The 55,675-nt window shown below is 71.4% G+C and carries 52 protein-coding genes and 1 tRNA gene (2 of these 53 only partly in view); 19 read left to right on the top strand and 34 right to left on the bottom strand.

Translation table 11 applies throughout. From position 1 onward, the window contains the following. The 6 genes from folE to dacB form a co-directional block, all read right to left on the bottom strand. Window positions 1–187, bottom strand: the start of a protein-coding gene (gene folE / locus ACFVDP_RS28535; protein WP_383495553.1) for a GTP cyclohydrolase I FolE. Its footprint begins 419 nt before the window's first position; 187 of the gene's 606 nt are visible here — the first part of the coding sequence; the start codon lies at window positions 185–187; its stop codon lies off the left edge, out of view. Between the two features lie 120 nt (window positions 188–307). After that, window positions 308–2,323 carry an ATP-dependent zinc metalloprotease FtsH gene (gene ftsH / locus ACFVDP_RS28530; protein ID WP_383495550.1) on the bottom strand — a complete coding sequence of 672 codons (2,016 nt, stop codon included), beginning with the start codon at window positions 2,321–2,323 and terminating at the stop codon, window positions 308–310. Between the two features lie 221 nt (window positions 2,324–2,544). Further along, window positions 2,545–3,105 carry a hypoxanthine phosphoribosyltransferase gene (gene hpt / locus ACFVDP_RS28525; RefSeq protein WP_111662750.1) on the bottom strand — a complete coding sequence of 187 codons (561 nt, stop codon included), beginning with the start codon at window positions 3,103–3,105 and terminating at the stop codon, window positions 2,545–2,547. Between the two features lie 44 nt (window positions 3,106–3,149). Continuing rightward, window positions 3,150–4,196 (bottom strand): tRNA lysidine(34) synthetase TilS, encoded by a 1,047-nt coding sequence (gene tilS, locus ACFVDP_RS28520; protein WP_383495547.1) that lies wholly within the window; start codon window positions 4,194–4,196, stop codon window positions 3,150–3,152. A 209-nt stretch (window positions 4,197–4,405) separates the two neighbouring features. Next, on the bottom strand, window positions 4,406–5,554 hold the full coding sequence (locus ACFVDP_RS28515) for a zinc-dependent metalloprotease (RefSeq protein ID WP_383495544.1): 1,149 nt from the start codon (window positions 5,552–5,554) through the stop codon (window positions 4,406–4,408). A 99-nt stretch (window positions 5,555–5,653) separates the two neighbouring features. Next, window positions 5,654–7,120, bottom strand: a complete 1,467-nt coding sequence (gene dacB, locus ACFVDP_RS28510; protein WP_383495541.1) for a D-alanyl-D-alanine carboxypeptidase/D-alanyl-D-alanine-endopeptidase — start codon at window positions 7,118–7,120, stop codon at window positions 5,654–5,656. Between the two features lie 86 nt (window positions 7,121–7,206). On the opposite strand from dacB, the gene ACFVDP_RS28505 reads away from it, so the two are divergent. Beyond that, the gene (locus tag ACFVDP_RS28505) at window positions 7,207–7,698 is read left to right on the top strand and encodes an inorganic diphosphatase (RefSeq protein WP_207822615.1); all 492 of its coding nucleotides are present in this window, start codon (window positions 7,207–7,209) and stop codon (window positions 7,696–7,698) included. Window positions 7,699–7,907: 209 nt separating this feature from the next. Further along, window positions 7,908–9,587 (top strand): threonine/serine exporter ThrE family protein, encoded by a 1,680-nt coding sequence (locus ACFVDP_RS28500; RefSeq protein WP_383495536.1) that lies wholly within the window; start codon window positions 7,908–7,910, stop codon window positions 9,585–9,587. 335 nt (window positions 9,588–9,922) lie between these two features. On the opposite strand, the gene ACFVDP_RS28495 is transcribed toward ACFVDP_RS28500, so the two are convergent. Then, window positions 9,923–10,615 (bottom strand): DedA family protein, encoded by a 693-nt coding sequence (locus ACFVDP_RS28495; RefSeq protein ID WP_383495533.1) that lies wholly within the window; start codon window positions 10,613–10,615, stop codon window positions 9,923–9,925. 132 nt (window positions 10,616–10,747) lie between these two features. Between ACFVDP_RS28495 and ACFVDP_RS28490 the strand changes: the two genes are divergently transcribed. Next, window positions 10,748–11,116: a YbjQ family protein gene (locus ACFVDP_RS28490; RefSeq protein ID WP_383495530.1), complete on the top strand. Its 369-nt coding sequence runs from the start codon at window positions 10,748–10,750 to the stop codon at window positions 11,114–11,116. Here the strand turns inward: ACFVDP_RS28490 and ACFVDP_RS28485 are convergent. Then, window positions 11,100–11,867 carry a MerR family transcriptional regulator gene (locus ACFVDP_RS28485; protein ID WP_383495526.1) on the bottom strand — a complete coding sequence of 256 codons (768 nt, stop codon included), beginning with the start codon at window positions 11,865–11,867 and terminating at the stop codon, window positions 11,100–11,102. The genes ACFVDP_RS28490 and ACFVDP_RS28485 overlap by 17 nt on opposite strands. Window positions 11,868–12,087: 220 nt before the next feature. On the opposite strand from ACFVDP_RS28485, the gene ACFVDP_RS28480 reads away from it, so the two are divergent. Both ACFVDP_RS28480 and ACFVDP_RS28475 read left to right on the top strand, forming a co-directional pair. After that, complete coding sequence (locus tag ACFVDP_RS28480; RefSeq protein WP_383495523.1) at window positions 12,088–13,338, top strand: ion channel protein; 1,251 nt, start codon at window positions 12,088–12,090, stop codon at window positions 13,336–13,338. Between the two features lie 40 nt (window positions 13,339–13,378). After that, window positions 13,379–14,797, top strand: coding sequence for a glutamate decarboxylase (locus ACFVDP_RS28475; protein ID WP_383495520.1), 1,419 nt, complete (start codon window positions 13,379–13,381; stop codon window positions 14,795–14,797). A 30-nt stretch (window positions 14,798–14,827) separates the two neighbouring features. Here the strand turns inward: ACFVDP_RS28475 and ACFVDP_RS28470 are convergent, their stop codons facing one another. Both ACFVDP_RS28470 and ACFVDP_RS28465 read right to left on the bottom strand, forming a co-directional pair. Then, window positions 14,828–15,472, bottom strand: a complete 645-nt coding sequence (locus tag ACFVDP_RS28470) for a PadR family transcriptional regulator (protein WP_383495517.1) — start codon at window positions 15,470–15,472, stop codon at window positions 14,828–14,830. Between the two features lie 36 nt (window positions 15,473–15,508). Further along, complete coding sequence (locus ACFVDP_RS28465) at window positions 15,509–16,039, bottom strand: DinB family protein (protein WP_383495514.1); 531 nt, start codon at window positions 16,037–16,039, stop codon at window positions 15,509–15,511. 357 nt (window positions 16,040–16,396) lie between these two features. Here ACFVDP_RS28465 and ACFVDP_RS28460 point away from each other — a divergent pair, with 357 nt between their 5' ends. Further along, a complete protein-coding gene (locus ACFVDP_RS28460) occupies window positions 16,397–16,639 on the top strand; it encodes a DUF397 domain-containing protein (RefSeq protein ID WP_383495512.1) in 243 nt (80 codons plus the stop codon). 104 nt (window positions 16,640–16,743) lie between these two features. Here the strand turns inward: ACFVDP_RS28460 and ACFVDP_RS28455 are convergent, their stop codons facing one another. Then, the gene (locus ACFVDP_RS28455; protein WP_383495510.1) at window positions 16,744–17,244 is read right to left on the bottom strand and encodes an ATP-binding protein; all 501 of its coding nucleotides are present in this window, start codon (window positions 17,242–17,244) and stop codon (window positions 16,744–16,746) included. Window positions 17,245–17,503: 259 nt separating this feature from the next. On the opposite strand from ACFVDP_RS28455, the gene ACFVDP_RS28450 reads away from it, so the two are divergent. Then, window positions 17,504–18,373: a helix-turn-helix domain-containing protein gene (locus ACFVDP_RS28450; RefSeq protein WP_383495507.1), complete on the top strand. Its 870-nt coding sequence runs from the start codon at window positions 17,504–17,506 to the stop codon at window positions 18,371–18,373. Between the two features lie 109 nt (window positions 18,374–18,482). Then, window positions 18,483–19,949, top strand: coding sequence for an aldehyde dehydrogenase family protein (locus tag ACFVDP_RS28445; protein ID WP_383495504.1), 1,467 nt, complete (start codon window positions 18,483–18,485; stop codon window positions 19,947–19,949). Window positions 19,950–20,000: 51 nt separating this feature from the next. Here the strand turns inward: ACFVDP_RS28445 and ACFVDP_RS28440 are convergent, their stop codons facing one another. Further along, complete coding sequence (locus ACFVDP_RS28440) at window positions 20,001–20,270, bottom strand: type B 50S ribosomal protein L31 (RefSeq protein ID WP_111662764.1); 270 nt, start codon at window positions 20,268–20,270, stop codon at window positions 20,001–20,003. A gap of 2 nt (window positions 20,271–20,272) precedes the next feature. Then, entirely contained in the window at window positions 20,273–20,437 is a 165-nt protein-coding gene (rpmG, locus tag ACFVDP_RS28435) for a 50S ribosomal protein L33 (RefSeq protein WP_111662765.1), read from the bottom strand. A gap of 115 nt (window positions 20,438–20,552) precedes the next feature. Here rpmG and ACFVDP_RS28430 point away from each other — a divergent pair, with 115 nt between their 5' ends. After that, window positions 20,553–21,077: a hypothetical protein gene (locus ACFVDP_RS28430; RefSeq protein WP_383495500.1), complete on the top strand. Its 525-nt coding sequence runs from the start codon at window positions 20,553–20,555 to the stop codon at window positions 21,075–21,077. A 19-nt stretch (window positions 21,078–21,096) separates the two neighbouring features. Here ACFVDP_RS28430 and ACFVDP_RS28425 read toward each other — a convergent pair whose 3' ends face one another. Together ACFVDP_RS28425 and ACFVDP_RS28420 are read right to left on the bottom strand one after the other, a co-directional pair. Further along, complete coding sequence (locus ACFVDP_RS28425) at window positions 21,097–23,373, bottom strand: FUSC family protein (RefSeq protein WP_383495497.1); 2,277 nt, start codon at window positions 23,371–23,373, stop codon at window positions 21,097–21,099. A gap of 119 nt (window positions 23,374–23,492) precedes the next feature. Then, window positions 23,493–23,855, bottom strand: coding sequence for a helix-turn-helix domain-containing protein (locus tag ACFVDP_RS28420; protein ID WP_383495494.1), 363 nt, complete (start codon window positions 23,853–23,855; stop codon window positions 23,493–23,495). A gap of 125 nt (window positions 23,856–23,980) precedes the next feature. Here ACFVDP_RS28420 and ACFVDP_RS28415 point away from each other — a divergent pair, with 125 nt between their 5' ends. Beyond that, window positions 23,981–25,078: a Gfo/Idh/MocA family protein gene (locus ACFVDP_RS28415; RefSeq protein WP_383495491.1), complete on the top strand. Its 1,098-nt coding sequence runs from the start codon at window positions 23,981–23,983 to the stop codon at window positions 25,076–25,078. Between the two features lie 342 nt (window positions 25,079–25,420). Here the strand turns inward: ACFVDP_RS28415 and ACFVDP_RS28410 are convergent, their stop codons facing one another. Together ACFVDP_RS28410 and ACFVDP_RS28405 are read right to left on the bottom strand one after the other, a co-directional pair. Then, on the bottom strand, window positions 25,421–26,572 hold the full coding sequence (locus ACFVDP_RS28410) for a DUF2786 domain-containing protein (protein ID WP_383495488.1): 1,152 nt from the start codon (window positions 26,570–26,572) through the stop codon (window positions 25,421–25,423). Then, on the bottom strand, window positions 26,569–26,970 hold the full coding sequence (locus ACFVDP_RS28405; protein WP_383495485.1) for a winged helix-turn-helix transcriptional regulator: 402 nt from the start codon (window positions 26,968–26,970) through the stop codon (window positions 26,569–26,571). The genes ACFVDP_RS28410 and ACFVDP_RS28405 overlap by 4 nt, the downstream gene beginning before the upstream one ends. 82 nt (window positions 26,971–27,052) lie before the next feature. Between ACFVDP_RS28405 and ACFVDP_RS28400 the strand changes: the two genes are divergently transcribed. From ACFVDP_RS28400 to ACFVDP_RS28380, 5 genes are all read left to right on the top strand, one after another. Beyond that, on the top strand, window positions 27,053–27,883 hold the full coding sequence (locus tag ACFVDP_RS28400; protein WP_383495482.1) for an NAD(P)H-binding protein: 831 nt from the start codon (window positions 27,053–27,055) through the stop codon (window positions 27,881–27,883). Between the two features lie 137 nt (window positions 27,884–28,020). Then, window positions 28,021–28,404 (top strand): DoxX family protein, encoded by a 384-nt coding sequence (locus tag ACFVDP_RS28395; protein WP_383495479.1) that lies wholly within the window; start codon window positions 28,021–28,023, stop codon window positions 28,402–28,404. A 24-nt stretch (window positions 28,405–28,428) separates the two neighbouring features. Continuing rightward, window positions 28,429–28,911 (top strand): hypothetical protein, encoded by a 483-nt coding sequence (locus ACFVDP_RS28390; RefSeq protein WP_383495476.1) that lies wholly within the window; start codon window positions 28,429–28,431, stop codon window positions 28,909–28,911. After that, window positions 28,908–29,831, top strand: a complete 924-nt coding sequence (locus ACFVDP_RS28385) for an RNA polymerase sigma-70 factor (RefSeq protein ID WP_383495473.1) — start codon at window positions 28,908–28,910, stop codon at window positions 29,829–29,831. Before ACFVDP_RS28390 ends, ACFVDP_RS28385 begins: the two co-directional genes overlap by 4 nt. A gap of 209 nt (window positions 29,832–30,040) precedes the next feature. Further along, complete coding sequence (locus ACFVDP_RS28380) at window positions 30,041–31,738, top strand: bifunctional 3'-5' exonuclease/DNA polymerase (protein ID WP_383495470.1); 1,698 nt, start codon at window positions 30,041–30,043, stop codon at window positions 31,736–31,738. Between the two features lie 8 nt (window positions 31,739–31,746). Here the strand turns inward: ACFVDP_RS28380 and ACFVDP_RS28375 are convergent, their stop codons facing one another. From ACFVDP_RS28375 to topA, 7 genes are all read right to left on the bottom strand, one after another. Continuing rightward, a complete protein-coding gene (locus ACFVDP_RS28375; protein WP_383495467.1) occupies window positions 31,747–33,027 on the bottom strand; it encodes a hypothetical protein in 1,281 nt (426 codons plus the stop codon). Between the two features lie 41 nt (window positions 33,028–33,068). After that, window positions 33,069–33,581: a SigE family RNA polymerase sigma factor gene (locus ACFVDP_RS28370; RefSeq protein WP_383495464.1), complete on the bottom strand. Its 513-nt coding sequence runs from the start codon at window positions 33,579–33,581 to the stop codon at window positions 33,069–33,071. A 285-nt stretch (window positions 33,582–33,866) separates the two neighbouring features. Next, a tRNA-Thr gene (locus ACFVDP_RS28365) sits at window positions 33,867–33,940 on the bottom strand. Window positions 33,941–34,046: 106 nt separating this feature from the next. Then, window positions 34,047–35,624, bottom strand: a complete 1,578-nt coding sequence (locus ACFVDP_RS28360; RefSeq protein WP_383495461.1) for an alpha/beta hydrolase — start codon at window positions 35,622–35,624, stop codon at window positions 34,047–34,049. A 115-nt stretch (window positions 35,625–35,739) separates the two neighbouring features. After that, window positions 35,740–36,945, bottom strand: coding sequence for a DNA polymerase III subunit delta' (locus ACFVDP_RS28355; protein ID WP_383495458.1), 1,206 nt, complete (start codon window positions 36,943–36,945; stop codon window positions 35,740–35,742). A gap of 131 nt (window positions 36,946–37,076) precedes the next feature. Continuing rightward, window positions 37,077–40,232 carry a dTMP kinase gene (tmk, locus tag ACFVDP_RS28350; RefSeq protein ID WP_383495455.1) on the bottom strand — a complete coding sequence of 1,052 codons (3,156 nt, stop codon included), beginning with the start codon at window positions 40,230–40,232 and terminating at the stop codon, window positions 37,077–37,079. A 160-nt stretch (window positions 40,233–40,392) separates the two neighbouring features. Continuing rightward, window positions 40,393–43,257, bottom strand: coding sequence for a type I DNA topoisomerase (gene topA / locus ACFVDP_RS28345; RefSeq protein WP_383495451.1), 2,865 nt, complete (start codon window positions 43,255–43,257; stop codon window positions 40,393–40,395). Window positions 43,258–43,640: 383 nt separating this feature from the next. On the opposite strand from topA, the gene ACFVDP_RS28340 reads away from it, so the two are divergent. From ACFVDP_RS28340 to ACFVDP_RS28330, 3 genes are all read left to right on the top strand, one after another. Further along, on the top strand, window positions 43,641–44,150 hold the full coding sequence (locus ACFVDP_RS28340) for a TM2 domain-containing protein (RefSeq protein WP_383495448.1): 510 nt from the start codon (window positions 43,641–43,643) through the stop codon (window positions 44,148–44,150). Continuing rightward, window positions 44,134–44,550, top strand: a complete 417-nt coding sequence (locus tag ACFVDP_RS28335; protein WP_383495446.1) for a DUF2752 domain-containing protein — start codon at window positions 44,134–44,136, stop codon at window positions 44,548–44,550. The genes ACFVDP_RS28340 and ACFVDP_RS28335 overlap by 17 nt, the downstream gene beginning before the upstream one ends. A 236-nt stretch (window positions 44,551–44,786) precedes the next feature. Further along, the gene (locus ACFVDP_RS28330; protein WP_383495443.1) at window positions 44,787–45,068 is read left to right on the top strand and encodes a TM2 domain-containing protein; all 282 of its coding nucleotides are present in this window, start codon (window positions 44,787–44,789) and stop codon (window positions 45,066–45,068) included. A gap of 72 nt (window positions 45,069–45,140) precedes the next feature. Here ACFVDP_RS28330 and ACFVDP_RS28325 read toward each other — a convergent pair whose 3' ends face one another. The 6 genes from ACFVDP_RS28325 to bldG all read right to left on the bottom strand — a co-directional run bounded on the left by ACFVDP_RS28325 (window position 45,141) and on the right by bldG (window position 51,674). Then, a complete protein-coding gene (locus ACFVDP_RS28325) occupies window positions 45,141–45,338 on the bottom strand; it encodes a hypothetical protein (RefSeq protein ID WP_383495440.1) in 198 nt (65 codons plus the stop codon). Between the two features lie 109 nt (window positions 45,339–45,447). Further along, window positions 45,448–47,004, bottom strand: a complete 1,557-nt coding sequence (locus ACFVDP_RS28320) for a methyltransferase (protein WP_383495437.1) — start codon at window positions 47,002–47,004, stop codon at window positions 45,448–45,450. Between the two features lie 296 nt (window positions 47,005–47,300). After that, on the bottom strand, window positions 47,301–47,882 hold the full coding sequence (locus tag ACFVDP_RS28315; RefSeq protein WP_383495435.1) for a small secreted protein: 582 nt from the start codon (window positions 47,880–47,882) through the stop codon (window positions 47,301–47,303). Window positions 47,883–48,097: 215 nt separating this feature from the next. Beyond that, window positions 48,098–50,503 (bottom strand): sodium-translocating pyrophosphatase, encoded by a 2,406-nt coding sequence (locus ACFVDP_RS28310; RefSeq protein WP_383495432.1) that lies wholly within the window; start codon window positions 50,501–50,503, stop codon window positions 48,098–48,100. 253 nt (window positions 50,504–50,756) lie between these two features. Then, the gene (locus ACFVDP_RS28305) at window positions 50,757–51,188 is read right to left on the bottom strand and encodes an ATP-binding protein (RefSeq protein ID WP_383495429.1); all 432 of its coding nucleotides are present in this window, start codon (window positions 51,186–51,188) and stop codon (window positions 50,757–50,759) included. A gap of 144 nt (window positions 51,189–51,332) precedes the next feature. Next, on the bottom strand, window positions 51,333–51,674 hold the full coding sequence (gene bldG / locus ACFVDP_RS28300) for an anti-sigma factor antagonist BldG (RefSeq protein ID WP_003975386.1): 342 nt from the start codon (window positions 51,672–51,674) through the stop codon (window positions 51,333–51,335). Between the two features lie 110 nt (window positions 51,675–51,784). On the opposite strand from bldG, the gene ACFVDP_RS28295 reads away from it, so the two are divergent. After that, on the top strand, window positions 51,785–54,211 hold the full coding sequence (locus ACFVDP_RS28295; protein ID WP_383495426.1) for a DEAD/DEAH box helicase: 2,427 nt from the start codon (window positions 51,785–51,787) through the stop codon (window positions 54,209–54,211). A 24-nt stretch (window positions 54,212–54,235) separates the two neighbouring features. Here the strand turns inward: ACFVDP_RS28295 and ACFVDP_RS28290 are convergent, their stop codons facing one another. From ACFVDP_RS28290 to ACFVDP_RS28275, 4 genes are all read right to left on the bottom strand, one after another. Next, the gene (locus tag ACFVDP_RS28290; protein ID WP_383495423.1) at window positions 54,236–54,688 is read right to left on the bottom strand and encodes an Rv3654c family TadE-like protein; all 453 of its coding nucleotides are present in this window, start codon (window positions 54,686–54,688) and stop codon (window positions 54,236–54,238) included. A gap of 2 nt (window positions 54,689–54,690) precedes the next feature. Further along, a complete protein-coding gene (locus tag ACFVDP_RS28285; protein ID WP_383495420.1) occupies window positions 54,691–55,047 on the bottom strand; it encodes a TadE family type IV pilus minor pilin in 357 nt (118 codons plus the stop codon). Window positions 55,048–55,081: 34 nt separating this feature from the next. Then, entirely contained in the window at window positions 55,082–55,345 is a 264-nt protein-coding gene (locus ACFVDP_RS28280) for a DUF4244 domain-containing protein (protein ID WP_383495418.1), read from the bottom strand. A 95-nt stretch (window positions 55,346–55,440) separates the two neighbouring features. Beyond that, window positions 55,441–55,675 carry the 3' end of a type II secretion system F family protein gene (locus tag ACFVDP_RS28275; RefSeq protein ID WP_383495415.1) on the bottom strand. It continues 536 nt past the right edge of the window, so the window shows 235 of its 771 coding nt (coding positions 537–771); its start codon lies off the right edge, out of view — the gene reads right to left on this strand; it ends in the stop codon at window positions 55,441–55,443.

Below are 55,675 nucleotides of genomic sequence, written 5' to 3'. Positions count from 1 at the left end.
GCTTCTGCCACAGGCCGGCGAATATCTCCTTGTACGCGCGAGCCACCCGCGCCGGAGTCTCGCGCAGGCCCTCGCGGTCCGGGTCCTCACCGACCGCGATGAGCAGTTCGCGTACGGCGTTCTCGGCCCGCTTCTCGTCGAAATCGCCGATCGGGCCTTCGCCGTCAAGCGTCACCGGGTCGGTCATCTGGTGCCTCTTCCTCTTACGGACATCAGGCGCTGCCCCCTGACAGACAAAAGGCCGCGTCCCCCACACCGTAAAGCGTGGGGGACGCGGTCTGCATTCCGGGCCCTGTGCGGGCTGCCGTCAGCTCTCGGGGCGGTCGTCCTTCACCGTGTCCACCGGGGTGGTGGCTTCGATGGCGGTCGCCGATCCGTTCGCCCCGTTCGTCAGTGACAGCTCCTTGGGGGAGAGCACCGGCGGGCGGGTCGAGGGGGTGCGGCGGGAGGAGCCGGTCCACGCGGGGCGGGCCGGACGCTTCACGATCGGAGTGAAGATCTCGGCGATCTGCTCCTTGTTCAGCGTTTCCTTCTCCAGCAGCGCGAGGACCAGGTTGTCGAGAACGTCGCGGTTCTCGACGAGGATCTCCCAGGCCTCGTTGTGCGCCGTCTCGATGAGCTTCTTGACCTCTTCGTCGACGAGCGCGGCGACCTCTTCCGAGTAGTCGCGCTGGTGACCCATCTCGCGGCCCAGGAAGGGCTCGGAGTTGTCACCGCCGAACTTGATCGCGCCGAGCCGCTCGGTCATGCCGTACTGCGTGACCATCGCGCGGGCCGTACCGGTGGCCTTCTCGATGTCGTTCGCGGCGCCGGTGGTCGGGTCGTGGAAGACCAGTTCCTCGGCCGCCCGGCCGCCCAGCATGTAGGCGAGCTGGTCGAGCATCTCGTTGCGCGTGGTCGAGTACTTGTCCTCGTCCGGGAGCACCATCGTGTACCCGAGCGCACGGCCGCGGGACAGGATCGTGATCTTGTGGACCGGGTCGGAGTTCGGAGACGCCGCCGCGACCAGGGCGTGTCCGCCCTCGTGGTACGCGGTGATCTTCTTCTCCTTGTCCGACATGATCCGGGTCCGCTTCTGCGGGCCCGCGACCACACGGTCGATCGCCTCGTCCAGGCTGTGGTTGTCGATCAGCTTCTTGTCGCTGCGCGCCGTGAGGAGCGCCGCTTCGTTCAGCACGTTCGACAGGTCCGCGCCGGTGAAGCCGGGGGTGCGGCGGGCGACGGCCGAGAGGTCGACGTCCGGAGCGACCGGCTTGCCCTTCTGGTGGACCTTGAGGATCTCCAGACGGCCCTGCATGTCCGGGCGGTCGACCGCGATCTGGCGGTCGAAGCGGCCGGGACGCAGCAGCGCCGGGTCGAGGATGTCCGGCCGGTTCGTGGCGGCGATCAGAATGACGCCGCCCTTCACGTCGAAGCCGTCCATCTCGACGAGGAGCTGGTTGAGCGTCTGCTCGCGCTCGTCGTGACCGCCGCCGAGGCCGGCGCCGCGGTGGCGGCCGACCGCGTCGATCTCGTCGACGAAGACGATCGCCGGAGCGTTCGCCTTGGCCTGCTCGAAGAGGTCACGGACTCGGGAGGCACCGACACCGACGAACATCTCGACGAAGTCGGAACCGGAGATCGAGTAGAACGGCACCCCGGCCTCGCCGGCGACGGCGCGCGCGAGAAGCGTCTTGCCGGTACCGGGCGGGCCGTACAGCAGTACGCCCTTGGGGATCTTGGCGCCGACCGCCTGGAACTTCGCCGGCTCCTGGAGGAACTCCTTGATCTCGTGGAGTTCCTCGACCGCCTCGTCCGAGCCCGCCACATCGGCGAACGTCGTCTTCGGGGTGTCCTTGGTGATGAGCTTGGCCTTGGACTTCCCGAACTGCATGACCCGGGAGCCGCCGCCCTGCATCTGATTCATCAGGAACAGGAAGACGACGACGATGAGGACGAAGGGCAGCAGCGACAGCAGGATGCTGACGAACGCGTTCTGCTTCGTCGGGGAGACGGTGTAACCGTCGGGAATCTGCTTGTCCTCGAACTTGGACTGCAGAGCCTTGGCCACGTCGACGCCCTGGTCGCCGATGTAGCTCGCCTGGATCTTGGTGGAGCCGTCGACCTTCTCGCCGCTCTTCAGCTCCACCTTGATGGTGTTCTCGTCACCGGTGGTGATCTTGGCCTGTTGGACCTGGTTCTTGTCGATGGCCTGAATGACCTGGCCGGTGTCCACCGTCTTGTAGCCGCCGGACGAGCCGACGACCTGCATCAACACGACCACGGCAAGGACGGCCAGCACGATCCACATGACCGGCCCACGGAAGTATCGCTTCACGTCCATCCATACGGAGCGGTGTCGCCCCGTCCCTCCTGCCATAGTGAGTTTGATAAGGCTGTTTGAAGCTGTTGAGTTCTTGAACCCGCTTGAAGCTGTTTGAAGAACTGTTCTTCGGACGGTACCCCAGCATTGTCACCCGAAGTCGCAGGGGACGTCCGACAATCTCCTCTTCGCATGCTCCAACGGCGGGACGCCCGTGAGGGTTCCCGCCGCCTGACGTGACCTCAGCCGCCGTAGACGTGCGGGGCCAGCGTGCCGACGAACGGCAGGTTCCGGTACTTCTCCGCGTAGTCGAGGCCGTACCCGACCACGAACTCGTTCGGGATGTCGAAGCCGACCCACTTCACGTCGATGTCGACCTTGGCCGCCTCCGGCTTGCGCAGCAGCGTGCACACCTCGAGGGAGGCGGGCTCGCGGGTGCCGAGGTTGGTCAGCAGCCAGGACAGCGTCAGACCGGAGTCGATGATGTCCTCGACGATCAGGACGTGCTTGTCCTTGATGTCGGTGTCGAGGTCCTTGAGGATCCGCACGACACCGGAGGACTGGGTGCCGGAGCCGTACGAGGACACCGCCATCCAGTCCATCGTGACGGGGGTGGACAGGGCGCGAGCCAGGTCCGCCATGACCATCACGGCGCCCTTGAGGACTCCGACGATGAGCAGGTCCTTGCCCGCGTATTCGGCATCGACCTTGGCTGCCAGCTCGGCCAGCTTCGCGTCGATCTCTTCCTTGGTGATGAGCACCGACTTGAGGTCGGTGCCCATGTCTTTCGCGTCCACCCGCATCACTTTCGGTCGTCCCACCGGCCGCCGCGACGTGAGCCGCTCAGTCAGCCTTGCCGGATGACCAGTCTGCCACCCTGCCGCTGGGCGACGACTTTGCCCGGGAGATTGATCCCCCCTTGACCCCGCCATCCGGTGATCAGGCGGTCCACCTCTTCGATGTGCCGGGCGAACAGCGCACCGGCCGGGGCACCGGCCTCGATGGCGGCGCGGCGCAGGATGCGGCGGCGTACGGCGGGCGGCAGCGCGTAGAGCTTGGCGCACTCGAGGAGTCCGGCCGCGTCGCAGACGGATTCGGCGGCCTGCGCGGCCCAGGCGTCCAGCGCGTCGGCGTCGTCGCGGGACAACTGGGCCGTACGGGCGAGCGCCTCGACGACGCCCTTGCCGAGCGCCTTCTCCAGGGCGGGCAGTCCTTCGTGCCGCAGCCTCGACCTCGTATAGGCGGGGTCGGTGTTGTGCGGGTCGTCCCACACCGGCAGGTGCTGGACGAGACAGGCCTTGCGAGCGGTCTGGCGGTCCAGGTGGAGGAAGGGCCGCCGGTAGCGTCCGGGGGCTCCCGGTCCCCCGGAGACGGCCGCCATGCCGGACAGGGAGCGGATGCCGGAGCCGCGGGCGAGGCCGAGCAGCACGGTCTCGGCCTGGTCGTCACGGGTGTGGCCGAGCAGGACCGCGCTCGCGCCGAGGCGCTCGGCGGCGGCGTCGAGGGCGGCGTAGCGGGCGTCGCGGGCGGCTGCTTCCGGTCCGCCGGCCCGGCCGACCGACACGGCGACGGACTCGGCCGGGGCCAGTCCGAGGGCGGTCAGGCGCAGGACGACGTCCTCGGCGCGGGTGTCGGAACCGGTCTGCAGGCCGTGGTCGACGGTGATGCCGCCGGCGCGGATGCCGAGTTTGGGGGCCTCGAAGGCGAGGGCGGAGGCGAGGGCCATGGAGTCGGCGCCGCCGGAGCAGGCGACGAGGACCAGGGGCCGCTCGGGGGATGCGGGGAGCGTGGGGGATGTGGGGGGCGTGGGGGTTGCGGGCTGTGCGTTGAGGATGTCGTGGAGGACGCGGCGGACCGCCAGGCGTATCGCCGCGACCGCAGGATGGGGACCCATGTCCGGTTCCCTTCATTCCGTTGTCTAGGGGGGTGGGCGCCAACTCGTGAGCCGTTCACAACGGCTCAGTCGCTCAACGGTGACTCGGTGATTTCGGTCACGCAGAGTGTGTCGATGGTGACAGAGCCGAGCCATTCCCTGAGCATTGCACGCCTACCCACGGGCCACGGTCCCTCGGATGGGTGATCCTGAGCAATTTTGGGCGTGCCTTACGACGCGTCGTGGGCGCCGTCTGTCTTGTTGTGCACCCGCGCGACCCAGTCCGCCGGTTTGGCGATCTCCGCCTTGGTGGGGAGGGTGTTCGGTGACGTCCAGATGCGGTTGAAGCCATCCATGCCGACCTGGTCGACGACGGCTCGTACGAATCGCTCGCCGTCGCGGTACTGGCGCAGCTTGGCGTCGAGGCCGAGGAGCTTGCGCAGGGCCATGTCGAGCCGCGAGGCGCCCTTCTGGCGGCGCTGCTGGAACTTCTCGCGGATCTCGGCCACGGACGGCACGACGTCCGGTCCGACCCCGTCCATCACGTAGTCCGCGTGGCCTTCGAGCAGGGACATCACCGCGGTGAGGCGGGCGAGGACCTCGCGCTGGGCGGGCGACTGGACCAGCTCGACCAGCGAGCGGCCGCCGTCGTCCTCCTCGCCCTCGGGGCGTCCTCCGGCGAGCGACTGCGCCGCTTCCCTGATGCGCTCCAGGAACGTCGACGGGTCGACCTCGGTCTCGTCGAGGAACGACTGGATTTCGCCCTCCAGGTGGTCGCGCAGCCAGGGCACGGCCGTGAACTGGGTGCGGTGGGTCTCCTCGTGCAGGCAGACCCAGAGCCTGAAGTCGTGCGGGTCGACCTCGAGTTCGCGCTCGACGTGCACGATGTTCGGCGCCACGAGGAGCAGCCTGCCGCCGCCGTTCGGCGCGGCCGGGAGGTCGCCGGTGGCGGGGGCGAAGGTCTCGTACTGGCCGAGAACGCGGGAGGACAGGAACGACAGCAGCATGCCGAGCTCGACGCCCGTGACCTTGCCGCCGACCGCGCCGAGGACGGCGCCGCCGGGGCCCGGGCCGCGGCGCTCCTGCATCTTGTCGAGCAGTGGCTTGAGGAGTTCGCGGAAGCCCGCGACGTTGGCCTTCACCCAGCCCGGGCGGTCCACCACGAGGACAGGGGTGTCGTGCATGTCGTCGGACGCCATGCGCGTGTACGCGCGCACGTGCTCCTCGGAGGCCTTGGCGTGCCGGCGCAGCTCGGAGACGACCGCGCGTGCCTCGTCACGGCTCACCTCTGGGCCGGGCCGTACGAGTCGGGTCGCCGTCGCCACCGCGAGGTTCCAGTCGACCATTCCTGCCGAAGCCGCACTGCCGAAGCTCGTCATGCCGTCAACGGTACGTGACCCTTCGGGTACAGGGAGGGGGTTGAACCCTGACTGAACCCTGACACCCGGCCCCCGGGTGTCACCCGGTGCCGGCCGGGGTCAGCGGCAGCCGCAGTTCGCGACGGAGGAGGCGAGCCGGTCCAGGACGGCCTGGGCGGACTGGGGGCCCGGGGCGCCCTCGGTCATGAACGCGAAGAGCAGCAGTCGGCCGTCGGCGTCGACGACCGTGCCGGCCAGGGTGTTCACGCCGGTGAGGGTGCCGGTCTTGGCGCGGACCAGGCCGGTTCCCGAGGCGTCGGCCTCGTCCGCGTAGCGGTGGGCGAGGGTGCCGGTGAAGCCGGCCACGGGCAGGCCGGTGAGCAGGGAGCGCAGTTCGGGGCGGGCGGGGTCGGCGGCCTCGGCGAGCAGGCCGGTGAGCAGGGCGGTGGAGGCCTTGTCGGTGCGGTCCAGGCCGCTGCCGTCGGAGAAGTGGGCGCCGGACAGCGGCAGCCCGAGCTTCTTCAGCTGCTTCTTGATGGCCCGGCCCGCGCCGTCGAAGTCGTGGCTCTCGTCGGCGGCGATCGCGGTCTGCCGGGCGAGGGCCTCGGCGATGTCGTTGTCGCTGTTCGTCAGCATGCGCTCGACGAGGGCGGACAGCGGCGGCGACTCGACCTTGGCGACGTCCTCGGCCTGCCCGGACGCCTTGCTGGGGCCCGGGGCGCCCTTGGTCCTGATACCGCGGTCGTGCAGCAGGTCCGCGAACTTCCCGGCGGCCGACGCGGCGGGGTCGGCGGCGCGCGGGGCGGGGCCGCTGTTGGAGTCGTCGGTACGGGCCTCGTCGGTCATCAGGGCGGAGACCTGGGCGAGGTTCTCGTTCACGCCGAGGGGGTGCAGGGACGGCCCCGAGTACAGCGAGGTGTCGTACGAGAGCGTGACCTCGGTGGCGCCGCGGGCCTTGAGGGAGGCGGCCGTCCGGTCGGCGAGGGTGCGCAGCTCGGCGGCGTCGTAAGGATTCTTCTCGCGGGCCGTCAGGGTCGGGTCGCCGCCGCCGATCAGCACCAGTTCCTTGCCGTCCTGGTCCAGGGCGGTGCGGGTGGCGATGCGGTGGTCGGGGCCCGCGGCCGTCAGGGCCGCCACCGCCGTGGCCAGCTTCGTCGTGGAGGCGGGGGTGAGGGCGTCGCCCGCCGACTTCCCGTAGAGCCGCTCCCCGGTGGCGGCGTCGACGACGGCGGCCGCACGGCGCGAGCCCAGGGCGGAGTCCTTGAACAGCGGGTCCAGTACGTCGGCCAGGGCGTGCTTCGTCGGGCCGGGCACCGACGCCCCGGGCGCGGCGAGGACCGCCGGTGCGCTGGGGGCGGCGGCCGACGCCCCCGCGGACGTACGGCCGTGATCTGCACCACCCCGGCTGCCCGGGGAGGCCGCCCGGTCCGCCTCGGCCGTACGCTGACCGGAGGAGTCCCAGGGGCCGGTAGCCACCGCCACCAGGGCGGCGAAGGCCACGCCCACCGCCGTCGCTCCCACCGTGAACTGCTTGGTCTTGGTCTTCGCAACGCCCGTCACGAGCTGCGAAGCCTTCAGCTCCGGCACCGCGGACCAGCCCCTTTCGCGATCACACACCTGCGTAGGGGACACTTAACCACCAGACGTTTGTGTTGATCATTGAGGAGCCACCGGTGGAGTTCGACGTTCTGATCGAGATCCCGAAGGGATCGCGGAACAAGTACGAGGTCGACCACGAGACCGGTCGCATCCGTCTCGACCGTCGTCTGTTCACGTCGACGGCCTACCCGACGGACTACGGCTACGTCGAGAACACCCTCGGCGAGGACGGCGACCCGCTGGACGCGCTGGTCATCCTGGACGAGCCGACGTTCCCGGGCTGCCTCATCAAGTGCCGCGCCATCGGCATGTTCCGCATGACGGACGAGGCCGGCGGCGACGACAAGCTGCTGTGCGTCCCGGCGACGGACCCGCGGATGGAGCACCTGCGCGACATCCACCACGTCTCCGAGTTCGACCGCCTGGAGATCCAGCACTTCTTCGAGGTCTACAAGGACCTGGAGCCCGGCAAGTCCGTCGAGGGCGCCGACTGGGTGGGCCGCACCGAGGCCGAGGCCGAGATCGAGCGTTCGTACAAGCGCGCTCAGGACAACGGCGGCCACTGAGCCGAGGGCGTAGCGTTCCTGCGCTGTCCGCCGGACGGGCCGTACGACATATGTCGTGCGGCCCGTCCGCATTTCTGTGCGCATACTGAGGCGTGCGGGAGGTAGACGCGTAGCGAGAGGCAGCCGCGTGGACGGTGGCGACCGCGGTCGCCGCCTTCTGCCGCAGGCACAGGAAGCCGCAATCACAAGAAGGGCGAGAAGGGCACGAGGTGACGGACCGGGAGACCGAGGCCCCCGAGGACCGCAAGCCGCAGTCCGACGAGGCACGCAGCGCGTTCACACAACCCATCGGGATCGTGGCGCAGGCGCCGGTGGCGGAGGAGGAGTCCTCCTCGACGACCTCGGAGTTCGCGCTCCCCGACGGGTACAGCGTGCCGCCCGCCGAGCCCGTGGAGCACGAGGGTTCGGCGTTCACGCCGCCGCGGACCTACAGCGCCCGGCAGTCGCCGCCCGCCTTCACTCCGCCGCACGGCATTCCGGTGGTCCGGCTGACCAAAGAGGCGCCCTGGCAGGACCGGATGCGCACGATGCTGCGGCTGCCGGTCGCCGAGCGGCCCGCGCCGCCGGAGAAGGCGCAGAAGGAGGACGACGCCGGGCCCGCCGTGCCGCGCGTGCTCGACCTGACGCTGCGTATCGGGGAGCTGCTGCTCGCCGGGGGTGAGGGCGCCGAGGACGTGGAGGCGGCGATGTTCGCCGTGTGCCGGTCCTACGGGCTCGACCGGTGCGAGCCGACGGTGACGTTCACGCTGCTGTCGATCACGTTCCAGCCGTCGCTGGTGGACGATCCGGTGACGGCGTCGCGCACCGTGCGCCGCCGGGGCACCGACTACAACCGGCTCGCTGCCGTGTACCGGCTGGTCGACGACATCAGCGACGAGCACGAAGAGGCCGCCTCGATCTCCCTGGAGGACGCCTACCGGCGGCTCGCCGAGATCCGCAGGAACCGGCACCCCTACCCCGGCTGGGCGCTCACCGCCGCGAGCGGGCTGCTCGCCGGGTCCGCCTCGATCCTCGTCGGCGGTGACCTCATCGTGTTCGTCGCCGCGGCGATCGGCGCGATGCTGGGCGACCGGCTCGCGTGGCTGTGCGCGGGGCGTGGATTTCCGGAGTTCTACCAGTTCACGGTGGCCGCGATGCCGCCCGCCGCGATCGGCATCCTGCTGACCCTGGCGCACAACTACGTGGATGTGCGCGCGTCCGCGGTGATCACCGGTGGGCTGTTCGCGCTGCTGCCCGGGCGGGCGCTGGTGGCCGGCGTCCAGGACGGTCTCACCGGGTTCTACATCACGGCCGCGGCCCGCCTGTTGGAGGTCATGTACTTCTTCGTGGGCATCGTCATCGGCGTGCTGATCATGCTGTACGTGGGGGTGCAGCTGCACGCGCAGCTCAACCCGGAGGGCCTGCTGTCGGGGCCCCAGCGGCCGTACTGGCAGATCGCCGCGTCGATGGCGCTGTCGCTGGCCTTCGCCGTGCTGTTGCAGCAGGAGCGGTCGACGGTGATCGCCGTGACGCTCAACGGCGGGGTCGCCTGGGTGGTGTACGGCGCCATGCACAACGCGGGTGATATCTCGCCGGTGGCGTCCACCGCTGCCGCGGCGGGGCTCGTCGGGCTGTTCGGGCAGCTCTTCTCGCGGTATCAGTTCGCTTCGGCGCTGCCGTACGTGACGGCCGCGATCGGGCCGCTGCTGCCGGGTTCCTCGACGTACTTCGGGCTGTTGTTCATTGCGCAGGGCAATGTGGACAAGGGGCTGGTGTCGCTGTCGAAGGCTGCCGCGCTTGCCATGGCTATCGCGATCGGGGTGAACCTGGGTGGTGAGATCTCCCGGCTGTTCATCAGGTCGCCCGGCGCCGGCGGGCGGCGTGCCGCCAAGCGGACCCGGGGGTTCTAGTCGCCGGGGTTGTCGGTGGGCTGACGGCCGGTGGACTTTTCGCGCAGTTCCCCGCGCCCCTTGTCGGGTTGTCGTTCACCTGCGGGCCGGTGGCCGCTTCTCGCGCCGTTCCCCGCGCCCCTGAAGGGTTGACCGTCAGCTGACGGCCGGTGGCCGCTTCTCGCGCAGTTCCCCGCGCCCCTGAGGCTGCGCTTCGCGCGCCTCTCCTGGGGGACGGGGCGCGCCTCTGATGAGATGGCGCACGAAGTGCGCATCTCAGGGGCGCGGGGAACTGCGCGACCAGCCACGACGCAAGCCGCACCCGACCACGCCCAGCGCCCAGCGCCCAGCGCGGCCTACCGCTTCGCGTGCCGCCCGCGCTGGACAGCGGCCCCGGCGTTCTCGTCGCCCGGCGCCGACGCGGTCTTCTTCGCCTTGCTGCGGGCGCGCAGGAACTCGATGGCGATCGGGACCACCGAGACGAGGACGATCAGGATCAGGATCGCCTCGATGTTCTCGTGGACGAACGCGATGTTGCCGAGCCAGGAGCCGAGCAGGGTGACACCGGCGCCCCAGAGCACACCGCCGATCACGTTGAACGTGATGAACGAGCGGTACCGCATCCCGGAGACACCCGCGATGATCGGCGTGAACGTGCGGACGATCGGCACGAAGCGGGCCAGGACCAGGGACTTCGGGCCGTACTTCTCGAAGAACTCGTGCGCCTTCGTCACGTTCTCCTGCTTGAAGATCTTGGAGTCCGGGCGCCTGAACAGCGACGGACCGACCTTCTTGCCGAAGATGTAACCGGCCTGGTCACCGAGGATCGCGGCGAGGCAGATCAGCGCGATGGCCGCCCACAGCGGGAAGTCGAGGGTGCCCGCCGTGATCAGCAGACCGCAGGTGAACAGCAGCGAGTCGCCCGGCAGGAAGAAACCGATCAGCAGGCCGGACTCGGCGAACACGATCAGGAGCAGACCCCAGATGCCGAACGTGTTCAGCAGATGGTCCGGGTCCAGCCAGCTGGGTCCGAGAGCAAGTGTCAGCACGGGTCCGGACTCCTGGAGGGATAGACAGACAACAGCAACGGCAAGGCAAAGTTATCAACGCCGGGTCAGCTTGCCAGGTTCCAGTGGCCCTCCCAGGATGCGCTGTGCCGCAACTGTGGCAAACCTGTCGGTATGGGAATCGAAGACTTCGGTGGCGGCCAGAATCCGCAGGCGGATGTGCTCGTCGTCACAACCAATGACGTCCCCGGCCGCCGGATCGAGCGGGTCATCGGTGAGGTCTTCGGCCTGACCGTCCGCTCCCGCCATCTCGGGAGCCAGCTCGGCGCGGGTCTGAAGTCGATGATCGGCGGCGAGCTGAAGGGCCTGACGAAGACCCTCGTCGAGACGCGGAACCAGGCCATGGAGCGGCTGGTCGAGCAGGCGCGGGCGCGGGGCGCCAACGCCGTGCTCATGTTCCGCTTCGACGTGACGGAGGCGATGGACGGGGCCGCGGAGGTCTGCGCCTACGGGACGGCCGCCGTCATCACGCCGGAGGCGTAGCGCGCCCGGCGTTCGCGTGGATCGCGTCGCGCAGGTGCTCGGCGACTCCCTCGCCCATGGAGTCGTAGAACGCCTTGAAGCGCTCGTCGGCGACGTACATGTCGCCGAGGCAGACGTGCATCGCGTACGGGCAGTCGTAGAACCAGCGTGAGATGTGCCGCCGGTGCTCCTCGGCGAGGTCCATGGCGCGCTCGCCCCCGGCCTCCTCGCCGGCGGCGACCAGGGCGGCGTAGCGCGCGCTCCAGTCGTCGACCTCGGCCTGGAGCCGCCGCCAGTCCTCCTTGCCGTAGGAGGCGGTGCGGCGCTGCGACTCGGCGTACTCCTCGGTGCCGCCCCAGCGCTCCTCGGCCTCCTCGCGGTACTGCTCGGGGTCCTTGTCCCCGAAGACCTCGAACCGTTCCTCGGGCGTGAGCCGGATTCCCATCTTCTGTGCCTCCATGGCGTGTTCGACGGCCTCGGCCATCTTCCGCAGCTTCTCGATCCGTGCGACGAGCAGGTCGTGCTGGCGGCGCAGGTGCTCCCGGGGGTCGGTCCCCGGGTCGTCGAGCAGGGCGTGGACCTCGTCGAGCGGGAAGCCGAGTTCCCGGTAGAAGAGGATCCGCTGGAGCCGGTCCAGGTCGCCTTCGCCGTAGCGGCGGTGGCCCGCCGCGCTGCGCTCGCGCGGGACGAGCAGTCCGATCTCGTCGTAGTGGTGCAGGGTGCGCACCGTGACGCCGGCGAATCCGGCCACCTGGCCCACCGACCAGCTCATGCGCCGCCCCCTCTCCTGCGTGCCTGCGGTGCCGTACGGGGATCAGCCTGACCCCTCACGTCACGTGAGGTGCAAGTCGCCCGGTCCCGCATGCGGCGAAATCCTTCCGGGTGTTATGGAGGGAATGTCCGCTTAGGGTGACGGCGTGAGCACTCCCGCCGAAGCCGATGCCGCGACGCCGCCGGATCCACCGGTGTCCCCTCCCCCGGCTCCTCCCGCCGTGTCCGCTCGCACCCTGCTGCCGATGGTCGCGCCCGCGCTCGTCATCGGCGTCCTGTGCAGCCTGCTGTTCCTGGCTCTGAGCTGGATCGCCGAGCGCTTGCAGGACGTGCTGTGGGGCGATCTGCCGGACGCGCTGGGCGTCGGCGGCGACTCGTCCCTGTGGATCATCGTCATGCTCACCCTGACGGGCGTGCTCGTGGGGCTGGTGATCTGGAAGGCTCCCGGGCACGCGGGCCCCGACCCGGCGACGATGGGCCTCGGTGGCGAGGAGCCGCTGAAGCCGTACGTCCTGCCCGGGCTCGCGCTGGCCGCCGCCCTGATGCTGGCCGGCGGCCCCAGCCTCGGCCCCGAGAACCCGATCATCGCGGTGAACGTGGGCCTGATGTTCTGGCTGGGCCGCAAGCTGCTGCCCGCGTCGCCCGGCGCCCTGTGGCCGAACCTGGCCTCGGCGGCGACCCTCGGCGCCCTGTTCGGCACGCCGGTCGCCGCCGCCCTGCTGGTCTCCGAGGCGCTCGCCGGGCGGCCGATGCCGATCAAGGGCTCGCTGTGGGACAACCTCTTCGGGCCGCTGCTCGCCGCCAGCGCGGGCGCCCTGACCACCACGCTCGTCGCCTCGCCCTCCTTCGACCTGGGGCTCCCCCCGTTCGCCGGACCCGGCTGGGCCGACCTGGTGTCCGCGGTCGTGGTCGCGTGCGCGGCCGCCGCGCTCACGATGGCCGCCGTGTACGCCTTCCCGTACGTGCACGGCGCCTTCGGGCGGCTCGGCCACCCGATGCTGATGCTGCCCCTGGGTGGCCTGGTGCTCGGGCTGCTCGGCGCGCTCGGCGGCCCGCTGACCCTGTTCAAGGGGCTCGAGGAGGTCAAGGAGATCGCCGCGGACCCGGGCGGCCGCTCGGCCGGCTCCTTCGCCCTGCTGGCCGTGGTGAAGCTGGCGGCGCTGCTGATCGCGGCCTCCTGCGGGTTCCGGGGCGGACGGATCTTCCCGGCGGTCTTCGTCGGCGCCGCGTTCGGCCTGTTCGCCCACGCGCTGGTCCCCGGGGTGAACGCCTCGGTCGGGATCGCGGCGGGCGTCCTGGGCGTCCTGCTCGCCGTCACCAGATCGGGCTGGGTCAGCCTCTTCACGGCGGCGGTGCTCGTCGCCTCGCCCGCGATCATCGCGCTCATGTGCATCGCGTCTTTGCCCGCTTGGCTCCTGGTGACGGGACGGCCGCAGATGCAACTGTCGGAGGAAGGCGCCTCGTTGCGCTGAACCCCATCCCATTCCTGGAGCGGACAAAGGAGTTACGGACATGTCGCCGCTGCATCAGAGTCCTTCGGAGAAGCCCGGTGAGCGCACGCTCGCCGTCAACCCCTTCTACGGCGAGGCCAATCCGACCGCCGGCATGACGGACGCACCGCCCAAGCACCGGCTGCCGGACAGCCCCCTCGCGCCCATGACCGCGTACCAGCTCGTCCACGACGAGCTGATGCTGGACGGCAACTCCCGGCTCAACCTGGCCACCTTCGTCACCACGTGGATGGAGCCGCAGGCCGGTGTCCTCATGGGCGAGTGCCGGGACAAGAACATGATCGACAAGGACGAGTACCCGCGGACGGCCGAGCTGGAGCGGCGCTGCGTCGCCATGCTCGCCGACCTGTGGAACGCGCCCGACCCCTCGGCCACCGTGGGCTGTTCCACCACCGGCTCCAGCGAGGCGTGCATGCTCGCCGGGATGGCCCTCAAGCGGCGCTGGATGCACAAGAACGCCGACCGCTATCCGTCGCGCGAGGCCCGGCCCAACCTCGTCATGGGCGTGAACGTGCAGGTCTGCTGGGAGAAGTTCTGCACCTTCTGGGAGGTGGAGGCGCGGCAGGTGCCGATGGAGGGCGACCGGTTCCATCTCGACCCGGCGGCCGCAGCCGAACTCTGCGACGAGAACACCATCGGTGTCGTCGGCATCCTCGGCTCGACCTTCGACGGGTCGTACGAGCCGATCGCCGACCTGTGCGCGGCCCTCGACGCCCTCCAGGAGCGGACGGGACTCGACATCCCCGTCCATGTGGACGGCGCGTCGGGCGCGATGGTGGCGCCGTTCCTCGACCCGGACCTGGTCTGGGACTTCCGGCTGCCGCGGGTCGCGTCCGTCAACACCTCGGGCCACAAGTACGGCCTGGTGTACCCGGGGGTCGGCTGGGTGCTGTGGCGCACGGCGGACGCGCTGCCCGAGGAACTGGTCTTCCGCGTGAACTACCTGGGCGGCGACATGCCGACGTTCGCCCTGAACTTCTCGCGCCCCGGCGCCCAGGTGGTCGCCCAGTACTACACGTTCCTGCGGCTGGGCCGGGAGGGCTACCGGGCGGTGCAGCAGGCGACCCGCGACGTGGCCCGCGGCCTCGCCGAACGGATCGAGACCCTCGGCGACTTCCAGCTGATCACCCGGGGCGACGAGCTGCCGGTGTTCGCGTTCACGACGGCCCCCGACGTGAAGGCGTACGACGTCTTCGACGTGTCGCGGCGGCTGCGCGAGCGGGGCTGGCTGGTCCCGGCGTACACCTTCCCGGCGCACCGGCAGGACCTGGCGGTGCTGCGGGTGGTGTGCCGCAACGGCTTCTCGTCGGACCTCGGGGAGCTGTTCGTGCAGGATCTGAACCAGCTGCTGCCCGAACTGCGCTGCCAGCCGCACCCGTTCACCCGTGACCGGGACTCGGCCACCGGCTTCCACCACTGACCGCTGACCGCCACAAGCCGCGGCCGGTCGCTAGAGCCGGTCGCCGGGGTGCCGCTCGCCCGTCGCGTACGGGTTCACCGCGCCGTCCTTCAGCACCCCGACGAACGGCTCACCGGCCTCGCCCGCGAACACGTACGCGCCGCCCTCGATCCGCCCGATGAGCCCCTCGGTCCACTCCGTGCCGAAGTCGGCCGAGTGGACCCAGTAGTTCATGATCTCGCCGATGTGACCGAGCCGCTCCGGCCCCTCCTCGGGCGTGTAGTACCCGGTGACGGTGGACCGCCAGGCGCCGATGGAGCGCAGCCGCTCCTTGAGGAGGGCCACCACCTCGGCGCGCGGCAGGTCCACCATGCCGCCGAGCGCGGCCACGAGGAGCTCCGGCTTCTGGTCGTACGAGACCAGGGCCGCGCGCAGCAGCCGCAGATACTCCTCGTCGCCGCGCCCCGTGATCTCGTACTCGGTGCGCGGCGGGCCGCCGGCCGTGGACGGGGCGGTCTCGTGCGCGAGGAGCAGTCCTTGCTTCGCCATCTGTTTCAGCGCGTGGTAGACCGAGCCGGGCTTGGCGTTCGACCACTCGTGGGCACCCCAGTACTCCAGGTCGCTGCGGACCTGGTAGCCGTGCGCACGGCCGTGCTGGCGTACAGCGTTGAGCACCAGGAGGCGGATGGCTGACATGCGCCCCAGCGTAGGACGTCACCGGGGCGCGGGACGTCACTCGAAGGACAGGGCCACCAGCTCGAAGGCGGTCTTCCCGTCCAGGCACTCGCGGACGATGTCGGCGTGACCGGCGTGCCGGGCGGTCTCCCGGATCAGGTGCAGGGCGAGCCAGCGCAGCGAGACCTCCTGGCCGTCGGGGAACCAGGGCTCGTCGGGCAGCGGGAAGGTGTCGTCGAGGCTGGGGGCCGCGCGGAAGAACTTCTCGGTGTCGGCGGCCACCTCGTCCCAGTACGCCAGCACCGACCGCACCGATTCGCCGTCGAGGAGGCGGAATCCGTCGGCGTACTCCTCGCGGCTGCGCTCGGCGTGCGTGCGCCGGGCGAGGTCGATCCAGCCCTTCTCGACCTGGGCCACGTGCTTGGCGAGGCCCACCAGGGACAGGTCACTGGCGGTCGGCTTCGACGACGCCTGCTCGTCGGTGAGGCCCAGCAGGGCCCGCCGGATGCCGCCGCGCTGCTCCTCGATGAAGCCGAGGAGCGCCCCGCGCTCGTCGCCGCGGGCCTCGGGGTTCACGTGCATGACCATCGGATCGCCTTTCGTCGTGCCCTGCTCTTGCTCGGTACTGACGAAGGTAGAGGGCGTTGCGGTCAGGTTCTGTCCGCGATGGCGGGAGTGGTCACACGTGTTTCGCGCCGGGAACACTCATGGCGGCACAGGACGTTCGCATGGCGGGCAGGTGTCGGGGCAGACGGTGGCAGAGCTGTAACCAGGGGAACACCCCGCGTGCACGTGCATCTGCCCATGCAGCTGCAAATGAACGCAGCTATGATCCTGGACAGGTCGGGGCAGTTCACCGCTGCTCGGACGCCAGTTCACAGCCGTCACGGCACCGGGCGGACCAGTTCACATATGCGTCACTTACAGCACCACCGGGAGCGAACCGTGGACCACGTGTACAACGGCATGGCGGCCACGGAGTTGCACGGAGTGGTCTGGCAGAAGAGCAGGCACAGCAACTCCCAGGGATCCTGCGTGGAGTTCGCGAAACTGCCCGGTGGCCGGGTGGCCGTGCGCAACTCCAACTTCCCCGAGGGGCCCGCCCTCGTCTACACGCCGGCGGAGATAGCGGCGATGCTGCTCGGCGTGAAGGACGGGGAGTTCGACCATCTGACCGCCGGCGCCTGACGGTCCGCGCGGGCCGCTGCGCGCCACGGTCGGCGCCCGGCTGACGCGCGTAGACAATCGGCCCAACGACCCCTACCCGTCCGTACGTTGGGACGGGTCCGCCTTCAGAGCCTGAACAGTGCCCAGACGACCTTGCCGCTCAGTGTCCCGGCCAGCGGGTGCCAGCCCCAGCTGTCGCTGAAGGAACCGACGAGGAACAGCCCGCGGCCCGACTCCGCCGCGCAGTCGTCCAGGACGTGCTCGCTGTCCCCGGCCACCGGACTTTCGTTGCTCGGGTCGCGCACCGCGCACACCACCCGCGAGGTCCACCTCATCAAGTGCAGCCGCACCGGCGGATCCTGGGCGTGCGGGGTGTCGGCGGGCAGCGCGTGCCGCAGGGCATTGGTGACCAGCTCCGAGACGACCAGGCAGACGTCCTCGAAGCGCTCGGCGACGTCCCAGTCGGCAAGAGTGCGCCGGGTGAACTCCCGCGCGCTGCGCACCGATTCGTAGCGGGCCGGCAGCGCACAGGACGCGGCACTGGAGACGGCCGAGGGATCGATGGGGGGAAGACCCTGCCGTAACACGTCGACAGACTCGAGCATGGTCGATCCGTTCGTCCCCATGCGAGGCACTCCCCAGTTTCGCAGTACGTAGCGAGCGGTGGTGACGGCCATCGTTCCGAATGCGTACACCGGATGCAAGGGCAGATGCACGTGCACGCGCCAGACTTGGACGTTCCCGTACCGCTTCTTGCTCATTTCTCCCTACGACTTCTTGCGCAGCCCTTTCGTGATCTTTCCATTTCTGTAACCAAGCGAGTACGCGGTGGAGCGTTTAAGTGGCAGACTTCGCCCCCTGAACCGATGGGGAGGATGAAGAGACGTGACCGCTGGGGAGTCGAGTGGCTCGGTGGTGCGGCGCATTCTGCTGGGCTCGCAACTGAGGCGCCTGAGGGAATCGCGCGGCATCACGAGGGAGGCCGCCGGCTACTCGATCCGCGCCTCCGAATCGAAGATCAGCCGCTTGGAGTTGGGACGGGTGAGCTTCAAGGCGAGGGACGTCGAGGACCTGCTGACGCTGTACGGCGTGACCGACGGGACGGAGCGCGAGGCACTGCTCTCGCTCGTCAAGGAGGCCAACGTCGCGGGCTGGTGGCACAGTTACTCGGATGTGCTGCCGGGCTGGTTCCAGACATATGTCGGCCTGGAGGGCGCCGCGTCACTGATTCGCGGCTACGAGGCGCAGTTCGTGCACGGCCTGCTGCAGACCGAGGCGTACGCGCACGCGGTGGTGGCCCAGGGCATGCGCGGCGCGCCCGCCGAGGACATCGACCGGCGGGTGTCACTGCGCCTGGCACGGCAGAAAATACTGTTCGCCGAGCGGGCACCGGACGTCAGCTTCGTGCTCGACGAGGCCGCGCTGCGCCGGGTGCACGGCGGGCCCGAGGTGATGCGCGGCCAGCTGGAGCATCTGATCGAGGCGACCGAACTGCCCCATGTCACGCTCCAGATCATGCCGTTCAGCCACGGCTGGCACGCCGGCGAGTCGGGCACCTTCACCCTCCTCACCTTCCCCGAGTCCGACCTCTCGGACGTCGTCTTCCTCGAACAGCTCACCAGCGCGCTGTACCTGGACAAGCGCGAGGACGTCGCCCAGTACGAGAAGGCGATGGTGGATCTGCAGAGACAGTGCCCGCCCCCGGAGGAGAGCGCTCGGCTGCTGCGCCGCATTCTGGCCGAGCTGCCCGACTGAATTCGTCTTTCTCCAACAGCAGTTGACTGAACTCTTGCCGCAACTGACAGACGCCGGTCGTACCATGACGGGATCTCAGGTGTCCGGCGCTGCAGCAAGGGAACTCACCATGGCCCTCCCGTCCTACTTCACCGAGCTGGACCGGCAGTACATCGACGGCACGTGGCGCACCGGGCGCGGGGCCTGGGACATCATCGACCTCAACCCGTACACCGGCGACAAGCTCGCCGCGATCACCGTCGCCTCCGTGGAGGAGGTCGACGAGGCGTACCGGGCCGCCGAGCGGGCGCAGAAGGAGTGGGCGAAGACCACCGCGCACGCGCGCCGGGCGGTCTTCGAGCGGGCGCTGCACCTGGTCGAGGAGCGCGAGCCTGAGATAGCCGAGGCGATCATCGACGAGCTCGGCGGCACCCGCGTGAAGGCCGGGTTCGAGCTGCATCTCGCCAAGGAGTTCCTGCGCGAGTCGATCCGGCTGACGGGTGTGCCGCAGGGCGAGGTGATCCCGTCACCGGTGGAGGGCAAGGAGAACCGGGTCTACCGGGTGCCGGTCGGGGTCGTCGGCGTCATCTCGCCGTTCAACTTCCCCTTCCTGCTCTCCCTCAAGTCGGTCGCCCCGGCCCTGGCGCTGGGCAACGGCGTGGTGCTCAAGCCGCACCAGGACACCCCGGTCTGCGGCGGCTCCCTCATCGCGAAGATCTTCGAGGACGCGGGGCTGCCGGCCGGGCTGCTCAACGTGGTCATCACCGACATCGCCGAGATAGGCGACGCGCTGCTCACCCACCCCGTGCCGAAGGTGATCTCCTTCACCGGCTCCGACCAGATCGGGCAGCACGTGGCGACGGTGTGCGCCACGCAGTTCAAGTACGTGGTCCTGGAGCTGGGCGGGAACAGCGCGCTGACCGTCCTCGACGACGCCGACGTCGACTACGCGGTCGACGCGGCCGTCTTCAGCCGCTTCGTCCACCAGGGCCAGGTCTGCATGGCCGCGAACCGGATCCTCGTGGACCGCAAGGTCGAGGAGGAGTTCACCGCCAAGTTCGTCGCCAAGGTGAAGACCCTGAAGTCGGGCGACCCGCGCGACCCGGAGACCGTGATCGGCCCGGTCATCAGCTCCAACCAGGCGGACGCGCTCTGCGGCGTCGTGGAGCAGGCGCTCGCCGAGGGCGCGACGGCGCTCGTCCGGGGCGGTGTCGACGGCAATGTCGTCGAGCCGGTGGTGCTGACCGGGCTGCCCGCCGACTCCCCCGTGCTGCGGCAGGAGATCTTCGGGCCGGTGGCGCTGCTGATCCCGTTCGACGGGGACGCGGAGGCGGTACGGATCGCCAACGACACCCCGTACGGGCTGAGCGGGGCCGTGCACACGGCCGATGTCGAGCGGGGTGTGGCGTTCGCCCAGCAGATCGACACGGGCATGATCCACGTCAACGACGGGACCGTGCACGACGAGCCGCTGGTGGCCTTCGGCGGCGAGAAGCGCTCGGGCATCGGGCGGCTCAACGGCAGCGCGACGGTCGAGGCCTTCACCACCCAGAAGTGGATCTCGGTGCAGCACGGCAGGTCCCGCTTCCCCTTCTAGGGCCTGTGGGGGGCCCGTCTCAGGGGATGTGCGGGACCTGCCGCTCGCTGCTCACCTGCCGGACTTCGGGGCGCCGGACGTCTTCGCGTACCGGCGCTCGAAGCGCTCGACGCGGCCGGCGGTGTCCAGCACGCGCTGGTTACCGGTGTAGAAGGGGTGGCTGACGTCGGAGATCTCGACGTCGACGACGGGGTACGTGTGCCCGTCCGCCCACTCGACCGTCTTCTCGCTCGTCATGGTCGAGCGGGTCAGGAAGGCGTGGTTCGCGGCGCGGTCGCGGAAGACGACCGGGCCGTAGGCGGGGTGGATCGCGGTGTTCATGGTCAGCGCTCCTCTCGGAAGTCGACGTGCCGGCCCGCGACGGGGTCGTACTTGCGCAGGGTCATGCGGTCGGGGTCGTTGCGCCGGTTCTTGCGGGTGACGTAGGTGAAGCCCGTGCCCTCCGTGGACCTGAGCTTGATCACTGGACGGAGTTCGTTGCGTGCCATGCCGCGATGATAACGAAAATGACTCCCATTTTCAATAGGCACTTTCGCGGGTCCATGACCCCTGGTAACTTGCTGGCTCGACCTGGCGACAACAGCAGTGACACTGGGGGACTTCGTGCACAGCAGGAACCGGAGCGGGAACCGGAGCAGGAACGTTCGGATCGTCGCGGGCGCCGCGGCCGTCGTGGCGGCGCTGGCCGTGAGCGGCTGCAGCAGCGACGACGACGGGGCGGACAAGGGAGCGGCGGCGTCCTCGTCGGCGGCGGCGCCGGACGCGGGCTCGTCCGACTCCGGGTCCGGCTCCGACTCCGGATCCGGGTCCTCGAAGGACGCCGTCGGCATCTGGAGCGCGACCACCGACGGCAAGGCCGTGGTGCTCGTGATCGGCGGCAGTCAGGCGTCGCTGAGCACGGGGGACGGGCATCTGTGCACCGGCACCGTGACCGGCGAGAAGGCGCTGAACCTCAAGTGCGCGGACGGGAACACCGACCGCACCACGGGCGCGATCGAGTCCAACGACGGCTCGACGATGAAGGTCTCCTGGGACGCCGGGGCGCAGGACACCTTCAAGAAGTCGGCGAACGGCAAGCTGCCCACAGAGCTGCCGACCGGGCTGCCGAGCGGCCTGCCGACGGGCTGAGAAGCCGAGGGCCGAGGGCTCAACGGGCCGCGTTCTCCTGGGAGGTACCGGGAGGGCGCGGCCCGTCCGTGTTTCCGGTGGTTCCGGTGGTTCCGGTGGTTCCGGTGGCGCCGGCTTTCCCGGTGGACTCCGGCTCGGGCTTCACCGACATGGGCGGCTCCTCGGTGTCCAGGGCCTCGGTCAGCTCGTCCAGGGCTTCCAGGAGCAGGCCCGCGCCCCGGCGCACGACCCGGTCGGGGACGCCGTCGCCGTCCCAGGCGTCGAGGGCGGCGCGGACCGGTTTCCAGCGCGGGAGGCGGCGTTCCTTGATGGCGCGGGCGCCGTCGCGGGTCGCGGTGCGCAGCGCCTCGGCCAGGTCCTCGGCGGCGGGCACCGGGGTGGCGTCGCGCTCCGGGAGATGGGCCTCCATCAGCATCGCGACGCGGCCCAGGCGGTGCAGGGCGTGCGCCGCGTCGTCGGCGGCCGCGCGGGACAGACCGCGGTGGCGTACGGGTTCGGTCCTGGCCCGGTCCGCGGCCTGGTCCCAGGCGATGTGTGCGTCCCGGGCGGCCAGCAGGGCGGCGCGGACGTCGGGGCAGGACTTGCCCGCCGGGTGCGCGTAGTGGTCGACGACCGTGGCCGCGTACTCGCCGACCGCGACCAGCCGCTCGGCGAGCCGGGTGCGCAGCCTCGGCGTCTCCCAGGCCGGGTACAGGGCGTAGGAGAGCATCGCGAGGACACCGCCGGCCAGGGTGAGCACGACGCGTTCGGGCACCGTCTGGTCCCAGGTCTGGCCGCCCATGCCGAGCAGGAAGACGACATACGCGGAGACGCAGGCCTGCGCCGCGAGCTGCCCGGTGCGCATCAGTAGGTACATGAGGGCCGCGCACACGACGGCGAGCGCGGCGGAGGTCCAGGTGCCCGGGTGGGCGAGCTGGACGACGGCCGTCGCCACGGTCACGCCGACGAGGGTGCCGCCGAAGCGGGCGACCGCGCGCGAGTACGTCTGGGAGAAGTCGGGGCGCATCACCATGACGGCCGCCATCGGGGCCCAGTAGCCGTGGCCGAGCGGGAGCAGGTCGCCGATCACGTAGCCGACGACCGCCACGGCGCTCACGCGGGTGGCGTGGCGCAGGATCGGCGAGCCGGGGCGGGCCTCCTTCCTGATGGCCCGTACGGCGGTGGGCACCAGCTTCACGAGGGTGGGGCGGGGCAGGGCCGGCGGCGGTTCCGCGACGGGTCCCGGACCGGCCGCGCCCCGCACGCCGAGGTGCCCGGGCAGCCGCGCCGGGAGCCGCTGCCACAGGGGTTCCGCCGGGCTGCCCGGCGGGTCGACCTCGCCCGCCGTCTCCAGTACGTCCCTCAGGAGCGAGCCGAGCCGGGTGGCCGCGCGGTGCGGCGGTCCGGCCAGGATGGCGCCGGTGTCCGGGGTGCGCAGGGCCGCCACGGCCGGGGCCGGGATGCGGACCGGGGCGCCGGTGCGGATGGCGCGGGCCGCGGCGTCCAGGATCGATCCGGCGGCACCGAGGAGTTCGCGGACCCGGTCGCGTTCGACGCCCTCCTCGGGGACGCCGACCGCCGGGTCGGCCAGGGACGCGAGGACCGGGCGGATGCGTTCGGCCAGGCCCCGGGCGCCGTGCAGCTGGGCGGGGCGGGTGCGGGCCTGGCGCGGGGTGAGCGCGGCGGCGCTGCGCGCGAGCATCAGCGGCTGCGGGTCGAACGGGGCGAGCGGGTCGTGGCGCAGTCGGCGCGCGTAGTCGGCCTCGGCGGCGAGCGCGTCGGCGAGGGCGTCGCGGTGCGCTCCCCAGCGGCGTACGGGAAAGAGGATCACCAGGGTCGCCTGCACGAGGCCGCCGAAGACCATCATCGCGGCGTGCCCGGCGGCCTCGGCGATCGAGGTCGGCAGGGTGATGGTGACCAGCATCATCGCCACGTTGGAGGAGGCGATGATGCCGATCGTCGGACCCGCCGCCCAGCCCAGGCCCGCCAGGAACGTCCACAGGGCGAGCAGCGGCACGAACAGGAACAGGTGGGAGCCGGTGAGATAGCCGAGGAACGTGGAGATGCCGAGGCTGGTGCCGGAGGCGATGGCCAGCTCAGGGCGGGGCCGCCAGCTGCGCTGGAACGTGGCGATCGCGGCCTGGAACGCGCCGAACGCCGAGCCCGCCGCCACCGCGGGCCCGAACGCCGCCAGGCTGATGGCGACGACGATCGCGAGCCCCGCGGCGCCGCGCAGGGCGACCAGGGGTTCCAGTCGTTTCCGCTCGACGGTCAGCCCCGAGCGGGTGGTGTCCTTCAGCGCCCGGAACCAGCTCACATCGCCACAATACGGGCAATCGGCGACAGGGAGCCGATCGGCCCGGCCCGGCTCCGTCAGGGGCGGCCGTCGCGTCAGTCGCGCCCGTCGCGTCAGTCGCGTTCGTCGCGTTCGTCGCGTCAGTCGCGTTCGTCGCGGAGCACGAGGGCGAGCAGTCCGGGGAAGCGCTCGTCGAACTCCTCGCGGCGCAGCCGGTTCAGCCGGCGGGCGCCCGCGTCCTTCTGTTCCAGCAGGCCCGCCTCGCGCAGCACGGCGAAGTGGCGGCTCAGCGTGGCCTTGGTGACCGGCACGTCGAAGGTGCCGCAGGTCCGCTGCCAGGGGCCCGACGCGGCCAGTTCCCGTACGAGCGTGCGGCGGACCGGGTCCGCCAGAGCGAGCAGAGCCGCTTCGAGGGTGACGTCCCGGGGGTGGGCGTGGACGGGCGCCGCGCGGTGGCTCGTCGTACCGGTGCTGGTGCTCGTCGCGTCCTCGGTGGCCGTCATGGCGTGCGCTCCCTGCCTTCCGGGGATCCTGCGGGATCTTGCGGGGTGTTCGATGCCGTGCGTACACTCTCGGTGATTCAGTGTTCGCTTCGCAACGAACAGTCTATCCGTTGAAGGAGTCAGCCATGCCGTCGACCCCGCAGTCCCCCATCGGCGTAGGCATCGTCGGCCTCTCCGCCCGGCGCGGCTGGGCGGCCCAGGCGCATCTGCCCGCGCTGCGGCTGCTCGACGGGTTCGAGGTGCGCGCGCTCTCCGCGAGCAGCGCCGACTCCGCGCGGCAGGCCGCCGAGAAGCACGGGGTGGCACGGGCGTACGGGAGCGCCGCGGAGCTGGCCGCGGCCGACGAGGTCGATCTGGTCGTGGTCACCGTGAAGGTGCCGGACCACCGGGAGATCATCCGGACCGCGCTCGACGCCGGGAAGGCGGTGCTCTCCGAGTGGCCGCTGGGCACCGGCCCCGCCGAGGCCGAGGAACTGGCGTCCCTCGCCGCCGCGCGCGGGCTGCGCACCTTCACCGGGTTGCAGGCGCGCTCGGCGCCGCTGGTGCGTCATCTGCGCGATCTGATCGCGGACGGCTACGTCGGCGAGGTGCTGCACACCAGCGTGGTGGCGTCCGCGCGGGGCTGGGGCGCGATGGTGCCCGAGGGCGGCGCCTATCTGCTGGACCGCGCCTCGGGGGCGAACATGCTGACGATCCCGTTCGGGCACACCCTCGACGGGCTGACCTCGGTGCTCGGTGATGTCGACGAGGTCAGCGCGGTCACCGCCACGCGACGCCGGACGGTCGAGGACCCGGCCGGGCGGATCCACCGGCCGGACGTCGCCGATCAGCTGGTGCTGGGCGGGGTGCTCTCCTCCGGCGCGGTGGCCTCGGTGCACTACCGGGGCGGGATGTCGCGGGCGACGAACTTCCGCTGGGAGATCGGCGGGACGGACGGGGACCTCGTCGTCACCGGTGACCACGGGCATCTGCAGATGGGCGAGTACACCCTCGCCGGGGCCCGTGGCGACGACACCGCGCCGGCTCCGCTCGCCGTTCCCGAGCACTATTTCGACCCCGCGCTCGCCGCTCTGCGCGGTACCGACGCATACAACGTCGGTGCTGCCTATGCCCAGATCCGGCGCGATCTGCTGGACGGCACCCACGTGATCCCGGACTTCACCCACGCGGCCCGCCACCACCGCCTCCTCGCCCGCATCGAGCGTGCGGCAACCCGATCCTGACCTCGTCGCTCGACTGCGGGCCGGTGGGGGCTGGTCGCGCGGGGTTGTCGTTCAACTGACGGCCGGTGGCCGCTTCTCGCGCAGTTCCCCGCGCCCCCGAGGCAGGCGCTTCGCGCCGCCTCCCCCTTGAGGCTGCGCTCCGCGCGCCTCTCCTGAAGGACGAGGCGCGCCTTTGATGAGATGCCGCACGAAGTGCGCATCTCAGGGGCGCGGGGAACTGCGCGAGAAGCGGCCACCGGCCCGCACCCGACCGACAACCCAGGGGCGCGGGGAACTGCGCGACCAGCCCCCACCGGCCCGCACCCGACCGACAACCCACCAAAGGCGCGGGGAACTACTCGATCAGCCCCCAGGGCGCAGGCGGCGCTGGGAGTCCGGGCCCGCCGAGGCGTTCCCGAGGCGGGCCCGATCAGCCGCGGCGCCCCCTTCGTCCCACCCCGCCCCGTCGGAGCCCCCCCGAACCCGAGTGGTCACCGTCCGCGGAAACATCTCCTCGGCCCGCCCCGCCACAGCGACATCCCGCGCGGCGAGCACCGGCAACAACTCCCCCTCCCCACCGGCCACACGCCCGGCGACGGCGGCGAGCCGGTCGCCGATCCGCTGCGCGTACGCGGCCAGGAACGACTGCCGGAACGTCTTCGTACGCCGACGCCCGCCCGCCCGCTGCTCCGCCTCGGCCCGCGTCATCGCACTGTCGGCCTGCACGAGCAGGGACGTATAGAGCAGCTCCACGACCTCCAGATCCGCCTCGAACCCGACGACGGTCGAGAACCCGAACGCGCTGTTCCACACCGCGCGGCAGCGATTGGCCCCCGCCACCGCGTCGAGCAGCACCGCCTTCGCCGTCTCGTAGGGCGCGTCGACGCCGATCCGGCACGCTCCCGGGCTGTCCTTGGTGTGCGTACGGGCGGCGAGCAGCGCCTCGTCGACCGAGTGCCGGGCCATCAGCTCCTGCGCCTTGGCGGTGAGCGCCTCGGCCTCCGGCGGATAGCCGGTCGCCTCCGCCTTGGCCAGCAGGGCCCGGATCCGGGCGAGGGTGCGCGGCTCACCGGCGACCGGCACGGTGACAGCCTCCCCGGGCACCGGCCCAACCGGTTCGATCGCGGGGAGGCGCAGCAGCAGCCGGTACAGCTCCAGGGCGACGGTCGCGCCGGAGAACCGGTCCCGGCGCCCGTCCGCACCGGGGTCGGGAAGCTCGGCGAGCTGGGCCGCCCAGCGGGGCGGAAGCGTGTCGTAGCGCCCGGTCTCGGCACGGATCAGCCCGGCGGCGAGGTCCACGTGCCCGGCGCCGAGCCCTTCGTCCCGTACGACCATCCGCAGCACATCGGCGGGCTGCCACCCCCGCTCCCAGGCGCGGCGCACGAACTCGCGCCCGCGCAGGGCGAGTTCGGCGTCGGCGGCCGGGTCGGCGGCGAGCAGGGACGCGCCGAGGTCCAGGTCGCCGGTGTCGTACAGCGCGGCCGCGAAGGCCCGCTCGACGGTGCTGTCGCTCATCGCGGGTTCGCCTCGTCCCAGGCGGCGCGGGCGGCGGCGACGGCGGGCCGGTGGTCGCGGGACCAGTCGGCGAGGCCCTTGATCAGGTGGGTGAGGCTGTGCCCCATCGCGGTCAGCTCGTACTCGACCTGCGGCGGCACGGTCGGGTACACGGTCCGGGTGACGAGCCCGTCGCGTTCGAGACGGCGCAGGGTCAGGGTCAGCATGCGCTGCGAGACACCGGTCACGGCGCGCTGCAACTCCATGAACCGCCGTACGCCCGAGGCCAGTTCCACGACGACGAGCACCGACCACTTGTCACCGAGCCGGTCCAGGACGTCCCGGATCCCGCAGTCGTCGTGATCGTCGCAGCTGACGACCGGCCCGGAGGCGGTTACCGCCGTGTGCCCGACTGACATGAAAGTGCCTCCTTATGCGCAGCCGCCCGCGCCCCGACGATGGTCTCAGTCATCGCAACGCGACACCCGAGGGGGAACTTCCATGCTGCTGGTCACCGGCGCTTCCGGCGGACTCGGCTCCTTGATCGCCGGGCGGCTCGCGGGCCGCGACGACGTCGTGACGGGCACGCGCGCGCCCGGCGCCGGGGAGCGCCGCGTCGACTTCGACGACCCGCACCCGCGCGGGCTGGCCGACGCCTTCGCCGGAGTGGACACGCTGCTGCTGATCTCGGCCGGGTACGGCGAGGACGACGCCGTCATCGCCCGGCACGACGCGGCGATCACGGCGGCCGGGAAGGCGGGCGTGCGGCACGTCGTCTACACGAGCCTGTCCGGCGACGGCGACCATCTCACGTACGCCCTCGCCCACCGCTGGACCGAGCGGCGGCTGCGGGAGTCGCCCCTCGCGTGGACGGTCCTGCGCAACGGCCTCTACGCCGAACTCCTCGCCCACCTCGCCGCCCCCGGCCCCGACGGCGTGATCACGGCGCCGCTCGGCACGGGCCGGCTCGCGGCGGTGGCCCGCGAGGATCTCGCCGAGGCGGCCGTACGGGTCGCTCTGGACCCGGCACGGCACACGGGCCGCACCTATGAACTGGTGGGAGAAGTGCCGCTGGGCGGAGCCGAGTTGGCGGCGGCGGCCGGGGCCGCGTACGCGCCGGGAACGCTGGCCGGGGCGCGGGAGGCGATCGCGGCGTCGGGGGCGGTGCCGTTCCAGGTGCCGATGCTGGTGAGCACGTACGCGGCGATCGCGGCGGGGTTCATGGACGGGTCCCGGATCCCGGCCGCCGAGCGCGGCAACCTGCGGGAGCTGCTCGGACGGGCGCCGCGGCGGGCGGCAGAGGTCTACGCGGAGAACCTTCCGCCGCGCTGATGTCGGAGACCTTCTGCCGCACCGATGTCGGAGAACCTTCTGCCGCACCGATGTCACAGACGCGGACGCCGTCTCGTCCATGGGGTCGTCGACGAAGCACACGCATCCCGGCGTGCACGACGCACAAGGAGTGGACGATGAACCTCGCACTGTGGATCACCACCGGCCTGCTGGCCGCGGTCGCGCTGGCCGGCGGCGTCACCAAGGCGTTCGTACCGAAGGAGAAGCTCGCCGCGGCGCACGGCGGCGGCTGGACGGCCGGTGTCGGCGCCGGTTTCGTGAAGGGCCTCGGGGTGCTGGAGCTGCTGGCCGCGGCCGGGCTGATCCTTCCTGCCGCGCTCGGTGTCGCGCCGGTGCTGGTACCGGTGACCGCCGCCTGCTGGATCGCCCTGATGATCGGCGCGATGATCACCCACGGCCGGCTCGGCGAGTACCCGCTCGTGGCGCTGAACGTGGTCTATCTCGTCCTCGCGGCCTTCGTCGCCTGGGGCCGGTTCGGTCCCGGGTCCTTCACGGGCTGAGCCGCGGCGGGCATGATCGTGCGGGTGTTCCTGACGGACGGCGACGGCGCCGTCGGACGGCTCCTGGTGGCACGTTTCGTGGCGCGGGGGCACCGGGTCACGGCGACGACGACGAGCGAGGACATGCTGGACACGCTGGCGCGGTGGGGCGCACGGGGGATGGTGATGGACGGGCGGGACGCCGTGTCCGTCGGTGTGACGGTGGGCGCCGCGCGGCCGGACTCGATCGTGCACCGGACGACCGCGCGAGGCGCCGCGGGCACCGATCATCTGCTGGCCGCCGCGCAGGCGGCAGGTGTCCCGCACGTCGTCGCGTGGTCGGACGCCACGGCGCCGCACCGCCTGTCGGACGCGGCACGGGCGGTGTTCGAGACCGGCGGCGCGGTGGTGCTGCCCTGCGGCCGCCTCGACACCGCGGTGAGCGCCACCGTCCTCGCCGTGGAGCGCCGGACGACGGGACTGCTCCGGTGCGCCCCGCACCGCGCTGACGAGGAGGCGGCTCGATGAACGGCACCAGGACCGAGGAGTTCCAGGAGCTGCGCCCGCTGCTGTTCTCGATCGCGTACCGGATCCTCGGCAGCGTGAGCGAGGCCGAGGACGCGGTCCAGGAGACCTGGCTGCGCTACGCGGCGACGGCGACCGAACCGCGCTCGCCGAAGGCGTTCCTGTCGGCGACGGTGACCCGGCTCTCGATCGACGTGCTGCGTTCGGCGCGGGTGCGGCGCGAGGCGTACGTCGGCCCGTGGTTCCCCGAGCCGCTGCTCGCCGATCCGTACGAGGATCCGGCGCGGGCGGCCGAGCTGGCCGACTCGGTGTCGACGGCTGCCCTGCTGCTGCTCGAACGCCTCAGCCCGCTGGAACGGGCCGCGTTCGTCCTGCGCGAGGTCTTCGACTTCGGCTACGACGACGTGGCGTCGGCGGTGGGCCGCTCCGAGTCCGCGTGCCGCCAGCTGGTGGTGCGGGCGCGCCGCCACATGGCCGCGGGCCGGCCCCGTTTCGAGGCGGATCGCGGGGAGCGGGAGAAGCTGGCGGCGCGGTTCTTCGACGCGCTGCGCGAGGGCGACGTCCCTGGTCTACGGGATCTGCTCGCCGCCGATGTGTCGATGGCCGGCGACGGCGGCGGCAAGGCTCCGCAGCTGGCCCGGACCGTCCTCGGCGCCGTGAACGTGGCCCGCCTCCTCGGCTCCGCCTTCCCCCGCATGGCCCGCGCCGCCATCACGTGGGAGCCCTGCACGGTCAACGGCGAGCCCGGCGCCGTCTTCCGCGACCAGGACGGAAAGGTGCTCCACACCATGTCCCTGGAGTTCCACGCATCCCGCATCCACGCGATCCGCACGGTCATCAACCCCGAGAAGCTGGCGCATCTGGGCCCGGTGGCGGACGCGTGGGCGGTCGACGAACGGGTGCGGGGGATCACGGCGGGCTGATCGGTCCCGTGCGGGTCGAGTGCGGCTGGCCGCGCAGTCCCCCGCGCCCCTGAAGGCTGCGCTCCGCGCAGCCCCCTGATGAGATGCCGCACGAAGTGCGCATCTCAGGGGCGCGGGGAACTGCGCGACCAGCCACGACGAGAGCCGCACCCGCCCACACACACCACAAATCAGCACCACTGTCAGACCCAGATGTGACACTCGCCCGTATGACCGAACGCTGGGCCCTGGCCCCCACCGAGCACGGCGGCGCCGCCATCGCGCCACTGGGCCCGGACGGCCGCCCCACCACCCCGGTCACCCACGAACCCGACCTGAAAGAAGCCGTCCGCACCAGGCCGGAGGCCACCCGCTGGGTCTGGCGCGACACCCACACGGTCTACCCCCGCCTCCTGGCAGCCGGCATCAAAGTGGACCGCTGCTACGACATCGAGGCCGCCGAAACCCTCCTCCTCGCCCACGAGGGCAGACACGGCGAACCCCGCTCGGCAGCCGCCGCCCTGGCAAGACTCCGCGGCGGCCCCGTCCCCCCGGACCCGCCCCCGCGCACGGCGGCCCCGGCCTCCCAGTCGTCCCTGTTCGAGCCGCGCCCACCCGTCGACGTCCCCCTCACCGACCTCCTCGACGTCTACGCGGATCAGCAGCGCCGCCACGCCGCCACCGCCCACCCGGACCGCCTGCACCTGCTGACGGCGTCCGAGTCCGCGGGCATGCTGATCGCCGCCGAGATGCACGCGGCGGGCCTGCCGTGGCGGGCGGACGTGCACCGGGCCCTGCTCACCGAACTGCTCGGCGACCGGTACGCGGGCGGCGGCGAACCGCGCAGGCTGGCCGAGCTGGCGGACGAGGTGTCGGCGGCGTTCGGCAGACGGGTGCGCCCGGATCTGCCCGCGGACGTCGTGAAGGCGTTCGCGCAGGCGGGCATCAAGCTGACCTCGACCCGCCGCTGGGAGATCGAGAACATCGACCACCCGGCGGTGCAGCCCCTCCTGACGTACAAGAAGCTGTACCGGATCTACACGGCGCACGGCTGGTCCTGGCTCCAGGACTGGGTCAGGGACGGCCGTTTCAGACCCGAGTACCTGCCGGGCGGCACGGTCTCGGGCCGCTGGACGACGAACGGCGGGGGTGCGTTGCAGATCCCCAAAGTGGTGCGCCGCGCGGTGATCGCCGACCCCGGCTGGAAGCTCGTCGTCGCGGACGCCGCGCAGATGGAGCCGCGGGTGCTCGCCGCGATCTCGCGCGACCCGGCGTTCATGGAGGTCGCGGGCCAGGACGGCGACCTGTACCAGTCGGTCTCGGACCGGGCGTTCTCCGGCGACCGCGGCCAGGCCAAACTCGCGGTGCTCGGCGCCATATACGGGCAGACCTCGGGCGACGGCCTGAAGAACCTGGCACTGCTGCGCCGCCGCTTCCCGCGCGCGGTGGCGTACGTGGACGAGGCGGCCCGGGCCGGCGAGGAGGGCCGCCTGGTGCGCACCTGGCTGGGCCGCACCTGCCCGCCGGCGGCCAACGCGGCGGATCAGGAAGAGGCGGGCATCCCGCAGGAGGACCCTTACAGCCCGTCCGACGCGTCGTCGGCGCCCCCGTCGACGTACGGCTACACGTCGTCGAACTCCCGTGCGCGCGGCCGCTTCACCCGCAACTTCGTGGTGCAGGGCAGCGCCGCCGACTGGGCGCTCCTGATGATGGCCGCGCTGCGCCGCGAGCTCGACGGCATGGCGGCCGAGCTGGTGTTCTTCCAGCACGACGAGGTGATCGTGCACTGCCCGCACGACGAGGCCGCCCGGGTCACGGAGGTGATCCGGGCGGCCTCGGAACTCGCGGGACGGCTCACGTTCGGGGAGACGCCGGTGCGGTTCCCGTTCACGGTGGCGTCGGTGGACTGCTACGCCGACGCGAAGTGAGAGGGGGGCTACTTACCGGACGCCCACTTCTCCGACAGTGCGATGCGTGTCAACTCCTCCATGCTCAGGCCTGGCTCGGCCCGCGTAGCATCCTGGTTCTGAGCACCGGAGTTGAAGGCGGAGACCACGACTCGCCGTCCGTCGGGGCGGATCGTGTCGGCGGTCCACATCACGATGCCGGCACCACCCTTGTCGTCGCCGTCACCCTTGCGCGTGACGATCTTCGTCCCGTCGGGCCGCACCTCGGCACCGCTCCCGAACAGCTGGTCCTCCACGCCCTTCATGTTCGACTGCACATTGATCTGGACGAGGGTGGCGCCCTTGCCGTCGTCCACGATCACGTACGCGTACTCGGCGTCCTGCCCGCCCTCGTCGGTCACCTTCACCCGGCCGGGCAGCAGCGCCTTGAGGTTCTTCAGGATCGACGCCTGGTCGAGCCCCTGCGCGGGCGGCTGGGCGAGCGGCTCGTCGGGCGCGGTGCCGATGGCGTTCATCACCGGCCGCCATTCCTTCGCCGTGACGAGCGTCTTCAACTGGGCGAGGCTGAGAGGCGGTTCGGGCCGGGTGATGGCGGCGTCCTTCTCCGCGGGCGCGTTCCACTCGTTGGCCGAGACGGTGTACCCCTCGCGCGTGACGAGGAACGCACTCCACGCCTTGGTGTCGACGCGCCGGTCCGGGTATTCGTAGCCGCGCATCAGCATCAGCCGCGAGCCGTCGGAGAGCTTCTCGTTGCGGCACTCGTCGAACGGGACGAAGTTCTTGTCCGGGCACTTGAGTTGCTCCGCGACGGTGACACCGTCCGGGTCGACGGCGCCGACGCTCACGCCGATCGCGGCCTTGCCATGCCGGTCGTCGTACACGAGATGCGCGTACGGCCCGGCCTCCTGGTCCGTGCCACGCCCCTCCTGCCCGCTGAACTTCCCCTTGGGCAGGAGCCCTTCGAGAATCCCGATGACGCGCGCCCGGGAAACGGCGGCCCCCTTCCCATGCGCCTTCTTACTCTGCTTGCTCTGCTTGTTCTGCTCGGCGGACGCGCTGGGCCGAGCCGCCACCCCCTGCACATCGGCGGTGGCGGTGTCGAACACCCCGCCCACGTACGAGGCGCCGAGCCCGACGACGGCCAGCGCCGCCACGCTCCCGCCCATCGCACCCGCCCGCCGTCGCCGCAGCCGCCGGCGCCCGCTGAGCACACCGCGCTCGACCAGCGCCGCCCCGTCCTCGGCGACGAACCCCTCCCCGGTGCGCCGCAGCGCCCCACCGATCTCCTCTTCGAACGCGTCCGCGCCCATCTCGCCACCCTCTCCTGATCCGCCTGTGGTCATTGGGTACGTCACCGCGCGACGAACTCGGCGATGCTGCCGCCGAGTTGCTCCCGCAGCCGGGCCAGCGCACGGCTGCTGCGGGTGCGCACGGCGCTCGAACTGAGATGCAGCGCGTCCGCGGTCTCCTCTATCGACCGGTCCTCCCAGTACCGCAGCACGACAACGGCCCGGTCCTTCGCCGGAAGCTGCCGCAGCGCGTCGAGCAGGGTCAGCCGCAGGGACGCGTCCCCGGCCCCCGCCGCGACCCCCTCCGGGAGATCACCGGACGGCCGCTCCCCGGCCGACCGCCGCCGCTGGTACGCGAGAAACGCCCGTACGAGCACGGTCTGCGCATACGCCGCCGGATTACCGACGCGCACCGCGGGCCGCCCCCAGACGACGTACATCTTCCCGAGGGTCTCCTGCACAAGATCCTCAGCGAGATGCACATCCCCGCTGGTCAACAGGCAAGCAGACCGAAACAACTGCCCCGACCTGGCCACGGCGAACTCCCGGAACGCCCCTTCAAGCGACCGCCTCATCCGCGCCGCTCCCCCTTCGTCGCACCTACACCCGAATAGATGCGCCGGGGGCCGGGAAATGTTGCAGACCGGCGGGGGCACCTAGCATGACGGCCGTGCCCGATGGATCTACATCTCCGGTCTCGGCGGCACGGCACTCGGCCAGTCCCTCACGTCGTAGCCGCGCACCGCCCCACGGCCCGGGATCGCAGCTGCGCTCCGCCCCGACCCCGGATTCCGACCCGAGCCCTGCTCGGGGCATGAAAAAACCCCAGGTCACGGCGAGTGAGTCCTGGGGTTGATCCGAGCCGCCTTCGGGATTCGAACCCGAGACCTACGCATTACGAGTGCGTTGCTCTGGCCATCTGAGCTAAGGCGGCGCCGCCGGTGCGCACCGGAGTGCGTCAGCAACGTCGTCAATGCTACACGCTCTCGGGGGGTGCTCCGCCCACCCTTTTATGACCAGGGACGATCACGGCGAACCGGCTATGAGCAGCGCTTTCCGTCCGTGGGCGGGGTGCCGGTGAGGAGGTAGGTGTCGATCGCCTTGTCGATGCAGGTGCTGCCGCGGCCGTACGCCGTGTGGCCGTCGCCCTCGTAGGTCAGCAGGCGGCCGGAGGAGAGCTGGGAGGCGAGGGACTTGGCCCAGCCGTAGGGGGTCGCCGGGTCGCGGGTGGTACCGACCACGACGATGGGGGCGGCGCCGGCGGCGGTGATGCGGTGGGCCTCGCCCGTCGCCTTGACCGGCCAACTGGCGCAGTTCAGGGAGGACCAGGCGAGGCCGGGGCCGAAGACCGGGGAGGCCTTCTCGAAGTCGGGCAGGGCGGCCTGGACCTCCCCCTCGGACGTGAAGGCGGGGGGCTGGTCGAGGCAGTTCACGGCGGCGTTGGCGAACATCAGGTTCGCGTACGTGCCGTCGGGGTCGCGCTCGTAGTAGCTGTCGGACAGGGCCAGCAGACCCGCGCCGTCCTTCTTCTGGATCGCGGCGGTCAGCGCGTCCCGCAACTGCGGCCAGGCCCCCTCGTCGTACATCGCCGCGATCACGCCGGTGGTGCCGAGCGCCTCGCCGAGCTTGCGGCCGTCGGGGTCGCCGGTGGTCAGCGGTGTGCGGTCGAGGGCGGTGAAGAAGGACTTCAGGCGCTGTCCCGCCTGGTCCGGGGTTCCGGTGCCGAGCGGGCAGTCGGCGCGGGCCACGCAGTCCTTCGCGAAGGAGGTGAAGGCCGTCTCGAAGCCCGCGGTCTGCTGGAGATTCAGTTCGCGGGACGGCAGCGACGGGTCCATCGCGCCGTCCAGGACGAGCCGGCCCACCCGCTCCGGGTACAGGCCCGCGTACGTCGCGCCGAGGAACGTGCCGTACGAGGCGCCGACGTAGGTCAGCTTCTCGTCGCCGAGCGCCGCCCGCGCGAGGTCCATGTCGCGGGCCGCCTCGACGGTGGAGACGTGCGGCAGGACGCGCTTCGAGGTCGCGTCGTGGGTCTCGCAGCCGGACGCGAACTTCTTGTACGCGTCGACCAGTTCGGTCTTCTCGCGCGCGTCGTCGGGCGTCATGTCGGTCTGCGTGTACGCGTCCATCTGCTTGCCGCCGAGGCAGGTGACGGGCGCGCTGCGGGCGACGCCGCGCGGGTCGACGGCGACCATGTCGTAGCGGGCCCGGACCTCGGCGGGATAGCCGATGCCCGCGTACGCCTGGAGGTAGCCGACCGCCGAGCCGCCGGGGCCGCCCGGGTTGACCAGGAGCGAGCCGAGGCGCTTGCCGGGGCCGGTGGCCTTCTTGCGGGAGACGGCGAGGTCGATGTCGCCCGCGGACGGCTTGTCGTAGTCGAGCGGCGCCTTGAGGGTGGCGCACTGGAAGCCGGAGACTCCGCAATCGCGCCACTTGAGCGACTGGTGGTAGTACGAGGCCAGTTCGGCCGGGGTCGCGCCGGGCAGCGCCGCGAGTGAGGCGTCGGCGGTGCCCGAACCCCCTGGGGAACAGCCGGCCATGCCGGTCAGCAGGAGGGCCGAGGCGGCGAGCAGGGCGGCCTTGCGGCGGGGCGAGGTCGGGAAGGGGCGCCTGAAGTACATCGAGCGAGCGTAACGCTCCGCAGGGGTGGCGTGACTTTACGTTGCCGGTTGAAATGTCTGCCCCGCGGCGCTCGCAAACGGCTCGGCCGTGCCCGCCGGCGGGTTCGACCGCCCCCTACCCCGCCCGCAGCGCCACCGTCATCGCCTCCACCGCGAGCAGCGGCGCGACATTGCGGTCCAGGGCGACGCGGCACGCGCCGATCGCCTCGATCCGCCGCAGCGTCGACTCGGGCGAGCTCCCGCGGGCGACCCGCTCCAGGGTGTCCTGGATCTCGACGTTGGCCAGCGCCACAGCCGAACCGAGCTGCATCGCGAGCACGTCCCGGTAGACACCGGTGAGGTCGGTGAGGGCGAGGTCGAGGCTGTCGCGCTGCGATCTGGTGCGGCGGCGCTTCTGCTTGTCCTCCAGGTCCTTCATCACGCCGGCCGTGCCGCGCGGCATCCGCCCGCCGCTCTGCGCGCCCAGAGCCGCCTTCAGCTCCTCGGTCTCCTTGGTGTCGACCTCTTCGGCGAGCTGCTTGGAGTCCTCGGCCGCCGCGTCCACCAGCTCCTGCGCCGCCTTGAGGCAGCCCCCGACGTCCTCGACGCGCAGCGGGATTTTCAGCACGGCGGCTCTGCGCTCCCGCGCGCGCGGGTCGGTGGCCAGGCGGCGGGCCCGGTCGATGTGGCCCTGCGTGGCGCGGGCGACGGACGCGGCGACGGCCGGCTCGATCCCGTCACGCCGTACGAGCATGTCGGCGACGGCGTCGACGCCCGGAGTGGACAGGGTGAGCAGCCGGCAGCGGGAGCGGATGGTCGGCAGCACGTCCTCGACGGAGGGCGCGCACAGCAGCCAGACCGTGCGGGGGGCGGGCTCCTCCACGGCCTTCAGGACGGCGTTCGCCGATTTCTCGTTCAGCCGCTCGGCGTCCTCGACGAGGATCACCTGCCAGCGGCCGACCGCGGGGGCCGTGTACGACTTGCGGACGGTGTCGCGCATGTCGGCGACGAGGATCTGCGCGCCGTCGGCGGCGATCGTCGACACGTCCGCGTGCGTACCGAGCAGGGCGGTGTGACAGCCGTCGCAGAACCCGCAGCCCGGGGCGCCGCCGAGCGCGCGGTCCGGGGAGACGCACTGCAGGGCGGCGGCGAACGCGCGGGCCGCGGTGACCCGGCCCGCGCCGGGCGGCCCGGTGAACAGCCAGGCGTGCGTCATCTTCGACGCGGGGGGCGGCGGGGTGTCCGTGGCGGCGGCCGTCACCAGGGCGTCCGCGTCCCGCGCGGCCGCGTCCAGCGACACGACCACGCGCTCCTGACCGACCAGGTCGTCCCATACGGCCATGGGGATACCGCCCTTCCTCGAGCTTCAGCCCCATTGTGCCGGGCGGCACTGACATCCCGGGCACCTCGGGCACCGACGGCACCCGGTCTCCCAAGGGCGCCCCGATCACTCAGGGCACCCCCGGCAGGCGCCTACCGCCCGCGCCCGCCCCGACGGCCTCGCCCGCCCCTGTCCTCGTCGGACTCGTCGTCCCGTCCGCCGAGCAGCTCGTCGGCCAGCGACGGCAGATCGTCCAGCGGGGTCTCCTCCGCCCAGTCGGAGCGGGGGCGGCGGCGCGGCCTGCCCTCCTCGTCGACCTGCGGCAGCTCGGCGGTGCGCTCCGCGGAGCCCTCCGCCGCCGGCCGCTCGTCGCGGAAGTAGCCCGGCGGAACCCGGCTCCCCGAGTCCCCGGATCCCGACGGCGCGGACGGATCCGGCACCTGCGGGAGCACGGCCGTCTCGTCCGCGGCTCCGGCGGGCATCTGCGGCAGCACCGCGGTCTCCTCGGCGTCCGAGGGCGCCGCAGATGCCGCAGACGACTCGGCCCGTACGGGCGGCAGCACCGCCGTCTCCTCGGCCGCGGACAGGTCCTCGGGCCGCACCACGGGCGTGGGCACGGTCACCTCGTTGTCCGGGACATCCGGGACGTTCGGCGCGGCCGAAGCCGGCCGCGCGTCCTCGACCTTGCGGAACTGCGCCGTCCGCCCGGTCTCCGCCGCCGCTGCACTGGCCTGCGCGGCGAGCCGCCGCGCCTCCTCGGCCCGCAGCAGCGCCTCCTCGGCCTTGCGCTGCTTGTCCAGGCGCCGCTCCTCGGCCTCGGCGCGCAGCCGCGCCTCCTCCTCGGCCTGGCGCTGGCGGCGCTCCTCTTCCTTCTTGCGCGTCGCTTCCTCGGCGAGCAGCCTGACGCGCTCCTCCTCGGCCTTGCGGCGGGATTCCTCGGCGCGCTTGCGGGCCTCCTCGGCCTGGCGCTCGGCCTCGAGGCGCTGCGCCTCCTCCAGCTCGCGGCGCTTGCGCTCCTCCTCCTCGGCGCGCAGCTTGGCGAGCTGTTCCTGCCGCTCGCGCTCGACCCGCTCCTCCTCGGCCTTGCGGGCGGCCTCTTCCTCGGCCTTGCGGCGCGCTTCTTCCTCGGCGGCCTTGCGGGCCTCCTCGCGCGCCTGGATCTCGGCCTCGGACAGCGGAAGCAGCGTGTCGAGGCGGTGCCGGACGACGGTGGTGACCGCCTCCGGCTCCTGTCCGGCGTCGACGACGAGGTAGCGGCCGGGATCACCGGCGGCCAGGGCGAGGAAACCGGAGCGCACGCGCGCGTGGAACTCCACCGGCTCCGATTCGAGCCGGTCGGGCGCCTCGGTGAACCGCTCGCGGGCGGCCTCCGGGTCGACGTCGAGCAGCACGGTCAGATGCGGTACGAGACCGCTGGTGGCCCACCGGTTGATCCGGGCGACCTCGACCGGCGACAGGTCGCGGCCCGCGCCCTGGTAGGCGACGGACGAGTCGATGTACCGGTCGGAGATGACGATGGCGCCGCGCTCCAGGGCGGGGCGGACGACGGTGTCGACGTGCTCGGCGCGGTCGGCGGCGTAGAGCAACGCCTCCGCGCGGTGGGACAGGCCCGCCGACGAGACGTCGAGCAGGATCGACCTCAGGCGCTTGCCGACCGGAGTGGCTCCCGGCTCGCGCGTGACGACGACCTCGTGGCCCTTGTCGCGGATCCACTCGGCGAGCGCCGCGGCCTGGGTGGACTTGCCGGCGCCGTCGCCGCCCTCCAGGGCGATGAAGAAACCGGTCTCGGCGGGGGCCTGCGCCGGGTCGTGCCCGCCGAGCAGCGCGTCGCGCAGGTCGTGGCGCAGCGGTACGCCGCTGCGGTCGTCGGCCTTGGCGAGGACCAGGGCGGCGACGGGCAGCAGCAGCGCGCCGACGAGCATCAGGGTGAACGCGGCGCCGCCGTGCGCGAAGACGAACTTGCCGTTCTCCAGGCGGTGCGGTCCGATCAGCGCGGCGAGGAGCGGGGCGAGCAGGGCGCCGAGTGCGAGGGAGACCCGTACGACGGCCTGCAGGTGCTCGGTGGTCCGGGCTCTGCGGTACTCCTCGGCCTCCTGGTCGAGGAGGGTGTGCCCGGTGTTGGCGGCGATGCCCGCGGTGACACCGGCGAGCGCGAGGATGATGATCACGGTCGTGACGTCGGGCACGAGTCCGGCCGCGAGCAGTCCGATGCCGGTGAGCGCGATGGCGAGGGCGAGCAGACGGCGCCGCGAGAGCGACGGCAGCACCGACGGCGCGGACCTGATCCCGACGACGGTGCCGCCGGTGAGCGCGAGCACGAGCAGCCCGAAGGTCACCGGGCCACCGTCCAGGTCCTTGGCCTGGAGCACGGACACGGCGACGGCGGCCGAGACGGCCCCGGCGACGGCGGCGCAGGCCAGGACGAGCAGCGGAATGGCGCCCGTACGTCCCTTGTCCGCGGTGCCCTCGCCGGTCTTCGGCCGGCGCAGGCCCTCCAGCGGCGACCGCGCGCGCGGGGTCTGCGTGTCGGGCAGTTCGAGGAAGAAGACGACGGACAGCGAGGCGGCGAAGAGCCCCGCGGCCACGTACGAGGAGAGCGCGACCTGGTGCAGGTCGAACCAGTCGAGGCCCGCCCCGATCAGGTTCTGCACGAGGGAGACGACCAGGAGGACCGCGGCGGCCAGCGGTACGCCGACGAACGTCGTGCGCAGCGACAGGCGCCGCAGGGCGTCCATGTGGTCCGGCAGCGGCCGCACGGCCGCGCCCTCCAGGGGCGGCGCGGGCAGCAGCGCGGGCGCCGCGCTCTCCTTGGCGACGGTCCAGAACCGCTCGGCGACCCCGATGACGAAGGCCGTCACGAGAATCAGTGCGAGGGCGTTGTCCGGCGTCCAGTCGATCCAGAGCGGCGCGACGATCAGCAGCGCGGCCCGCAGTCCGTCGGCGCCGACCATGGTCCAGCGCCGGTCGAGGGGACCGCCGGGGGTGGTCAGCGAGGTCAGCGGCCCGAGCAGCACCGCCCCGAACAGCAGAGTGGACAGGATGCGCGCCCCGAACACGGCGGTGACGGCGAGGGCTACTCCTCGGTAGCCACCGCCGAACGACCCTTCGGAAATGGCCGCCTGAAGCGTGAGCACCACGAGCACAAGCAGCCCGAGCACATCACCGACTCCACCGACGAGCTGCGCCGACCACAGTCGTTTCAACTGGGGTACGCGCAGGAGCGCACGCACGGCGCGCTCTCGGGAGTCCGCTACCAGGGCGTCGTCTGGGGCCGTGTGGGGGGCCGTTGGCTGCTCGGCACGGGTCATTCGTCCAGCCTATCGGGACCGACCGACACTCCGTGGGCCCGGTCCGAACAAATGGACGCCCCCGGTACAACTCCCGGGGGCGTCCATGTGTCTACGTACAAATGCCTGCTCGGCAAACCGCGCCCTACCAGGCAAACCGGTCCACCGCGGCCGCGCCGCTCTACTCGTCGGCCGCCTGAGAAGCAGCCGCCTTGGAAGCGGTCGCCTTCTTTGCGGGCGCCTTCTTGGCCGCGGCCGTCGTCTTCTTCGCCGTGGTCGTCTTCTTGGCCGCCGTCTTGGCCGTGGTGGCCTTCTTGGCGGCGGTCTTCTTGGCGGGCGCCTTCTTGGCGGCCTTCTTCGCGGTCTTCTTGGCCGGCGCCTTGGCCCGCTTCTCCGCGAGGAGCTCGTAGCCGCGCTCCGGCGTGATGTCCTCCACGGAGTCGGCCGCCCGCAGCGTCGCGTTGGTCTCGCCGTCGGTGACGTACGCGCCGAAGCGACCGTCCTTGACGACGACCGGCTTGCCGCTGACCGGGTCCTCGCCCAGCTCCTTCAGCGGCGGCTTGGCCGCCGCGCGCCCGCGCTGCTTGGGCTGGGAGTAGATCTCCAGCGCCTCTTCCAGCGTGATGGTGAAGAGCTGCTCCTCGGCCGTCAGCGAGCGCGAGTCCGTGCCCTTCTTCAGGTACGGCCCGTACCGCCCGTTCTGCGCGGTGATCTCGACGCCCTCGGCATCGGCGCCCACCACGCGCGGGAGCGACATCAGCTTCAGGGCGTCGTCGAGGGTCACGGTGTCGAGCGACATCGACTTGAACAGCGACGCCGTCCGCGGCTTGACCGCGTTCTTGCCGGTCTTCGGGGTGCCCTCGGGGAGCACCTCGGTGACGTAGGGACCGTAGCGGCCGTCCTTGGCGATGATCTGGTGGCCCGACACCGGGTCGGCGCCCAGCTCGAAGTCGCCGCTCGGCTTGGCGAGCAGCTCCTCCGCGTACTCGACGGAGAGCTCGTCGGGCGCCATGTCGTCGGGGACGTCCGCGCGCTGGTGGTTCTCGGAGTCCCGCTCGCCGCGCTCGACGTACGGGCCGTAGCGGCCCACGCGGAGCACGATGTCGTTGCCCACGGGGAAGGACGAGACCTCGCGGGCGTCGATGGCGCCCAGGTCGGTCACGAGTTCCTTCAGGCCGCCGAGGTGGTCCCCGTCGCCGTTGCCCGCGTCGGCCGCGCCGCCGGAGCCCGGGGTGCCGTCGCCCTCACCGAAGTAGAAACGCTTCAGCCACGGCACGGACTTCGCCTCACCGCGCGCGATGCGGTCGAGGTCGTCCTCCATCCTGGCGGTGAAGTCGTAGTCGACGAGCCGGCCGAAGTGCTTCTCCAGCAGGTTGACGACGGCGAACGACAAGAAGGAGGGCACCAGGGCCGTCCCCTTCTTGAAGACGTAGCCGCGGTCGAGGATCGTGCCGATGATCGACGCGTACGTCGACGGGCGGCCGATCTCGCGCTCTTCCAGCTCCTTGACCAGCGAGGCCTCGGTGTAGCGGGCCGGCGGCTTCGTGGCGTGGCCGTCGACCGAGATCTCCTCGGCGGATAGCGCGTCGCCCTCGGTGACCTGCGGCAGGCGCCGCTCGCGGTCGTCCAGCTCCGCGTTCGGATCGTCGGCGCCCTCGACGTACGCCTTCAGGAAGCCGTGGAAGGTGATGGTCTTGCCGGACGCGCTGAACTCGGCGTCGCGGCCGTCGCTCGACGTACCGGCGATCTTGACCGTGACGCTGTTGCCGACCGCGTCCTTCATCTGGGAGGCGACGGTCCGCTTCCAGATCAGCTCGTAGAGGCGGAACTGGTCGCCGGTCAGGCCGGTCTCGGCGGGCGTGCGGAAGCGGTCGCCGGAGGGACGGATCGCCTCGTGCGCCTCCTGCGCGTTCTTCACCTTGCCCGCGTACGTACGCGGCTTGTCCGGCAGGTAGTCCGACCCGTACAACTGCGTGACCTGGGCACGGGCGGCCGAGACCGCCGTGTCCGACAGGGTCGTGGAGTCGGTACGCATATAGGTGATGAAGCCGTTCTCGTACAGCTTCTGGGCCACCTGCATGGTCGCCTTGGCGCCGAAGCCCAGCTTGCGCGAGGCCTCCTGCTGCATCGTCGTCGTACGGAACGGGGCGTACGGCGAGCGGCGGTACGGCTTGGACTCGACCGAGCGGACCGCGAACGACGTGTCCTGGAGGGCGGCGGCGAGCGCTCGCGCGTTCGCCTCGTCCAGGTGCAGGGTGTTCGCCGAGTTGCCGCCCTTGATCTGGCCGAGCGAGTCGAAGTCGCGGCCCTGCGCGATGCGCTTGCCGTCGACCGCGGACAGGCGGGCGACCAGGGAGGACGGGTCGGAGGTGTCACCGGCGCGGCCGGTCGCGAAGGTGCCGGTCAGGTCCCAGTACTCGGCGGAGCGGAAGGCGATGCGCTCGCGCTCCCGCTCGACGACGAGGCGGGTGGCCACCGACTGGACACGGCCCGCCGACAGGCGCGGCATGACCTTCTTCCACAGGACCGGCGAGACCTCGTAACCGTACAGACGGTCGAGGATGCGGCGGGTCTCCTGGGCGTCGACCATGCGCTTGTTCAGCTCGCGCGGGTTGGCCACGGCGGAGCGGATCGCGTCCTTGGTGATCTCGTGGAAGACCATCCGGTGGACGGGAACCTTGGGCTTCAGGACCTCCAGGAGGTGCCACGCGATGGCTTCGCCCTCGCGGTCCTCATCGGTGGCCAGGAAGAGTTCGTCGGAGTCCTTCAGCAGGTCCTTGAGCTTCTTGACCTGGGCCTTCTTGTCGGCGTTGACGACATAGATCGGCTCGAAGTCGTTCTCGACGTCGACGCCGAGGCGGCGCACCTCGCCGGTGTACTTCTCGGGGACCTCGGCCGCGCCGCTGGGGAGGTCGCGGATGTGCCCGACGCTCGCTTCGACGACGTACCCAGGGCCGAGGTAGCCCTTGATCGTCTTCGCCTTGGCGGGCGACTCGACGATGACGAGTCGGCGGCCGCCCTGTGCGGTCTCGCTGGTCGGGGACAACTTCGCTCTTCTCTCCGGTCGGCGGTTGGGGCCGTTCTGTGGTCGCGGCTGACACCGCTGTGTGGCACTGCTGCGGAGTGTGACGGTACCTCCCGCCGGTGTGTCAAACGGGAAAAGCACGCAGCAGCCACTCGGAACGGTAACCCGACTCCTCGTGATCCTGCCCCCGGACCGGGGAGCGGACGCCTGCGCTCCGGGTATCCGCGTCCTCACTGTGCGTGCCACATTCCTGTCACGAGCGTCCCGATCGGGCCCCGATCACGGAGGTCACGGCCGCCCTCACTCCCCCTCTCCGACCGGTCCTGACAAGATGGCGGACGGCTGGGGGAGCCCGCGGGAGCCTCCGGCGCGTCCCCACGCTTCCCGACCGCAGGAGCACCCCGATGTCCGACAGCAATCCCTACGGCCAGCCGCCGAAGGACCAGAACCCCTACGGCCAGCAGCCCCCGCAGCCTCCGCAGAGCCCGCCCGGCCAGTCGCCGTACGGATACCCGCAGCAGGGCACCGCCCAGCCCGGTTACGGCTACCCCCAGGCGGGGTCCCAGCCCGGCCCCGGATACGGGTATCCGGGCGGTGCGCCCGGTGGCGCCCCCGGTGGCGGTTTCCCGCCCCCGCCGGGACCCGGCATGGGCATGGGCTACGACCCGAACGCGCCCTACGGCTACGACCCGTACGGCCGGCCGTACTCGGACAAGTCGAAGATCGTCGCGGGCGTTCTCCAGCTCTTCCTCGGCGGCTTCGGCGTGGGCCGCTTCTACATCGGCAACGTCGGCCTCGGCCTGGCCCAGCTGTTCACCTGCGGCGGCCTCGGCATCTGGGCGCTGATCGACGGCATCATCCTGCTGACCAGCAACAACACCACGGACTCGAACGGCCGTGTCCTGCGCGGCTGACGGCCCGAACCGGGCCGGGGCGCTGTGGCGGCACCCGGCGGCGGCACCCGCGGGGGTGCTCGTCGCGGGGGCCGTCGGCGCGTTCTATCTGTACGGCACCAACCCGCACGAGCCGGGCCACTGGCTGCCCCGCTGCCCGCTCCAGTGGGCCACCGGGCTGCTCTGCCCGGCGTGCGGCGGCACCCGCATGGTGTACGACCTGATGCACGGTCAGTTCACGGCGGCCTGGCACGACAACCGGCTGCTGCTGCTCGCCGCCCCGTTCGCCCTCGCGCTGCTGGGGCGGTGGGCCTGGGAAGGGCTGCGCGGACGCCGCTGGCGGCCCCACGTCTCCGTCCGCGGCCAGGTGGCGATCCTCGTGACCGCGCTCGTCTGGACCGTGCTGCGCAACGTCTTCTGACGCTCCCTCAGGGCGGCGCGGGACAACGCCTCGGCCTCACCCGCGCCATGCACCCCTCAGGTCACAAACCTGCCACGAAACCTTGTGATCGAGTCAAGCGCAGCCCAAGTGCCTCTAAATTTGTGCATTCCGAGGCGCGCAACGTCCCCACACGGCGCATCTGCCTCACTCACCATCATCCGCTCAGCAGCACGGCTCCGTGCCGTGTTTTGTGTTGTCCCCGAGGAGCATCGCGCATGTCCTACGCCGAGCAGCCCGGCCAGTCCGACCCCAACGCCCCGTACGGCTACGACCCGCAGGGCCGCCCGTACTCCGACAAGTCCAAGATCGTCGCCGGCGTTCTCCAGCTCTTCCTCGGCGGCTTCGGCATCGGCCGCTTCTACGTCGGCAGCGTCGGCGTCGGCGTCGCCCAGCTGCTCACCTGCGGCGGCCTGGGCATCTGGGCCCTGATCGACGCGATCCTGTTCTTCACGAGCAACGACCGCACCGACAAGCAGGGCCGCGTGCTGCGCGGCTGACACCGGTACGTGTGAAAGGGCCCGCTCCACGGTCGTGGGGCGGGCCCTTTCACACGTACCGACGCCGGACGGTCACGCCCGCCCGAAGCACCACACCGCGAGCCCCAGGGATATCGCCCCGACCATCCCGGTGAGCACCGCCGCCGCCACCGGGTGCGCGGCGTCCACCACCGGCTCCCGGTGCAGGGTGCGCGCCCCCGTCCATGTCACGAGGCCCGCTCCGAACAGCGCGAACACCGTGCCCGCGAACAGTGCGGGGGTACTCTCCATCGCCTTGCCTCCCGGATCGCGGGTACCGGTCGCGGTACCCAGGCAGGCGACGGTGACACGGGCAGGCCAACCCGGGGTGAACTCCCGTACAGCGCAAGGCGAAGAGCGGCTAGCCGACCGGGTCGGCGCCCGGGGCCGCCGGCGCGGCCGGTTCCAGGAAGCCCAGCTCGACCAGGGTGCGGATCTGCGCGGGCACCTGATCCCGCAGCAACACCGGCTCCTCGCCGACCAGTTGGGCGATGGCGTCCAGGATCGCGCCGGCGCTCAGCGACCCGTCGCACACCCCGGCGAACCCGGCGCCCACCGTGTCCACCTTCGTCGCCCGGCGCATCCCGCGGCCCTGCCGCAGCACGACGTGCTCCGGGTCCTCGGCGCCCGGCAGCCCGACCTGCTCCTGCACGACCTCGCCGGCCAGCACGAAGGACGACTGCAGCAGCGCCGCGTCGTCGTGCGTGCGCAGCCAGTCGACCCGCTCGAAGTGCGCCCGCACGGTGTCACCGAGCGGCTGCTCGACGGGGTGCGGCCACTCCTCGACCACGATCGACGGCTCGTCATGGGCGGTCTTGCGCAGGGAGATCCAGCCGAAGCCGACGGCCTTCACCTTGCGCGCCTCGAACTCGTCCAGCCACGCGTCGTACCGGGCCGCGTACTCCGCCGGGTCGGTGCGGTGGTCACCGGCGTCGCGCAGCCACAGCTCGGCGTACTGCGTGATGTCCTGCACCTCGCGCTGCACGATCCAGGCGTCGCAGCCGCGCGGCACCCACGAACGCAGCCGCTCGGTCCACTCCTCACCCTCGACGTGCTGCCAGTTGGCCAGGAACTGCGCGTGTCCCCCTTCGTTCAGGTGCTCCCCCGCTCCCTGAACGATCGAGCGGCACAGATCGTCCCCGCTCATCCCGCCGTCGCGGTAGGTGAGCCGGGCGCCGGGGGAGATCACGAAGGGCGGGTTGGACACGATCAGGTCGTACCGGGTGTCGTCGGCGTCGCTGACGGGCTCGTACAGCGAGCCCTCGCGCAGGTCGGCCGCCGGGGCCCCGGACAGCGCGAGCGTCAGCGCGGTGATGTGCAGGGCGCGGGAGTTGAGGTCGGTGGCGATGACGCGCGTGGCGTGCCGGGAGGCGTGCAGCGCCTGGATGCCGGAGCCGGTGCCGATGTCGAGGGCGGAGCCGACAGGCGTGCGGACGGTGATCCCGGCGAGCGTCGTGGACGCGCCGCCGACGCCGAGCACCACGCCTTCGTCATGGCTGCCGATGCCGCCGGCTCCGCCGACGGCGCAGCCGAGGTCGGACACGATGAACCAGTCCTCGCCGTCCGGCCCGCCGTACGGGCGTACGTCGACGGTCGCGGCCAGCTCGTCGCCGCCCGTCTCCCGCAGCCAGCCGCTCTCCAGGCACGCGGCGACGTCCAGGACGGCGGCGAGCCGGTCGCGGGCGACGGGCTGCTGGAGCAGGAAGAGCCGGACGAGCGTCTCCAGGGGGCGCTCGCCCCGGGTGGCGCGCAGCGCGGGCACGGTCTCGCTGCGGGCGAGCGCGGTGTACGCGGGGGCTCCGAGCAGTTCGAGCAGCCCGTCGGCGGTGAACTCGGCTTCGAGGAGCGCCTCGCGCAGGACACGGGTGCCCTCCGGGCGGTCGGTGGTGGGCAGGGGGGCGGCAACGGGAGAACTCACGGTTCCATTGTGACGCGTCTGCCGGGTGGCGGTGGTTCCCACGGCTGCGGCCCGGTGGGGCTTCTCGCGCAGTTCCCCGCGCCCCTGGGAGCGAGCTCCGCTCGCCCAGGGGAAGGCGCGGGAAGAGGCCACCGGCCCGCAGCCGAACCGACAAGCCCGTGGGAGCGGGCGAAGCCCGCTTCTCAGGGGCGCGGGGAACTGCGCGACCAGCCCCCACCGGCCCGCAGCCGAAAACGCGACACCCCCGGCGCGGCGCGCAACGGCGCAACCCCGGGGGCGCGTAAAGCGGACGGAACCTACGAGGCCGACGGCGAAGCGGACGCGCTCTTGCAGCTCTCCTGCTTGGCCATGGCCTTGCCGACGTCACCCTCCTCCAGGTTCTTGAGGGCGTCGCTGCCGCTCTGGCTGAGCTTGTCGAGCTCGCCCGCGATGTTCTTGAGGCCCTCGGCGAACTTGGCCTGGTCGCCGGTGTCGAGCTTGTCGACCTGCCCCTTCAGGTCCGCGTACGACTTGGAGATCTTGTCCAGCTCCTCGACGGCGTCCTGCTGCTTCTTCTCACCGCCGTCGACCGACGGGGCACCGGCCTTGTCGACCGCGTCGCCGATCGCCTTGTAGGCGTCGGACATGTCCTGGAACGCCTGGGCGTCCGTCTTCTGCACGTCGGCCGGCGCGCTGTTGTCCGACGTCTGCTTCTGGATCGCCGCGTTCGCGGACTCGATCTTCTTCGCCTGCGGCTGGACCGCGTCGCAGACCTCCTTGGCCCAGGAGTCCAGCTTCTCGTTGCTGTCGTCGCTGCAACCCGACAACGCCAGTACCAGTACCGCACCGCCGGACAGTGCGGCTGCAAGCTTCTTGTTCACCGGATTGGTCCCTTCCATGGCTTACGGCCCCGGAACTTACACGCCGAGCACACGCCAAGTGCACCTCGGACGTTCAGTAAGACCGCTTTCTTGACCTTTAGCAGCCATTTGCACCAAGGGAGAGAAGGCTCACGGGGTACGCCCCGACGAGTTCAACCGGTCCGCGAACACGCAGGTGGGCGGAGAGCGCGTCAAAATGCGCTCTCCGCCCACCTGTTGAGGCAGGGTCAGTTCTACGTGCGCTGCGACACCACCTCCGGGTCCGCCTGCTCGGGCACCCGTCCCGGGTTCCCGTCGTCGTCCGGGTCGTCCCCGACCGTGATGCCGCGCCGCTTGGAGACGTACACCGCGCCGATGATGACGCCGAGCGAGACGACGGCGATCACGATCCGCACGGGCACGCTGGCGTCGTCGCCGTAGCTGAATTTGACGACCGCGGGCGCGATCAGCAGCGCGACGAGGTTCATCACCTTCAGGAGCGGGTTGATGGCCGGGCCCGCGGTGTCCTTGAACGGGTCGCCGATCGTGTCGCCGATGACGGTGGCCTCGTGCGCCTCACTGCCCTTGCCGCCGTGGTGGCCGTCCTCGACGAGCTTCTTGGCGTTGTCCCACGCGCCACCGGAGTTGGCGAGGAACACGGCCATCAGCGTGCCGGTGCCGATGGCTCCGGCGAGGTACGCGCCGAGCGCGCCCACCCCGAGCGTGAAGCCGATCGCGATCGGTGCCATGACGGCGAGCAGGCCGGGCGTGGCGAGCTCCCTGAGCGCGTCCTTGGTGCAGATGTCGACGACGCGCCCGTACTCCGGCTTCTCGGTGTAGTCCATGATCCCGGGGTGCTCGCGGAACTGCCGCCGCACCTCGTAGACCACCGAACCCGCCGAACGCGATACGGCGTTGATGGCGAGCCCGGAGAAGAGGAACACCACCGCGGCTCCGGCGATGAGCCCCACCAGGTTGTTGGGCTGGGAGATGTCCATGACCAGGTTCATCGGCCCGCCGTCGCCGACCTTCTCGCCGACGTCGCTCGCGGCCGTGAGGATCGCGTCGCGGTACGAGCCGAAGAGCGCGGCGGCGGCGAGGACGGCCGTGGCGATGGCGATGCCCTTGGTGATGGCCTTCGTCGTGTTGCCGACGGCGTCGAGGTCGGTGAGCACCTGGGCGCCCGCACCCTGGACGTCGCCGGACATCTCGGCGATGCCCTGCGCGTTGTCGGAGACGGGCCCGAAGGTGTCCATGGCGACGATCACGCCGACGGTGGTCAGCAGCCCGGTGCCGGCCAGCGCGACCGCGAACAGCGCGAGCATGATCGACGTACCGCCGAGCAGGAACGCGCCGTAGACGCCGAGTCCGATCAGCACCGCGGTGTAAACGGCTGATTCCAGTCCCAGGGAGATGCCCGCGAGGACCACGGTCGCCGGACCCGTCAGCGACGTCTTGCCGATGTCCTTGACGGGGCGCCGGGTGGTCTCGGTGAAGTAGCCGGTGAGCTGCTGGATGAGGGCCGCGAGCACGATGCCGATGGCCACGGCGACGACCGCGAGGATCCGCGGATCGCCGTCCTTGACCCGGACGGCGGCGTCGGTGACCCCGTCCAGATCGGCGTACTTGCCCGGCAGGTACAGGAAGACGGCCACGGTCACGAGGACCAGCGAGATCACCGCGGAGATGAAGAAACCGCGGTTGATGGCGCTCATGCCCGAGCGGTCGGTCCGGCGTGGCGCGACGGCGAAGATCCCGATCATCGCCGTGAGGACCCCGATCGCGGGCACGATCAGCGGGAACGCGAGCCCCGAGTCGCCGAAGGCCGCCTTGCCGAGGATCAGCGCGGCGACCAGCGTGACGGCGTACGACTCGAAGAGGTCGGCGGCCATTCCGGCGCAGTCGCCGACGTTGTCGCCCACGTTGTCCGCGATGGTCGCGGCATTGCGCGGATCGTCCTCCGGAATGCCCTGCTCGACCTTGCCGACCAGGTCGGCGCCGACGTCGGCGGCCTTGGTGAAGATGCCGCCGCCGACCCTCATGAACATCGCGATCAGCGCGGCGCCGAGTCCGAATCCCTCCAGGACCTTGGGCGCGTCGGCCGCGTAGACCAGGACGACGCAGGAGGCGCCGAGCAGTCCGAGCCCTACGGTGAACATGCCGACGACGCCGCCGGTACGAAATGCGATCTTCATTGCGTGGTGCGAGACAGCGGTGAGATCTTTTTCGGGTTCACCCTCCGCCGGTGTCGCTTCCCTGGCCGCGGCGGCCACACGCACATTACTGCGCACCGCCAGCCACATTCCGATATAGCCGGTGACCGCCGAGAAGACCGCGCCGATCAAGAAGAAGACCGAACGCCCGGCGCGCTGATTCCAGTCGTCGGCCGGCAGCAGCAGGAGCAGGAAGAACACCACGACGGCGAATACGCCGAGGGTGCGCAACTGTCGCCCCAGATAGGCTTTCGCGCCTTCCTGTACCGCGGCCGCGATCTCTTTCATGGATGGAGTGCCCTCGCCGGCCGCGAGCACCTGACGCACCAGGACCCCTGCGACGGCGAGCGCCGCGAGCGCGACGAGCGCGATGACGATCACGATCAGTCGGTTGTCGTCCGTCAGAACTGCGGCTGCGAGGCTTGCGAACTGAGAAGGCTCCGCCATTCGTCCTCCTTGACGCTTGGGCTGAGCTCAAGATGTGGACGGATTGTAGGGAGCGGAACCTGATCTCAACAGGGCACCGCAAACGGAATTGTTCTCTACCAGAAGAATGATCGATAAACCCCGCTAACCCATTGAGGGCATTAGCAGGGAAAGACGATCTAGAAATAAATAAGAAAGCCCCTGATCACCGTGAAGGTGAACAGAGGCTTGAGAAAAAGCGCACAAGCGCGGAGCTACGGCAAGCGACGGCTTGCTACGGCAGCAGAGTGGCGGGCAATGTCGGCCAGCTCATCCGGATCCGTCCGCCGTCCGCGTCCGCGGTCACCTCGACATCGTCGACGAGGCCGCTGATGACGGCGAGGCCCATCTCGTCCTCGCCCTCCAGATCCGGGTCATCGGCCGCGCCGGGGGCTCCGGGCACCGCGGCGATCGCGTGCGGCGCCTCGTCACCGACCTCGATGGAGAACTGCTTCTCCTCTTCGATCAGCGCCACCAGCACCGGCGCCGTGATGCCGCCCGCCTGGTGCAGGCCGACGGCGCGGGAGCAGGCTTCGCCCACGGCGAGCCTGACCTCGTCGAGCACGGCCTCGTCCACGCCCGCCCTGCGCGCCACTGCGGCCGCCACCAGGCGGGCCGTGCGGACATGCTCGGGCAGAGGGCTGAAGCGGAGTTCGACGGTGGCCATGCATCCCCCTCGGACGTACGGGCGTGCTCTCGGGGACCGGGCACGGTTCTTGGCCGCCCGATCCCCGTCTCTCTATCGATCTTCCCGCGATGAGCCGACCCAGTCACCCGGCTCGTCGCCGGCCGACTCGGTCGTCCCGCCGGCTCAGTCGGTCGCCGCGACGGCTTCCTCGACGGAGGTGTGGATCGGGAACACCTTGGTCAGACCGGTGATCCGGAAGATCTTGAGAATGCGCTCCTGGTTGCAGACCAGGCGCAGCGAGCCCTCGTGGGCACGCACACGCTTGAGGCCGCCGACCAGCACGCCGAGCCCGGTGGAGTCGAGGAAGTCCACGCCCTCCATGTCGACGACAAGGTGGAAACTGCCGTCATTCACCAGCTCGACCAGCTGCTCCCGCAGCTTGGGCGCGGTATATACATCGATTTCGCCACCGACCTCGACGACCGTACGATCGCCGACGGTACGGGTCGACAGGGACAGGTCCACGGATCCTCCAGCACCTTGCTAATCGAGCGGTCGCCCCTCGGGGACACCTCGGCCTGATCCCCCGGGACGGTTCGCCAGCCGCGAAGGCATTCAATCACTTACCAGCAGGCATGCACGACGCCTTGGGAGCATTGTCCGTCACGCCAGTGACACACTCGGTGCCGATGGCCAAGAATCACCGATCCGAACGACCCTCGGCTACCGACGCCTCCCGCCCTGCTCCCGGGGCGATTCTGGACAGGCTCGCCTCGGGTCCGAGCAGGGCTGCGCGCATCACCCATACGGAGCACTTGCCCCCTCGTCCGGGACGTCATGCCGTCTGGCCGGACCGGATCCGCGCCGAGGTCGTCGCGACCGTCCAGAACGCAGGTATCGCGCACCCCTGGGCCCACCAGGCACTGGCAGCGGAGCACGCGCTGGACGGCGATTCGGTGGTCGTGGCCACCGGAACGGCGTCCGGCAAGTCCCTGGCGTACCTCGTCCCGGCCCTCTCGGCGCTCCTGGACGGCTCCGAGGCGCCGAACGGGCGCGGGGCGACCACGCTCTACCTCGCCCCGACCAAGGCCCTCGCAGCGGACCAGTGCCGATCGGTGAAGGAACTTTCACAACCGCTGGGTACGGCGATCCGTCCGGCGGTGTACGACGGCGACACCCCGTTCGAGGAACGGGAGTGGGTGCGGCAGTACGCCAACTACGTCCTCACCAATCCCGACATGCTGCACCGCGGCATATTGCCCTCGCATCCGCGCTGGTCCTCCTTCCTCAAGGCCCTCAAGTACGTCGTCATCGACGAGTGCCACACCTACCGCGGTGTCTTCGGCAGCCACGTCGCCCAGATCCTGCGCCGTCTGCGCCGCCTCTGCGCCCGCTACGGCTCCTCCCCGGTCTTCCTCCTCGCCTCCGCCACGGCGGCCGAACCGGCCGTCGCCGCGCAGCGCCTCACCGGCGTGCCGGTCGTCGAGGTCGCCGACGACGCCTCGCCCCGCGGCGAGCTGGTCTTCGCCCTCTGGGAGCCGCCGCTCACCGAGATGCAGGGCGAGAAGGGCGCCCCGGTGCGCCGCACTGCGACCGCCGAGACGGCCGACCTGCTCACCGACCTCACCGTGCAGGGCATCCGCTCGGTCGCCTTCGTACGGTCCCGGCGCGGCGCCGAGCTGATCGCGGTGATCGCCCAGGAACGCCTCGCCGAGATCGACCGCTCGCTGCCGCGCCGAGTGGCGGCCTACCGCGGCGGCTACCTCGCCGAGGAGCGCCGCGCCCTCGAAGCCGCCCTGCACTCCGGCGAACTCCTCGGCCTCGCCGCCACCACCGCCCTCGAACTCGGCATCGACGTCTCCGGCCTCGACGCCGTGGTGATCGCCGGCTACCCGGGCACCCGGGCGTCCCTGTGGCAGCAGGCGGGCCGGGCGGGCCGCTCGGGCCAGGGGGCGCTCGCGGTCCTGGTCGCCCGTGACGACCCGCTGGACACCTACCTGGTCCACCACCCGGAGGCCCTCTTCGAGCAGCCGGTGGAGTCGACGGTCCTCGACCCCGACAACCCCTACGTCCTCGCCCCGCACCTGTGCGCGGCCGCCTCCGAACTCCCGCTCACCGAAGCGGACTTCGCCCTCTTCGGCCCGGCCGTCGGCGACCTCCTCCCGCAACTGGAAGCGGCGAAACTGCTGCGCCGCCGCTCCGGCACCAAGGCCTGGCACTGGACGCGCCGCGAGTCCGCCGCCGACCTGGCCGACATCCGCGGCGAGGGCGGCGATCCCGTGCAGATCGTCGAGGCGAGCACCGGCCGGCTCCTCGGCACGGTCGACGCCGGCTCGTCCCACACCACGGTCCACGACGGCGCCGTCCACCTCCACCAGGGCCGCACCTACGTCGTCAAGCAGCTGGACCTCGACGACAACGTCGCCCTGGTCGAACCGGCCAACCCCACGTACTCCACGACGGCCCGCGACACCACGGCGATCTCCATCCTGGAGACGGACGTCGAAGTCCCGTGGGGCGACGGCTCGTTGTGCTACGGATCGGTGGAAGTGACCAACCAGGTCGTCGGCTATCTCCGCCGCCGCCTCATCACCGGCGAAGTCCTCGGCGAGACCAAACTCGACCTCCCTCCTCGTACGCTGCGCACCCGCGCGGTGTGGTGGACGGTCACCGAGGACCAGCTGGACGCCGCCCGGGTGAACCCCGAGATCCTCGGCGGCGCCCTGCACGCCGCCGAACACGCCTCCATCGGCATGCTCCCCCTCTTCGCCACCTGCGACCGCTGGGACATCGGCGGCGTCTCGATCCCGCTGCACCCCGACACGCTGCTGCCCACGGTCTTCGTCTACGACGGCCACCCCGGCGGGGCGGGCTTCGCCGAACGCGCCTTCCACACCGCCAAGGAGTGGCTGACCGCCACCCGCGAGGCCATCGCCTCCTGCGAGTGCGAGGCCGGCTGCCCGTCGTGCATCCAGTCCCCGAAGTGCGGCAACGGCAACGACCCCCTGCACAAGCGCGGCGCGGTCCGGCTCCTCACGACGCTGCTGAAGCAGGCTCCGTAGAGGGTCCGGGGGCGGGGTGCCGGGTCATCCGAGATCACTCGGGACGCCCGGGCGTGTCGCGACCTCGGGCTGGGGAACGGGCTCGGCCCCGGGCCCGGACTCAGGCGCCGGCGGTACCGGCCCCGCGGGTCCCGCCCGCGCCCGCACCTCGGCCGCGAGCACTCCGCTGCCCGCCCCCGCGGTCACCTCGGCCACCTCGCCGCGCACGGCGCACCGTACGACTCTCGCCCCCTGCGCCCGAGCCACCCGCCCGGCCACCGCGCAGGCCCGCGCGCCCCCTTTCGTCCACTGATCGGCCGCGGCCAACGCGGCCAGGTCGGCCGCCCCGCCCGCCCGGTGGCGGATCTGTACCGCCTGTCCGAGGGCGAGTACGCCCCCGAAGACGGCACCCATCGCGACCATGGCGAGGGCCACCCAGACGGTCGCGGAACCTCGATCGCCCCTCAGCCGTGCCCGCCGCGGATTCCTGCCCCGCACTTTCACGTCACCTCGCCTCCCTCTCCGGGAACGGTCTCCGGGCCGGTCGTCTCCTCGGCCGCCGCCACGGCCTGCGCGCTCAACTCCACGCCCAGCGGCCCCGGTCCGGCCGCGCGTGCCAGCACTGTCACCCGGACCAGCGCGCCCTCCCGTCTCACCTCGACCCGCGCGCCCTGCGGGGCGGCCTGCCGGGCGGCGGCGACGGCGGCGCTCTCCGGCTCCTGCCGGGCCACCGCCCTGGCCCCGGTCCGCGCGGCGTCCACGCACCGGATCTGCTCGGACGCCGCGACCACCGCCCAGACCAGCGCCATCGTGAACGCCACCAGCACGGGCAGCACCACAGCGGCCTCCGCCGTCACGAACCCACGGTCCCGAGAACGCCCCCACCGTGTTTCAGAACGAGCCATGAAGCGCCTTCGCCACCAGCGACTGCAGCGCCGACTGCACCAGATCGCTCGTCACCACCTGGTACAGCACCCCGGCGAACCCGACAGCCGCGATCAGCCCCACCGCGTACTCCGACGTGACCATCCCGGCGTCCTTGCGCGCCGACCGCACACCCCGCGCCCACACCAGGAACCCGCCCCGCAGCCGCCGGTACACCCTCGCCCTCTTCGTCCCGTTCGTCCTCGTCGTCGCCCTGCGCGTTCCGCTCATCTCAGCCCCCGTACGAATCTGTGAATCCCGGAGATCCAGGCGTTCCTGGAACTCCCCTTGCACCTCATCGGCCCGCGATCAGGCCGCATCCGGCATCAGCGGCCGCCCAACATCCCGTCGCCGAGGCCGATCACCACAGGCAGCACCCCGATCACGAGGAAGGCGGGCAGAAAGCACAGCCCCACCGGAGCGGTGACGGCCACTGCCGCGCGGCGCGCCACCGCCGTTGCTCTGCGCCCCCGTTCGGCTCTGCACTCCGCGGCGATCCGGGCGACCGGTGCCGCCGCGGGCGCCCCGGACTCACCGGCCCGCTCCAAGAGCCTCACCAGC

Origin of the sequence: Streptomyces sp. NPDC057694, assembly GCF_042799415.1 — a bacterium.
Taxonomy (GTDB): domain Bacteria; phylum Actinomycetota; class Actinomycetes; order Streptomycetales; family Streptomycetaceae; genus Streptomyces.
The sequence above is the reverse complement of the archived record's forward strand: the minus strand, read 5'-3'. Positions and strand labels throughout refer to the sequence as shown.

What these genes read in the sequence shown, in the direction of transcription:
- hpt (WP_111662750.1), bottom strand. Translation starts at nt 3,105, where the DNA reads ATGCGGGTGGACGCGAAAGACATGGGCACCGACCTCAAGTCGGTGCTC.
- ACFVDP_RS28340 (WP_383495448.1), top strand. Translation starts at nt 43,641, where the DNA reads ATGTCCGACAGCAATCCCTACGGCCAGCCGCCGAAGGACCAGAACCCC.
- ACFVDP_RS28420 (WP_383495494.1), bottom strand. Translation starts at nt 23,855, where the DNA reads ATGACGGCCACCGAGGACGCGACGAGCACCAGCACCGGTACGACGAGC.
- ACFVDP_RS28475 (WP_383495520.1), top strand. Translation starts at nt 13,379, where the DNA reads ATGTCGCCGCTGCATCAGAGTCCTTCGGAGAAGCCCGGTGAGCGCACG.
- ACFVDP_RS28515 (WP_383495544.1), bottom strand. Translation starts at nt 5,554, where the DNA reads ATGACGAGCTTCGGCAGTGCGGCTTCGGCAGGAATGGTCGACTGGAAC.
- ftsH (WP_383495550.1), bottom strand. Translation starts at nt 2,323, where the DNA reads ATGGACGTGAAGCGATACTTCCGTGGGCCGGTCATGTGGATCGTGCTG.
- ACFVDP_RS28375 (WP_383495467.1), bottom strand. Translation starts at nt 33,027, where the DNA reads ATGGGCGCGGACGCGTTCGAAGAGGAGATCGGTGGGGCGCTGCGGCGC.
- ACFVDP_RS28395 (WP_383495479.1), top strand. Translation starts at nt 28,021, where the DNA reads ATGAACCTCGCACTGTGGATCACCACCGGCCTGCTGGCCGCGGTCGCG.
- ACFVDP_RS28330 (WP_383495443.1), top strand. Translation starts at nt 44,787, where the DNA reads ATGTCCTACGCCGAGCAGCCCGGCCAGTCCGACCCCAACGCCCCGTAC.
- ACFVDP_RS28360 (WP_383495461.1), bottom strand. Translation starts at nt 35,624, where the DNA reads ATGTACTTCAGGCGCCCCTTCCCGACCTCGCCCCGCCGCAAGGCCGCC.
- ACFVDP_RS28325 (WP_383495440.1), bottom strand. Translation starts at nt 45,338, where the DNA reads ATGGAGAGTACCCCCGCACTGTTCGCGGGCACGGTGTTCGCGCTGTTC.
- ACFVDP_RS28400 (WP_383495482.1), top strand. Translation starts at nt 27,053, where the DNA reads ATGCTGCTGGTCACCGGCGCTTCCGGCGGACTCGGCTCCTTGATCGCC.
- ACFVDP_RS28445 (WP_383495504.1), top strand. Translation starts at nt 18,483, where the DNA reads ATGGCCCTCCCGTCCTACTTCACCGAGCTGGACCGGCAGTACATCGAC.
- ACFVDP_RS28490 (WP_383495530.1), top strand. Translation starts at nt 10,748, where the DNA reads ATGGGAATCGAAGACTTCGGTGGCGGCCAGAATCCGCAGGCGGATGTG.
- ACFVDP_RS28410 (WP_383495488.1), bottom strand. Translation starts at nt 26,572, where the DNA reads ATGAGCGACAGCACCGTCGAGCGGGCCTTCGCGGCCGCGCTGTACGAC.
- ACFVDP_RS28455 (WP_383495510.1), bottom strand. Translation starts at nt 17,244, where the DNA reads ATGGGGACGAACGGATCGACCATGCTCGAGTCTGTCGACGTGTTACGG.
- ACFVDP_RS28310 (WP_383495432.1), bottom strand. Translation starts at nt 50,503, where the DNA reads ATGGCGGAGCCTTCTCAGTTCGCAAGCCTCGCAGCCGCAGTTCTGACG.
- ACFVDP_RS28355 (WP_383495458.1), bottom strand. Translation starts at nt 36,945, where the DNA reads ATGGCCGTATGGGACGACCTGGTCGGTCAGGAGCGCGTGGTCGTGTCG.
- tilS (WP_383495547.1), bottom strand. Translation starts at nt 4,196, where the DNA reads ATGGGTCCCCATCCTGCGGTCGCGGCGATACGCCTGGCGGTCCGCCGC.
- ACFVDP_RS28385 (WP_383495473.1), top strand. Translation starts at nt 28,908, where the DNA reads ATGAACGGCACCAGGACCGAGGAGTTCCAGGAGCTGCGCCCGCTGCTG.
- ACFVDP_RS28470 (WP_383495517.1), bottom strand. Translation starts at nt 15,472, where the DNA reads ATGTCAGCCATCCGCCTCCTGGTGCTCAACGCTGTACGCCAGCACGGC.
- ACFVDP_RS28380 (WP_383495470.1), top strand. Translation starts at nt 30,041, where the DNA reads ATGACCGAACGCTGGGCCCTGGCCCCCACCGAGCACGGCGGCGCCGCC.
- ACFVDP_RS28485 (WP_383495526.1), bottom strand. Translation starts at nt 11,867, where the DNA reads ATGAGCTGGTCGGTGGGCCAGGTGGCCGGATTCGCCGGCGTCACGGTG.
- rpmG (WP_111662765.1), bottom strand. Translation starts at nt 20,437, where the DNA reads ATGGCACGCAACGAACTCCGTCCAGTGATCAAGCTCAGGTCCACGGAG.
- ACFVDP_RS28465 (WP_383495514.1), bottom strand. Translation starts at nt 16,039, where the DNA reads ATGGTCATGCACGTGAACCCCGAGGCCCGCGGCGACGAGCGCGGGGCG.
- tmk (WP_383495455.1), bottom strand. Translation starts at nt 40,232, where the DNA reads ATGACCCGTGCCGAGCAGCCAACGGCCCCCCACACGGCCCCAGACGAC.
- ACFVDP_RS28295 (WP_383495426.1), top strand. Translation starts at nt 51,785, where the DNA reads ATGCACGACGCCTTGGGAGCATTGTCCGTCACGCCAGTGACACACTCG.
- ACFVDP_RS28405 (WP_383495485.1), bottom strand. Translation starts at nt 26,970, where the DNA reads ATGTCAGTCGGGCACACGGCGGTAACCGCCTCCGGGCCGGTCGTCAGC.
- ACFVDP_RS28280 (WP_383495418.1), bottom strand. Translation starts at nt 55,345, where the DNA reads ATGAGCGGAACGCGCAGGGCGACGACGAGGACGAACGGGACGAAGAGG.
- ACFVDP_RS28370 (WP_383495464.1), bottom strand. Translation starts at nt 33,581, where the DNA reads ATGAGGCGGTCGCTTGAAGGGGCGTTCCGGGAGTTCGCCGTGGCCAGG.
- ACFVDP_RS28415 (WP_383495491.1), top strand. Translation starts at nt 23,981, where the DNA reads ATGCCGTCGACCCCGCAGTCCCCCATCGGCGTAGGCATCGTCGGCCTC.
- ACFVDP_RS28305 (WP_383495429.1), bottom strand. Translation starts at nt 51,188, where the DNA reads ATGGCCACCGTCGAACTCCGCTTCAGCCCTCTGCCCGAGCATGTCCGC.
- ACFVDP_RS28440 (WP_111662764.1), bottom strand. Translation starts at nt 20,270, where the DNA reads ATGAACACCGCGATCCACCCCGCCTACGGCCCGGTCGTCTTCCGCGAC.
- ACFVDP_RS28315 (WP_383495435.1), bottom strand. Translation starts at nt 47,882, where the DNA reads ATGGAAGGGACCAATCCGGTGAACAAGAAGCTTGCAGCCGCACTGTCC.